The organism is Comamonas thiooxydans (genome assembly GCF_000964545.1).
GTDB classification, from domain to species: Bacteria; Pseudomonadota; Gammaproteobacteria; order Burkholderiales; family Burkholderiaceae_C; genus Comamonas; species Comamonas thiooxydans.
In genome coordinates, this window is sequence record NZ_BBVD01000003.1 from 114,426 (window position 1) to 168,553 (window position 54,128).

Here is a 54,128-nt window from a genome sequence, read left to right on the forward strand (position 1 = left end):
TTACAACCCTTAAATTCTCAACAAAACAACAATCTCAACCACAATCGTCACATCGTCCTACATCAGCGGTTGGCAGAACTATCGACATCGAGAATGCGCAGGCGCCGCATTTCCCTGTCAATGCCCTCAATGAACTACATGGGTTTTACCGATCGCATTTAGACTTGCGTGATTTTTCGCAAGCACAGGCCTGCCCCATTCCAGCAACGCGCAAAGCGCCCCAGAGAGACAACCATGTTCCGCACCCTGCTCAAATCCAAGATCCACCGCGTCAAGACCACGCAATGCGAGCTGCACTACGAAGGCTCCTGCGCCATCGACGAGGATCTGCTGGATGCCGCCAACATTGCTGAAAACGAACAGGTCCATATCTGGAATATCGACAACGGAGAGCGCTTCGTGACCTACGCCATCAAGGGCGAGCGCGGCTCGGGCATGATTTCCGTCAACGGTTCGGCCGCTCGCCGCGCCAGCGTGGGCGATCTGCTCATCATTGCCGCCTTCGCCCAGGTTCATGAAAGCGATGTGGCCGAGCACCAGCCGCAGCTGGTCTTTGTGGACGACAGCAACAAACAGGTCGAGCTGCGCCACAAAGTGCCCACCCAGATGCTGTAAAAACGGCTTTTGCCTCCAACACCGAGCGAGAGAACTCCATGCCTCATCTGCATATTGAATACACCGACAACCTGACCGGCCTGAACGAGCGCGAACTGATGCGCGACATCAACGCAGTGGTCTGCTCCCATCCCACCGTTCTCGATGAAGCCGATGTGAAGGCCCGTATTGCCCGCCTGAACATGGACCATGTCTATATCGGCACCCAGCCCGAAAAGCGCGGCTTTGTCCATGTACACCTGCAGCTGATGGCAGGCCGCAGCACCGAAGCCAAGAAGCAGATGTCGGACGGCATCGCCGAAGTCCTGAGCCGCCTCGTGCCCCAGCCTGCCGATGTGATGGTGCAGCTGAGCGTGGACGTATCCGATATGGACAAGGCCACCTACTTCAAGGGTCGCCTGTAAGTCCTTCACGACTCTCTCAACAGCGCCCGCAGCCCATGCTTGCGGGCGTTGCTGTTTCAGGGACATCGGCCTGAATAAAAATCGCCTTGCCTTCTCCAAAGGCACAAACAGCTCTTGAACCATGAGCAGACCTGACCCTCGCCCCCGCTGCCCCCACTGTCACCGAGCACTGCGTACCTGCATCTGCTCGCTGGCCCAGGCGGTCGCGCATCAGGCCGAAGTGCTGATCCTCATGCATCCCATGGAAGTGCATGAAGCCAAGGGCACGGGGCATTTGCTGCATCTGTGTCTGCCGCATAGCCGGGTCATGGTGGGCGAGGAATTCGATGCCACCGAGCTGGAAGCGGCTCTCCATGGAAGCTGGGCCAGCTGGGCCGATACCGATGGTGCGCCACGCCACAGCCTGCTGCTCTACCCCGATACCGCAGAGCAGGATGCCGCCCTGGGGCTGGCTGCGGCCAGCCCCCTACCCTTGCCCTGGCCGCAGCCGCCAGAGCGCCTTCGGCTGGTGGTCATCGACGGCACCTGGCGCAAAAGCCGCAAGATGCTCTATCTCAATCCTGCACTGCAAGCCCTGCCCCGCCTGCCCCTCCAAAATGTGGAGGACTCCGGCTACGCCATCCGCAAGGCCCATCTGCCAGGGCAGCTCTCCAGCTTCGAGGCAGCGGCCCAGGCCCTGGCACAGCTACACAACTGGACCGCAGATGGGTCAGCCAATGCAACACTGCATGAAGTCTTCAAGCAGTTTGTGGCGCAGCAAATGCAGCTGCGCCAACACAATCAGGCGCCCCAAAGGAGCGCCTGATGTTCAGCCGTCAAACGGCTTTTCGACTCAGCGGTTATTGACCACCTGCTCAGGCACATCGGCAGGCTTGGCGGGATCGGTCACCACCAGAGCGGGGCCGCTGCGCTCGCTCTTGCCGCGCTTGCGCTCTGCTGCTCCATCGTCGGCGCTCAGGCTGTCGCGGGTGTTTTTCTGCACGGCAATCGCACCGAACAGGGCCAGCGCAAAAGCCATGGCATAGAAACCTTTTTCGCTGAGCTGCAACGTGGCGTTGAAGAGACCTGTGCCCAGAAGCAGCACCGCGATGATCAGCGCCACCCAGCTGATGCCGTAGTAAATGCCGGTCACGGCAACGCCTTCAAGCTTGTCGCGCACGGTTTTCTGCAGCGAGATGGCCGAGTACAGGCCCAGCACCAGCACGGCAAAGTAAAAGCCTTTTTCGTTGAGCTGCATGGCTGCATTCCACAGCCCGGCCATGAAGGCTACAACACCCAGCAGCAAGGCGGCCCAGGATGCGCCGACAAAGGCTGTTGAAGGCTTGTGGCTGGTGACGGCTTGAGAGTTCATGAGCTTGTCTCGAAAGTTGTGGTGAACGGATAGTAGAAAATCCATTCTCTCAAGCCAAGAGTTTCTTCACAAGGTATCGCCAGAAGATACCCAAAGAGCTATTTTTACTCACCAGGCGCTGGGCTTGGGTTGCAAGCATGCTTACATATGCCCTGAGCTACAACCATTGCCAGGCCATCGCGCGCAGGCTCTGGGCCTCAGTCCTCATCCTCGACTTCGTCCCCATCCATGGCGGCATTGAGCTCCTCCTGGACATGGGGCGGCATGCCGTCTTCCCAGCCATGCTCGTCGACATAGGCATAGATATCGGGTTGCTCGCCGGGCACGGCCTGCAGCATGATGGCCGGAATCTGCCATTTGGCTTCATCGCCCTTGACGGCTTCGCTGGTCCAGTCATAGCCAGGATGCTTTTCATTGCCCGTGGGCGAGGCCAGATCGTTGGCCGGATCCCAGCCAATGGTGGCCGGAGCAAGATTGCCCTGTTCAAAGCGCTGGCTCAGTGCCTGCACACGGGCCCAGCCTGAGCGGTTGATGCTGGGGACCTTGTCCTGCGAAGCATAGTGCTGGAAGTAGCCCGGCTGCTGATACCAGTACAAGGCCTTGGCAACGGCCGGCTCCAGCTTGGGATACTTGCTGATCCAGTCGGGCAGCGCGCTGCCGTTGTCGTAGTTCATGGTGGTGACCACGGCCAGCCACTGAAGGGGCGTGGCAGTGGCCAGGAATTCCTTCATCAGGTCCAGATACAGGGCATCAAAGTCGTCGTCATCCATGGCTGAGACTCCTCCAGGTTGCTTACGTCAGCACAATAACAAACCAGGCCTAGGCGATCAAACGAGCATCCAGCCAGCCACGCAGGCTATTGATAAAGGCCCAGCCGCTAGCATGACGCGCCTGCTCCAGCGTCACCACCTGCTCCGTCAGCCGGCCTTGGGACAGGGCCAGTGCCCGCCCCACGCCCGGCAGCAGCCCGCATTGCAGCGGCGGGGTGACCCAGCGCCCATCCAGCTGCACGGCAATATTGCCGCGCGTGCCTTCGGTGATCTGACCGTCCTCGTTGAAAAGCACGATATCGAAAATGCCGGCGCTCTGGGGCTTGAAAGCGTCGTAATGCTGACGTACCGAGGTTTTGAAACGCACCACATCACTATGCGCCACCGCGTTTGCAATGGGTTGATGCGCCAGCTGCAGCGCCACCGGCTGGACCGAGGGCGGCAATGGCTCGGCCGTGATCTGCACTTCACCGGTGATCGAAAGCGCCAGCCGCACGCGCCAGTCGCCCATGGAATGCGTCTGACTGGCCATGCGCTCCATATCGGACTCCAGCTGCATCTGCATCAAGGGATAGCGAAAATGCTGTGCAGTAATCTGCAAGCGGGCCCAGTGCAAGGCCCAGTTCTGCCAGCGGCCATCCTTGAGCGCCAGGGTTTCGAGAATTTCAAGATTCGTGTTCATGCTCCAACACCTTGCTCAAGCACCTTTAGAAAAGCCTGCTTGTGCTGCCATTCCATCCATTCATCGGCCGCATTGGCGCTGGCCGTGATGCCGCTGCCTATGCCGCAGCTCAGGCGCCCATTCCTGAGCACCACTGTGCGAATGGGAACATTGAAAGTTGCATGAATACTCCCCGGCTTGGCCCCGGGTCGCACCACGCCCAGCGCACCGCAGTAGACACCACGAGGCTCGGGCTCCAGCTCGCGAATCAGGCGCATGGCCTGGCGCTTGGGCGCCCCGGTGATCGAGCCGCAAGGGAACAGCGCCCTGAATACATCCACCAGCCGCACATCCGGGCGCGTGCGTGCCACCACATCCGAGGTCATCTGCCAGACGGCCGGCAGTGCCTGGACCTGAAACAGCTGCGGCACTTTCACGCTGTGCGGCACGGCTATGCGTGACAGATCGTTGCGCAGCAAGTCCACGATCATCACGTTCTCGGCCCGCTCCTTGGCCGACTCGCGCATGGTTTGCGCGGCCTTCGCATCGGCTTCGGGGGTCCTGCCGCGCGCCGCCGTGCCCTTCATGGGGCGGGTCAGAATCCGCTCGCCGTCCCAGTCGAAAAACAACTCCGGGGACAGCGACAGCACCTGCATGTCGCCGCTGTCGACCAGCGCCGCATAGCCTCCGGGCTGGGCCTGCTGCAGCCTTGCAAACAGCTCTTGGGCCAGGGCGGAAGTGTCGGACTCTTTCTCCCCCGAAAGCTCTGCAGTCAAGGGGGCCGTGTAATTGATCTGATAGCAGTCGCCCGCCGCGATGGCCGCATGAATGCGCGCCACATGGGCATCGAACTGTTCGCGGCTCAGAGCCGTCTGCCAATGTATTGCCGCAGAAGGCACGGGCGGGTTCTGCCCGCAGGCAGCCAGCGGCCCACGATGCAGGCCGAACCAGACCAGCGGCTGGCCAGTGGAATTCCTATGCACGGCCTCGGCATAGGCGCGATCAAACCCGCTGGCCGCCTCATAGGCCAGCCAGCCCACGCACCACAGGCCTTGCTCGGCAGCCTGCTGCACGGCTTCCAGCACGGCAGGTACGTCCTCGGGCCGATACGCTTGCAAGACCTTCTCGGGCTCGCCAAAGCCATGCTGCAAACGGGCAGCACCCGTCTGCCAGGGAGCGGTGAAATCAAGAACGGTTTTCAAGTCAGATCACCTGCAAGCACACTATCAATATGCGCCGAATGCTATCAAACTTGCTATATCCATCAGCCTGGCATTGCCGGCATAAAAAAACGCGCTGAAGGAATCCCTCAGCGCGCATCCACCAATAGGCCACCTCTGTCGGGTGGCTAAGAGAGAACTCTGTTACTTGCCGCCCAGTTGCGACTGGTACTTGGCCACGGCAGCCGTGTAGGCGGGGCTGGCCAGCAGACGCTGGTATTCGGCATAAGCCTTGCGGTACTCGGTGCTGAACTCTGTTTCGACATAAGCCGCAGGCGTGGGCATATAACCCAGACCTGCACGCTGGTACATCTCAAGGTCGGCCATCACTTCGGCACGACTTTTGCTGGAGGTTACGGAAGTTTGGGGGAGGTCTTGAGCCATGGCAACCGCGGCGCTGGCGGTCAGCACAGCTGCGGTCAACAAACGGGTGAGGGAGCGCATTTTCAATCCTTTCAACGGCGCAGCGGCGGAAAGAAGACCTGCCGCGTGCTGCACGACTGAACTATGCGCCCGGCCCCCACGAGCCGTCTGTGCGTTTTCTCACGCAAAAACTCATTTCACATTGCGAAAAATCAATGCGCTTCTTCGAGCAACAGCCGCAGGCCATCGACGCGGCAAAGACGCAGATTGCGCCCTTCACGTCTGAGCAGACCCAGGCGCGTGAGCCGCGACATCTCGCGTGCGACCTCTTCGCGGCTGGTGCCCAGCATCAAGGCCAGATCGTTCTGGCGCGGAGCTGGCGACAGCAGGGCCTCGTCGTTCTCGATTCCCGCCATCTCGGCCCGCTCCAGCAACTGGGCATGCAGGCGGCCTCGCACCGTGAGGGTTCCCAGACTGACCACACGCCGTGCCAGCACCCCGGCCAGCTCGCTGAGCCGCTGAACCACGGCCCGCATGACCAGAACATCGCTCATGATCAATGCTTCGAGCTCTGCACTGGAAAGCGATGCCACCAGGCTTTCATGCGTGGCCTGCACCTGCACGGACACATGCTTGACCAGAGGCTTGGACGCGAAAGCACCAAAAAAGAAACCGGGCTCCAGATAACCCAGAATCATGGCCCGCCCGCTGGTGCTGTAGCTGCCGACACTGAGCTGGCCGTTGATCAGCATGTACATGCGCTCATCGGTATAGGCCCCGTGCAGCACCTGTCCCGACTCCAGCCGGTGCCAAAGGCATTGCCCCGCCAGCACGGACAGCCTCTCGTCGGACAGCGACTCCAGCCAGCTCACGCTGCGCAGCCCCTGCCAGGCCACGGCTGAAACAGGGGAAGAAACCGACGACAGCTGAGGCTCGACCATGGACATGAACAACCTTGTGCAAAAAGAAATGGAAGGCCGCAAAACGCAGGGCCATGCAATGCATGGCCACACAGCATAGTAAGGTGGCCGACAGCAGCCATACCCTTTTTCAACGTGGCGCTGCAGCGCAGCATCGCATAGACTCGCGGGCAAATTTGCCTGCAGGCTTTTCTGCGGGGCCCAGCCATAGACAAGACCAGGAGACATCCCATGACCGCTACCGGCACGCCTTACGGCACCATCCCCCCCTCTTCGCCCCAGCCCCAGCGCCGCCCCGTCAGCCTGCCGCGCCTGGCCCAGATGCGCGCGGCCGGTGAAAAAATCACCATGCTGACGGCCTATGACGCCACGTTTGCCGCAGTGGCCGACGCGGCCGGGGTGGAGTGCATCCTGGTCGGCGACTCGCTGGGCATGGTCTGCCAGGGCCTGCACAGCACCGTGGGCGTGACGCTTCAGGATATGGCCTATCACACGGCCAGCGTCACGCGCGGCCTGCATCGCGCCCAGGCCACAGCCTGGGTGATTGCCGACATGCCCTACGGCAGCTATGCAGAAAGTCCCGAGCAGGCCATGCGCAGCGCCTGCCAGCTGATGCAGGCCGGCGCCCATATGGTCAAGCTCGAAGGCGGTGGCTGGACCGCTCCCACCGTGCGCTTTCTCGTCGATCGCGGCGTGCCCGTCTGCGCCCACCTGGGACTGACACCGCAGACCGTGCATGCACTGGGCGGCTACCGCGTCCAGGGCAAGGACGAGCAGGCAGCGGCCACGCTGCGCCAGCATGCGCTGGAGCTGCAGGACGCCGGGGCCGCCATGCTGGTGCTGGAGATGGTGCCCGCAGCCCTGTCCGCCCAACTGACCGAAGAGCTGCCACTGTGCCACACCATAGGCATTGGCGCGGGCAATGGCACGGCCGGCCAGGTTCTGGTGCTGCACGACATGCTGGGCGTGAACCTGGGCAAGATGGCCAGGTTCGTGCACAACTTCATGGCCGATGCAGGCAGCGTCAAGGGCGCCATGGAAGCCTATGTGCAGGCCGTCAAGAATGGCAGCTTCCCCGACAATGCCCTGCACGCCTGGTAAGTCCGGGCTTTTGTTTTTGTTTTCCCCACTGTTTGAGTCATGCAAATCGTTCACACCATCGCCGACCTGCGCGCTGCCCTGGCCGGTCGCGGCCACCCTGCTTTTGTGCCCACCATGGGTAATCTGCACGAGGGCCATCTCTCCCTGGTGCGCCAGGCCCGCCAGCATGGCGATGTGACCGTGGCCAGCATCTTCGTGAACCGTCTGCAGTTTCTGCCTCACGAAGACTTCGACAGCTACCCGCGCACCTTCGATGCCGACTGCGCCAAGCTGGAAGCCGAGGGCTGCGACATCGTCTTCGCCCCCAGGGAGAAAGACCTCTACCCCGAACCGCAGACCTTCAAGATCCAGCCCGATGCGCAGCTGGCCGACATTCTGGAAGGGCAGTTCCGCCCCGGCTTCTTCACCGGCGTCTGCACCGTGGTCATGAAGCTGTTCCAGGCCGTGTTTGCCACCACGGGCGGCGGCACGGCCGTTTTCGGGCAAAAGGACTATCAGCAGCTGATGGTGATCCGCCGCATGGTGCAGCAGTTCGCCCTGCCCATAGAGATCATCGGCTGCGCCACGGCGCGCGCCGACAGCGGCCTGGCACTGAGCTCGCGCAACGGCTACCTCAGCGATGAGCAGCGTGTGCAGGCCATGGCGCTGTCGCAGGCGCTCAAGGCACTGGCCGATGCCGCACGCCAGGGCGGCAATCTGGCCGACCTCGAAACGCAGGCCATGGCCGCGCTGCGTGCCAAGGGCTGGGAACCCGACTATCTGAGCGTGCGCCAGCGCAGCGATCTGCAAGCGCCTGCTGATGCGCGCAGCGGCGATCTGGTGGCCCTGGGCGCTGCACGCCTGGGCAGCACCCGGCTCATAGACAACCTGGAGTTCTAGCCCCTCTTAGGCGCTTTGTGGCGGGGCATGTGGGCAACGGGCGGCACACCCGCTGTGGCGCGGCCAACCCAGGATCAGGCCCTTGCCCCGTGTCTCTGATTCAGGCCGCGCCAGTGTCAGGCATCAAGAACAATGCAGAGGCTAGTAGCGCTCTCAGCACTGGTAGGAGTCCACGGAGCATTGGCCTGCCGGTGCCCTCAACTCCAGGCCCCGGCCCTGCAAGCGGCAGAACAGGCCGCTGCCCATTTCCAGCTCCAGCACAAAATCGGCATCGCTGACAAAAGGCAGGGGCAGGCTGCGCAGACGCTGACCAGCAATATGCAGCTGCGCTTGCCGGACACGGCCCACGGCAGCCAGGATTGGAGTCAAATCAGCCTCTGAAGCTTCTTCAGTAAGCGCAATGTGCTTGCATATCAATAGCAACGGCTGCCACAGGCCCTCGCCAGCGCCTGCTCTGTCGCCGTCATACAGACGGGCGGCGGAAAAGCGGATCTGCAATGCGCCGTCCTGCAGGCTGATTGCGGCGACCTCGGAATCTTCAAACTCGAAATTCATGGGCCCGAGCATAGCGCTCTGGCACCTTGGCAACAGCAGCCAGGGCCGCTGCCGCGCATACTGCCGGCTACTCCACACAAGAAGGAACGAGGAGCCAAATGAGCGAAAAACTGTATCTCGATGATCTGTACGTGGGCCAGAAGTTCGTCAGCGAGGGCTACCCGCTGGATGAAGCGCAAATCATTGCCTATGCCAGGCAGTTCGACCCCCAGGTCTTTCACCTCGACCCCGAAGCCGCCAAGCACACCTTCTTCCAGGGCCTGGCCGCCAGCGGCTGGCATACGGCCTCCATCAGCATGCTGCTGGTGACGCAAAGCATTCCCCTGGCCGACGGCGTGATCGGTGGCGGCATGGAAGAGCTGGCCTGGCCCCAGCCCACACGCCCTGGTGACGTGCTGCAGGTCGAGTCGGAAATCGTGGAGATCATTCCTTCCCAGTCCAAACCCAACCGGGCCCTGGTGCGCGTGCTCTCCCACACCAAAAACCAGCGCGGCGAGGTGTTGCAGCGCTTCAGGCCCAAGATGGTGTGCTTCAAGCGCCCGGCCTGACCCTCGCGCAGCAAAAGTCCTGGGCACTGCTTAATATCGCCCACCGGCGCTGCCTGCTCTGCACAGGCAGCGCATCACTTGCTGCTGCGATATGAATCCCCATTTTTCCATGAGCCGATGGCGCGCCGAATGGGCGCCCAGCGTACCGCGCGAGCTGCTGGCCGGCGCCGTCGCCACGTTTGCGCTGATTCCCGAGGTCATTGCCTTTTCCTTTGTCGCGGGTGTAGACCCGGCCGTGGGGCTGTATGCCTCCTTCATCATCAGCATCGTGATTGCCGTTTTCGGCGCACGTCCGGCCATGGTCTCGGCAGCGGCCGGCTCGGTGGCCCTGGTGGCGGCTCCGCTGGTCGCATCGCATGGTCTGCAATATCTGCTGGCCGCAGGCTTGCTGGCGGGTGCCATGCAGATCGCCTTCGGCCTGTGCAAGATGGGCAGCCTGGTGCGCTTTGTCTCCAGCTCGGTGCGCACGGGTTTTGTCAACGCGCTGGCCATTCTGATCTTTTCAGCCCAGCTGCCGCATCTGCATGGAGCCAACACCGCCACCTGGGCCATGCTGGCCCTGGGCCTGGCCCTGATCTACGGCCTGCCCTGGCTGGGACAGAGGCTGCAGCTCAAGGCGCTGGGAGCCATTCCCTCACCACTGATCTGCGTGCTGGTGCTGACGCTGCTCGCCAGCTTCATGGGTCTGCCGCTCAAGACTGTGGCCGATCTGGGTCATCTGCCGGACAGCCTGCCGCTGTTCGCCCTGCCCGAAATCCCTGCGAGTCTGGAGACGCTGCGCATCATCGCCCTGCCAGCCCTGGCCATTGCCATGGTGGGCCTGCTGGAGTCGGTTCTCACGGCAGCCGTGGTGGACGACCTGACGGGCACGCCCAGCAACAAGAGCCGCGAGTGCACGGGCCTGGGCCTGGCCAATGTCTCGGCCAGCCTGTTCGGCGGCATTGCGGGCTGCGGCATGATAGGCCAGGCGGTGGGCAATGTGAAATACGGCGGCCGCGGCCGCCTGTCCACCCTGTTTGCCGGGGTGTTTCTGCTGATTCTCATGGTCGCCCTCAAGCCCTGGGTGTCCCGGGTACCGGTGATTGCTCTGGTGGCCATCATGGTCATGGTGTCGGTCTCGACCTTCGACTGGAAGTCGCTGGGCAATCTGGTGCGCCACCCGCGCCTGTCCAGCTCGGTGATGCTGGTGACGGTGGTCATCACCATCGCCACCCACAATCTGGCCGCCGGCGTGGTGGCGGGCGTGCTGCTCTCGGGCGTGTTCTTCACCTTCAAGGTGGCCAATATGCTGCAGGTCCAGGGCGGCCTGAACGAGGCTGGCGATCTCTATACCTGGACGGTGAGCGGCCAGGTGTTTTTTGCCTCTGCCGATGCTCTGATCGAAGCCTTCGACGTGCGTGCCGCAGCCGGAAAGCAGGCCCGCATCGATGTCGGTGGCGCGCATTTCTGGGACATCACCGCCGTGGGCGCGCTGGACAAGGTGATGGAGCGCCTGCGCCAGCATGGCTGCCACGTGGAGCTGACGGGGCTGGACGAGGCCAGTCAACGACTGATAGAACGCATCAGGGTCTAGGTTTGGCGGCTGGTGGCCGCTTATTTCAGGCTGGTCTGCGACAGGCGCTTGGCATTGGCCACGGCCTTGCGGCGAATCGGCGCCAGGCTTCTGGCCGCCACCTTGTCGGCCGCCACGGGCAGCTTCTGACCCATGGTCCAGGGGTTGCGCATCCAGGCCAGACACAGTTGCTGCTGCACCTTGAACATTTCGGCCCCCATGGTCAGCCAGGCCTGACTGAAGGCGACCTGCTTTTCCACCACCATGCGCGTGAACTCCTTCTGGTCGCGCGCAGAGAGCACCGGACCGCTGAGGGCCATGCGCGTGAGCCGGTGGTTGATGACCTGAGGCACGGCCATGCTGATGTCCAGCAGTTCGCTGGCAGTGCGGTGGGGGATGGCGGATTCAGGCATGTGTAACTCCTTGCATTCAGGCGTTTTATTGTGCACTGCAACATAGAAGTTTGCGCAAGCTCACCTGTGAAAGCCCTATCGCCGAATTCAGCGCCTGTGCCCAAGCAGGCTGAGTGCCTCCTGCTCCAATGCCGCCGTCAGCCAGGGCAGGCCCGCATCGGCAGGCCGGTGCAGCGGCAGCAGCATATGCACCTGAAACGCTATCGAAAACGCCAGCGGCCGCACCACCAGCTGCGGGCCGGCACAAGCCCGCGCAGTCAGCGGGTTGACGATGGCCAGACCCAGGCCGTGCTGGACCATGGCGCAGACGGCAACGGCGCTGGCGGTCTCCAGGCTCAGCCGGCGCTGCACGCCGGCGCGGGCAAACACCGCATCGATCTGCGCCCTGTAGGGGTCGTCGCGCGCCAGGCTGATGAAGGATTCGCCTTCAAAGTCCCGCGCGCTGAGCAGCGCCTTCTGCGCCAGCGGGTGGCTGGCAGGCAACACGGCCACTTCGTCCATGGCAGGCAAGGGCTGGCTGCGTGTGCCCGGTGGCGCATCGGCCAGCTCGGACAGGCCCAGATCGAAGCGCTGGGCCGCCATCCATTCCTGCAGCAGCGGTGCCTCCTGGGTGCTCACGCTCACGGCCACTGCGCCGTGACTGGCCTGCATACGCGCCAGCGCGCCCGGCAGCAAGGCGTGGCTGAGGGCTGGCAGACACAGCACGCTGATGCTCGCCCCTTGCGGGCGCCCCAGCTCCACGGCGCGGTCGATCACGCGCTCCAGGCCCTGCCAGCTGCGCCGCACCTCGTCCCAGAGCAGCAAGGCACGTGCATTGGCACGCAGCCGGCCCTGCACGCGCTCGAACAGCGCATAGCCCAGCAGTTGCTCCATGCGAGCCAGCTCGCGGCTCACCGTGGGCTGCGAGGTATAGAGCAGTTGCGCCGCACCCGTGACGCTGCCGGCCGTCATGACGGCACGGAACACCTCGATATGGCGATGGGTGATGCGCTGAGAAGCTTCTGAATCGGTCATACCAAAAGCATATCAATATTGAATGATCTTCAAAAATCAAGCTATTGGACTGAATAGATAGTCGCATGCATGATGCGCTGAACTATTCCCTTTCAAGAGACCACCCATGGCAAACCCCTTCTCTCCCGCACAGCTCTGGAACCTGGCCGACCAGTACGGCACGCCGCTGTGGGTGTATGACGCCGCCACCATCCGCGAGCGCATTGCCCAGCTCAAGGCTTTCGACACCGTGCGCTTTGCCCAGAAGGCCTGCTCCAACATTCACATCCTCAAGCTCATGCGCGAGCAGGGCGTGAAGGTGGATGCGGTCTCGCGCGGCGAAGTCCTGCGCGCACTGGCGGCGGGCTTCACGCCCGGCTTCGGCGAGCCTGCCGACATCGTCTTCACGGCCGACGTGATGGACGAAGCCACGCTGGCCACCGTGGTCGAGCACCAGGTGCCTGTGAACGCGGGCTCCATCGACATGCTGCACCAGTTGGCCGCCGTGTCCAGGGGCCACCATGTCTGGCTGCGCATCAACCCCGGCTTCGGCCACGGCCACAGCAACAAGACCAACACCGGCGGCGAGCACAGCAAGCACGGCATCTGGCACAGCGAACTCGAAGCCGCGCTGGACGCCATCAAGGCCGGCGGCCTGGTGCTGGCCGGCCTGCACATGCACATCGGCTCGGGCGTGGACTACGGCCATCTGCAGGAAGTCTGCGGCGCCATGGTCAAGCTGGTCGAGCGCACCAAGGCGGCGGGCGTGGACCTGCATGCGATTTCGGCCGGCGGCGGCCTGTCCATCCCCTATCGTGCTGGCGATGCCACCATCGACACCAACCACTACCACGGTCTGTGGGATGCGGCGCGCAAGCAGGCAGAAGGCATCGTGGGCCACAGCCTGGGTCTGGAACTGGAGCCCGGCCGCTTCCTGGTGGCCGAGTCCGGCGTGCTGCTGGGCACCGTGCGCGCCACCAAGAATGCGGGCAGCAACCACTTCGTGCTGGTGGACACCGGCTTCAACGAGCTGATGCGCCCCAGCATGTACGGCAGCTACCACGGCATGGAAGTGCTGCGCCGCGACGGCCAGAACCTGCCCGCGCAGGACAGCGTGGTGGCCGGCCCACTGTGCGAATCGGGCGATGTCTTCACCCAGGGCGACGGCGGCGTGGTGCTGCCGCGCTCGCTGGCCGGCGCCAGCGTGGGCGACCTGCTGGTGATTCACGACACGGGCGCCTATGGCAGCTCCATGTCCAGCAACTACAACACCCGCCCGCTGGCCGCCGAAGTGCTGGTCGATGGCGCGCAGACCCAGCTGATTCGCCGTCGCCAGACGGTGGAGGAACTGCTGGCCCTGGAATTGGGCTTGTAAGCTCCCCCTGAGCCGCTTTGCGGCTTCCCCCTCTCTCTACGCGCTGCGCGCTATGGGAGGGGGACGCAGCCATCGCTGCGGGGCGGCCCTTGCTTGGCTGCTCTTGTTTGGCCCGCGCCCTTTAGCAATTGCATCTTCAAGTTAAATAGCAGCTAGCGCTTATCTTTAAAGGGTTTCAGGCCAGAATCACCTGAAATCTTTTCTCTAGGCACCGCCCAGTGCCCGGTACGTTCTTCCATGTCACAGCACTCCGCCCCTTCAGTCCATCGCCATACGCTGACGGGCATCGGCTTCACGGTGCTGGCCTGCGCCTGTTTTTCGATACTCGATACAGGCTCCAAATATGCGGGCGCCCTGCTGCCGCTGCTGATGGCGTTGTGGCTGCGCTATGCGCTGCAGTCGGCGCTGACCGTGGGCTTTGGCGTGGCTCGCCATGGACTGGACATCTTTCGCACCCGGCGCCCGGGCTTTCAGTTTCTGCGCGCCATTCTGTTTTGCCTGAGCAATGCGCTGGCCATGCTCAGCCTGCGCTATCTGCCGCTGGCGGAGTTCACGGCCATCGTGGCGCTGACGCCGCTGGCACTGACCCTGCTGGCCGCGCTCTGGCTGGGCCAGCAGGTCAGCCCCTTGCGCTGGGTGCTGGTGGCGCTGGGCTTTGCGGGTACGCCGGTCATCCTGCGGCCGGGCGGCGGCCAGTTCAGCGGCTGGGCCCTGGTCTGGCCTGCGCTGCAGCTGCTGGCCAATACCGCCTATCAGATCCTGAGCAGTCGCATGGCGGGCAAGGAGCGCCCGCTGACCACGCAGATCTACACCAGCCTAGTGGCCCTGAGCCTGAGCTGCATGGCCCTGCCCTGGGTCTGGCAGCTGCCGGACAGCGCCGCGCTCTGGCTGGCCGCGATTGCCATGGGCGCAGGCAGCGCCGTCGGACACCTGATGCTGCTCAAGGCCTATGAAAAAGCCGAGCCTGCGACCATCACGCCGTTTCTCTACAGCCAGATTCCCTGCGCACTGCTGGCAGGCTGGCTGGTCTATGGCCATATCCCCGACCAATGGGCCGTACTGGGCATGGTCGTCATTGCGCTGTGCGGGGCGGCGAGTGCCTGGCTCAGCGTCAGAGAGGGCAAATAGGCATTGCCCCTAAAACAATAGCTGCAAGCGCATGAATTCATTGCATTTCAGACACAAAATCATCTGAAATCCATGAATATCAGGCGATAGAAGCTATGGTTTTATTGGCTTATTCGCCGCGCGGATCGCGCACCATCAGGTGCTGCACGGCTTCGGTGACCGGAAGCTGGCCGTCCAGCAGGGCAACCACGGTTTCGGTGATGGGCATTTCCACACCGACCTGGCGTGCCCGGGCGAGCACGGTGCGGGCGCTGTACACACCCTCGGCCACATGGCCCAGCGATGTCACGGCCTGCTCCAGGCTCTTGCCTTCGGCCAGCAGCAGGCCCACCTTGCGATTGCGCGAGAGATCGCCGGTGGCGGTCAGCACCAGATCGCCGAGGCCGGACAGGCCCATGAAGGTTTCGGCGCGCGCGCCCAGGGCCACGCCCAGACGCGTCATCTCGGCCAGGCCGCGCGTGACCAGGGCCGCACGCGCGTTCAGCCCCAGCTGCAGGCCGTCGCAAAGACCCGTGGCAATGGCCAGCACATTCTTGACGGCACCACCCACTTCCACGCCCACGATGTCGTGATTGGCATAGACGCGCATGGCTTCGCCGTGAAAGGCCGACACCAGCAGCTCGCTCACGCCCTCATGGGCGCTGGCTGCCACCAGAGCCGTAGGCTGCTGGCGTGCCACCTCGGCCGCAAAGCTGGGGCCGCTGAGCGCACCGCTTTGCAGCTGCGGCGCCACCTGCTGGCAGACTTCATGCGCCATCAGCCCATAGCTGCCGGCAGGTGCGTCGGCGGCCACGGCCTCGAAGCCCTTGCACAGCCAGACCACGGGCCGGCGGCAATCCTTGAGCTGGCCCAGCCACTGGCGCAGCGCCGCCATGGGCGTGCCCAGCACGATCAGATCGGCATCCGCCACATGGGCCATCACATCTCCGCTGACCACCGTAAGCGCATCCGGGAAGCGGATGCCGGGCAGATAGCGGCTATTCGCGCGTTCGGCCTGCATGAGCTGCGCCTGCGCCGGGTCACGCGCCCAGAGGCTGACGCGATCCTGCTCCGGATGGGTGGCCGCGCTGATGGCCATGGCCGTACCCCAGGCGCCAGCGCCGATGACAAGAATTTTCATACCTGAATTTTGATAGCAGTTTGTGCACAACGCACAAGAAAAAGAGGCCGCTAGGGCCTCTTTTTTGCCTGGCTGCCGATTCTTGCACATCGCAGGAATCAGCAATTGCCATCAGCTTACTGGGGCAGCTGGCCTTCGGCCTGTGCTGCGGCAGCCGCTTGCTGCTGCTCGTACATGGCCTGGAAGTTGATTTCGGCCAGGTGCACGGGAGGGAAGCCGGCGCGGGTCACCACGTCGGCCACGTTGCCGCGCAGATAGGGGTAGATGATCTGGGGGCAGGCAATGCCGATCACGCCGCCCATCTGATCTTCGGGCACGTTGCGGATTTCGAAGATGCCGGCCTGCTTGGCTTCGACCAGGAACACGGTCTTGTCCTGAATCTTGGTCTGAACCGTTGCGGTCACGGCCACTTCGTAGACGCCTTCAGCCACGGGAGTGGCTTCCACACCCAGCTGGATGTCCACGCTGGGCTGCTCTTGCTCCAGCAGGATGGCAGGAGAGTTGGGCTGCTCCAGGGACAGGTCCTTCAGATACACGCGCTGGATCTGGAACACGGGGCTGTTGTCTTGTTCGGCCATGATGAGTTAGGTCTTTCAGAAAATCTTGAGAGGGAAATGAAAATGCCTGCGCAGAGGACTAGCACGCAGCTATCCTCACAGCAGGCATTTCCATGAAATAGCGCTTTGCATTATGCAGTGACAGCCAGAGGCTGCATCGTAGCAAGCAGCACAAGGCGCAAATTCATGCCGTTTGGCGGCAGTGGCACGGCGCGTAATCAGCTTTGCAGCAGGGGTAGCAGACCGCCCTTGGCATCCAGCGCCATCAGATCGTCGCAACCGCCCACATGGGTATCGCCAATGAAGATCTGGGGTACGGTGCGGCGGCCGGTGACCTGCATCATGTGATCGCGGGCAGCGGTATCGAAATCGATGCGCACTTCCTCGATCTGATCCACGCCCTTGGACTTGAGAATCTGCTTGGCACGAATGCAATAGGGGCAGACGGCGGTGGTGTACATCTTCACGGCTTGCATGAGCAACTTCCTTGTAGTTTTTGCAATGCAGCATGCTGTGCTGCAGTCGTCAGAGTTCTCAGTTGCGGCCGAATCAGGCTTTTTCAACCGGCAGGCCGGCATCGCGCCAGGCCTTCATGCCGCCAGCCAGCGCCTGGGCCTTTTCGTAACCCAGCTTCTTGGCCACGGCCTCGGCACGCACGGCACGGGCGCCCGATGCACACACCAGCACCACGGGCAGCTGCTTGTTCTTGACGGTGGTGGGCAGCTTTTCTTCCAACTGGCTCAGCGGCAGGTTCCTGGCTCCGTTGACATGGCCGGCGGCAAACTCTTCGGGCTCGCAGACGTCCAGCACCACGGCTTTTTCACGGTTGATCAGGTGCACCGCAGCCGCTGCCGACAGCGAACCACCTGTCGCTCCGCGCAGTGCGGGCAGCAGCAGCATCACACCCGAAGCCACGGCAATCAGGATCAAATACCAGTTATCAATGATGAATTTCACGTCATTCCTTGGGATGGCAAACCGAACGATTTTAGAGGCAGGCTTGCCGGCGGATCGCGCCAGAGGGCCACAGCCCCTCCTCCCGTAATCCCAAACCCTCTGTTCATATGCCCTAGGCCGCAAGTGAGTGCTCTGCACAATCCCCGAAGGGCCCAACAGGAATAGCTTGGCGGCCACCGCTGGACACGACCGGCTTACCTTGCCTCAAGCCCGGACAAAGGCCAGCCCCTAAAATGCACGGTTTTGACTTTGTGTCATTACTGCTTTGCTACTTTGAGAGAATCCATGTACAAGCTCGTTCTGATCCGCCACGGTGAATCCACCTGGAACCTTGAAAACCGCTTCACCGGCTGGACCGATGTGGATCTGACTGCCACCGGCGTCGAACAGGCCAAGAAGGCCGGCCAACTGCTCAAGGCAGAAGGCTATGACTTCGATGTGGCCTATACCAGCGTGCTCAAGCGCGCCATCCGTACCCTGTGGCATGTGCAGGATGAAATGGACCGCACCTGGCTACCCGTGGTGCATAGCTGGCGCCTCAACGAACGCCACTACGGCGGTCTGCAGGGTCTGAACAAGGCCGATATGGCCAAGCAGTACGGCGACGAACAAGTGCTGGTCTGGCGCCGCAGCTACGACGTGCCGCCTCCCGCCCTGGAAGCCACCGACCCGCGCAGCGAACGCAGCGATGTGCGCTACGCCAAGCTGCAGCCCGAGCAGATCCCGCTGACCGAGTGCCTCAAGGACACGGTGGCCCGCGTTGTGCCGTTCTGGGACGAGTCCATCGCACCCGCCATCAAGGCCGGCAAACGGGTGGTTGTGGCCGCACACGGCAACTCCATCCGCGCCCTGATCAAGTATCTGGACAACATCGCCGACGACCAGATCGTGGGCGTGAACGTGCCCAACGGCATTCCTCTGGTCTATGAGCTGGACGCCGACCTCAAGCCCATCCGCCACTACTACCTGGGCGACGCCGAAGCCGCAGCCAAGGCTGCAGCGGCAGTTGCAGCCCAGGGCAAGGCCTGAGAGAGACCTCTTCACCGTTCCTGTTCAGGCCGCTTGCGCAGTCTGAACAGGACTGACACGGCAAAAGGCCTGTGGAACCTCATGGGCCTTCCGCCGTCCAAGGTGTATATTGCGAATGGTTTAAGGGGTGCTATGGGTCAAAAAATCAAAATTGCAGGCTGGATCTCTGTGGGCGTGGTCGCCGGTGCGTTGACCACCGTATCCCTGCAGACGCTGGCTCGCGGGGGTGTGACGCCTCTGCCACTTGAAGAAATCCAGCAGTTGTCGGCCGTCTTCGGCCTGATCAAGACCGATTACGTGGAGCAGGTCAGCGACAAGAAGCTGATCACCGACGCCATCTCCGGCATGGTCTCCAGCCTGGACCCTCACTCCCAGTACTTCGACAAGAAAACCTACAAAGAATTCAAGGAAGGCACTTCCGGCAAGTTCGTGGGCGTCGGCATCGAGATCACCATGGAAGACGGGCTGATCAAGATCGTCTCCCCCATCGAAGGCTCGCCCGCTTTCCGTGCGGGTCTCAAGACCGGCGACCTGATCACCAAGATCGACGACACGGCCGTCAAGGGCCTGACGCTCAATGACGCTGTCAAGCGCATGCGTGGCGAGCCGAATACCAAGGTGCGCCTGAACATCCTGCGAAAGGATGAAAGCCGCAGCTTCCCCGTCACCATCACCCGTGAAGAAATCAAGACCCAATCGGTCAAGGGCAAGGTGATCGAACCTGGCTACGCCTGGATTCGCCTGAGCCAGTTCCAGGAACGCACCGTCGATGACTTTGTCCGCAAGGTCGAGGAAATCTACAAGCAGGAACCCAATCTCAAGGGCCTGGTGCTGGACCTGCGCAACGACCCCGGCGGTTTGCTGGATGCGGCCGTAGCCATCTCTGCGGCCTTCCTGCCACCCGATGTGCCCGTGGTTTCGACCAACGGCCAGTTGGCCGAAAGCAAGGCCGTCTACAAGGCTTCGCCCGAGTTCTACGCCCAGCGCGGTTTTGGCGACCCCTTGCAACGCCTGCCTGCAGCACTGAAAAAGCTGCCTCTGGTGGTGCTGGTCAATGAAGGCTCGGCCTCGGCCAGCGAAATCGTGGCCGGAGCTCTGCAAGATCACAAACGCGCCACCGTCATGGGCAGTCAGTCCTTTGGCAAGGGGTCGGTGCAAACCGTGCGCCCTCTGGGGCCCGATACGGCTCTCAAGCTGACGACGGCGCGCTACTACACGCCTAGCGGAAAATCCATTCAGGCCAAGGGCATCGTGCCCGATGTGATGGTGGACGAGACTGCAGACGGCGATTTGTTTGCGGCACTGAGCATGCGTGAAGCAGACCTTGAAAAGCATTTGTCCAGCGGACAGGGTGCGGAGGTCAAGAACGATTCGCTTGAAAAGGCCCGCGAGGAAGCTCGCAAACGCCTGGAAGAGGAAGCCAAGAAGCCAGCCGCCGAACGCCGCCTGCCGGAATTCGGGTCTGAAAAGGACTTTCAGCTGCAACAGGCACTGAACAAGCTCAAAGGCCAACCTGTCAAGGTCAGCAAAACCCTGACGGAGCGCAAAATCGAAGAGAAGCCCGGAGACGCGACGGCCGCGGACAAAAAGCCCGCTGACAAGAAAGCGCCCGAAAAAGGCGACTCCGACAAGAGCAAAAAATAAGCACCGGGTTATGGAACCCGCTCAAAATCAGCCGGGCTTGCCCGGCTTTTTTCTTGGAACCATGGAAGCAAACCGATGAATGACGATCAATTGCTACGCTATTCCCGTCACATCATGCTCGACGAGATCGGCATCGAAGGCCAGGAGCGCATTCTGGCGGCGCATGCAGTGATCATTGGAGCTGGCGGCTTGGGCTCGCCTGCCGCACTCTATCTGGGCTCGGCAGGTGTGGGGCGCATCACCATCGTCGACAACGACGTCGTGGACATGACCAATCTGCAGCGCCAGATTGCCCACACGACCGAGCGCATAGGCATGCCCAAGGTGGAATCGATCCGCACTGCCGTACATGCCATCAATCCCGGGATCGAAGTTCGCTGCATCCAGCAGCGTGCAACCGAGACCCTGCTCGATGAACTGCTGCCCGAGGCAAGCATCGTGCTCGACTGCACCGACAACTACAAGACCCGCCAGACCATCAATGCGGCTTGCGTACGCCACGGCGTACCCCTGGTCGAAGGAGCTGCCATCCGTGTCGATGGCCAGTTGATGGTCATTGATCCACGCAACCCCGACAGCCCATGCTATGCATGCGTCTTTCCGCCAGAGGCTGAATTCGAAGAGGTTCAGTGCTCAACCATGGGCGTCTTTGCTCCGCTGGTTGGGCTGATCGGCACCCAGCAAGCTGCAGAAGCACTGAAGCTGATTGTCGGTTTTGGCCGATCTTCTGTCGGACAACTTCAAATGCTTGATGCACGTTCCATGGAGTGGAGTAGGATGAAAATTGCTAGGGTTAAAACCTGTGATATCTGCGGAACGCCAAACACAAATTACAAAAAATGACAATACAATGATTTTTTCATGGGCCGTAATTGATTTTCCACATTGAGAATTGAAATGACTCTCGCCGCTTGATCCTTGGCGTCCACCTCATCAGCTTGCTACCGTCGTGAAACTGCGTACCTTTCTTGTTGAAGACAATCCCACGATTCGCGACAACCTGATTGCGACGATGGCGGAGCTTGCCGATGTGGAAGCGGTGGGGGTGGCAGAGACCGAAGCCGATGCTGTACGCTGGCTCAGCCACAACCCTGACGCCTGGGATCTGGTCATCGTGGACCTGTTCTTGCGCGAGGGCAGCGGTCTCGGCATCGTCACAAGCCTTCAACATCGACCACCGCAGAAAAAGCTGCTCGTGTTGAGCAATTACGCGACCGCCGATATACGACAGCGCTGCCTTGAACTCAGCGCAGATGCCGTATTTGACAAATCCAACGAAATCGATGCGCTTATAGATTTCTGTATTGATTTAAATACCAGTAAATCTTGAAAATAACGCAAAATAAAAAAGGCTTGAATATTTCAAGCCTTTTTTATTTGAGTCTGCATTAATCGATCAATCGATTTTTCAATGCATAGTATGTCAGATCGCTATTTGAGGAAAGGCCCATTTTTTCCATGAGCCTTGTCCGGTAAGTGCTCACTGTTTTCACGCTCAACGAAAGCGATTTGGCAATGTCTCCAGCCGTCTCGCCGCGCGCAAGCTTCAGGAATACCTGAAACTCACGCTCCGACAATTGCTCGTGTGCCGGAACATCATCCTTGCGGTTGAGTTGCTGGGCCAGGAGATCGGCCACTGCCGGCGTCAGGTAACGCCTTCCCAGAGCCACGGTACGGATGGCCTCTGCAATATCCTGAGGATCGCACTCCTTGTTGAGATATCCGCTGGCCCCCTGACGAATCAAGTTGATTGCGTAATGCTCCTCAGGGTATCCACTAAGTATCAGGATGCCCATATCAGGTGCTTTGGCTCTGAGCATGGCCAAGGCATCTATGCCGCTTTGCCCTGGCATGGACAAGTCCATCAACAGCACGTCAATTTCATGCTCCCGAACCAGGTCAATGGCCTCCCGCCCATTGCCCGCTTCTCCCACGACCCTCAGATCTACATGTTCCGACAGGAATTGGCGTAATCCCGAGCGAACAATCGCATGGTCATCCACTATGCCTACTTTTATCATGAACACCTCTTTTCATGAAACTGCGCTCATCTCCAGGGCGCATCACATTTTAAGACCCGCACTATGATGTCAGTCGTTGACGCTACGGTTATGCAGAATATCAGGTAATTGCCTTGTAGGTGAGAGGATGTAGATGCGTTGGACCAATATCCGCAAAATTGCAGTCAGCCTGACGATCGCAGTCATTGCGGCAGTCTTAATGGTAAGCATTAATGAAGCTGGCTATAAGCGTTCGTTGCAGGCTCTGGACACGCTCACCAAGACGCAAGCCACCAGAGCCAAGCTCAATTTGCTGATGCAGCAAATGCTGGATGCGGAAACCGGCCTGCGCGGCTACCTGCTGACAGGAGAGGAGCGCTATCTCGAGCCCTATAACTCTGCCTCCGCCGCGATCAGCAGCAGCATGGATGACCTGCGCGGCATCTTCATCATGGACCCCAAGGAGCTGGCAACCTTTACTCCACTGGCCCGCCAGGTCGAGCGCAAGACCAGCGAAATGGAGCTGAGCCTGCGCCTTTATCGCCAGGGCAACGATGAAGCGTGGCGCTTTGTGATGTTTACCGACGTAGGCATGGAAAACATGGATGCCATACGGGGCCACATCAAAACCCTGATGGACAGCATCGATCAGCGCGTCAAGTCCAATCTCGCGGATATCGAACAAACGCTGGGTCTGTCACGCCTGGGAATTGCGACAGTGACCGCTCTGGGGATTCTGGGCTTCTTCATGTACCTGCGACAGGCCAATGCGCTGCAGCACTCACATCAGCGCGAGCAGGAGATTCAGCGCGATGAACGCAATCGTCTGGAGGAAGTCGTTCGTGACCGCACAGCGGCCCTCACCGAGCTGGCAACCCATTTGCAGCAGGTACGCGAGGATGAGCGAGCGCACTTGGCACGCGAGTTGCACGATGAACTGGGCTCGCTGCTGACCGCCGCGAAACTGGACGTTGCGCGCCTCAAGTCCAAGATCGACACCTCGACACCCGACGTCTCCGAACGCATCACCCATCTGATCGAGACGCTCAACAGCGGGATTGCACTCAAACGCCGCATCATTGAAGACCTCCGACCCTCTTCTCTCTCCAACCTGGGCCTGACCACCGCGCTGGAAATCCTGACCCGGGAATTCGGTGAACGCAGCAACATCGAGGTGGAATGCAGCCTGGAGCAGGTGGACCTGCCTGAATCCACGCAGCTGACGGTCTATCGCGTCGTACAGGAGTCGCTCACCAACATCGGGAAATACGCCAGGGCCAGCCATGTCATCGTCACGGTGCATAACTATCCCACCTATGTGGCCGTGCAGATCCAGGACGATGGCCAAGGCTTCGAGACGGCCAGCATGCGCCCCAACTCCCATGGACTGGCAGGCATGAAACACCGCGTTGAAGCTGTCGGCGGCAGGCTTACCGTGGCATCCCAGCTCGGCAAGGGAACCACGATCTCGGCAGTCATTCCTTTGACAATGGCAAGCACCTGAACTGGACGCACATGTCAACGCAGTCCTACATGACTGTCCCTAAATACCCCGACCCTGGTGACAGAAGCTCACCGTCAAGCTTGGGCTGCTCAGTTCTCTACATTCAATACATGGCCGCACGGCAATGCCTGTCGGCCTGCATTCGATAGGAGAAAACCATGTTGCACTACGCCATTGTCTTTCTGGTGATTGCCTTGATCGCTGCAGTGTTCGGCTTCGGCGGCATCGCGGCCAGCGCCGTAGGTATCGCCAAGATTCTGTTTTTCGTGTTTCTGGTCATGGCCGTCATCACCTTCCTGATGGGCCTCGTGAAGAAATAGCATTGGTGCCAAATGTGTAGAACTTTGTTCCGGCACATTGCACAAACCACCAGTATTCGCCATGATCGCTCTCAGCTTCTGCCTCCGAAAGGCCGGGTTACGAAGACTGGCGTTACTTCACGCTGTCACGATAATTTCTAGATTTCAGGGAGTTCCAAACAATGAGCCAAGCCGTAAAAGACGCCAAGGACACGGTTGAAGATCTCAAGGACGCCGCCAAGGAGCTGGCTGCCGATGCCAAGGAATCGGCAAAGCATGCCGCCCAATCCGCCCAGAATATGGCCCACAAGGTAGCCGATGCCGCTGAAGATGCAACGGACTCCGGCAAGCAGGCCGCCCAGAAAATGGTGAATGAAGCTCAGGACGTGGCAGAGGACGTCGCCGACAAGGTTCATGACGCCGCACGCCGCGCACGGCGCACAGCCTCCGAGGCCATCGACTCCACAGGGCGTCATATACGCAATATCGACGACAGCGAAAACCCGCTGATCGACAACCTTGCCAACCGGGCACAGGATCTGGCCGAGCGCAGTATCAACTTTTGGGCCGACAGCTCGCACCGCGCACGCCGTCAGTTCAACACCGCAGCGGATGCGACCACCAAGTATGTGTCCGAACAACCCGGACGCTCCGTGCTGATCGCCGCGGCGACCGGGGCGGCTCTGGCGACGGCTTTCTTTCTGGGCCGCTCGCGCAGGAAGTGAGCAGGAATTCACTCTGAGCCGTTTTTCGCAAGCGTTCTTTGCGCCTTTTCAAAACCAAGGGAGAACCATATGAAGAATCTGACTCGCGCTTTGGCTTTCAGTCTGGTCGCTGCAACGACCGTGCTGGCAACCACAGCCTGTTCGGTGGCTCGTGACCAGCAGACTGTGGGCTCCTATGTGGATGACGCCGGCATCACCACTGCAGTGAAGGCCAAGATGGCCGAAGACAAGAATGTCTCTGCAACCGCGATCAGCGTCGAAACCATGAACGGCACCGTGCAGCTGTCGGGCTTTGCCAAATCCGAAGCAGAAAAGGCCCGTGCCGGCGAAATTGCCCGCACGACCAAGCATGTGCGCGAAGTGCGCAACAGCATCGTGGTCAGACCCTGATCTGCCCGCATGATGCAAAGCCCTGTCCGAGGGCTGCACTTCCAGCCCCAAAGCCAGCTTTTGAGCTGGCTTTGTTTTTTCCTACAACCGGGTCGCTGACTTCGCCATTAAAGTGTCCGCATGCAAGTTTTCAATTGCGAGGCCTGCGGCCACCTGATCTATTTTGAAAGCCTGCAATGCGTGCATTGCGGAGCAAGCCAGGCATTCCTGCCCGACCAATTGCGCGTCGGCATTCTGCCCCCGGCCGGGGGCCCCGACACACGCTACCGCGCCTGCGCCCACCGACACAACATCAGCCTGTGCAATTTTGCGATCGAGGCCTCAGACCCGCAGCCGCTTTGCGTTTCCTGCCGACAGACCGAATGGCTGCCGAACGGCAGCGATCCCGCCAATGAGCTGCGCTGGGCCAAGATCGAGGTCGCCAAGCGCAGGCTGTTCTACACCCTGGCCAGGCTGGGCCTGCTGGACCCTCATGGGCACCGCGTGGCCGAGCCGCGCTTTTCCCTGCTCGCAGACCTGCCCGGCCAGAATCCCGTCATGACCGGCCATGCCAGCGGCATGATCACGCTCAACGTGGTCGAGGCAGACGACGACGAACGTGCCAAACGCCGCCAGGCCTTGCACGAGCCCTATCGCACGCTGATAGGACATCTGCGTCACGAATCGGGACATTTCTACTGGGATCAGCTGATAGCCAACAGCGAGCATCTGGAGCGCTTCAGGGCATTGTTTGGCTATGAGAATCAGGACTATGCCCTGGCTCTGCAGCGCCATTACGGCAAGGACCCTCTGGACAACAGCTGGCGCGGTCAGTTCATCAGCGCCTATGCCACCTCACACCCCTGGGAGGACTGGGCCGAAACCTGGGCTCACTATCTGCACATGGTGGACTTGCTGGAGACCGCAGCCAGCTACGGCACCTGCATTACCGTGCCGGACATACCCAGCACGGGCCAGCAACTCATTCAAAACCCGCTGGGGCCGGTGCCGCCCGATTTTTCGGTGATGCAATCCCAGTGGGTGCCGCTGACCCTGCTGCACAACAGCCTGAATCGCAGCCTCGGCCATGGCGATGCCTATCCGTTTGCCATTTCCGGCCCGGCCTGGGACAAGCTGCGCTTTGTCCACGAAACCATCAGCAGCTATCGCAGCAGGGCGACTAGCCAGGGAGGCTGAAAGCTCAGGCCTTGCGGCCGACCTTGACCATCAGGCGCTCATGCACGCCCTTGGAGACAAACTTGTCCACATCGCCATTGAGCGTGGCAATCTCGCGCACAAAGGTGGAGCTGATGAACTGATAGCGATCGCTGGGCGTGAGGAACACGGTTTCCACCTCGGGCATCAGCGTGCGGTTCATGCCGGCAAGCTGGAACTCATAGTCGAAGTCCGTCACCGCGCGCAGGCCGCGCACCATGGCCTTGGCGCCGCGCGCGAGCACAAAATGCGCGAGCAGCCCGTCAAAGCTCTCCACCTCCACCTGAGGATAATTGGCACAGGACTCGCGCACCATGGCAATGCGCTCCTCCAGCGAAAACAGCGTCTTTTTGTGATGGCCTGCCGCCACGGCCACGATGACCTTGCCAAACAGCTGTGCAGCCCGGCGCACCACATCTTCATGCCCCAGGGTGATCGGGTCAAAGGTTCCGGGGTAAACAGCAATCAGGTCCTGGCTCATGGCTTATCTCTCTCCTGCGGGTCTTGATGAGGGTGAGGGCTGCTGCAGTGCAGCGTAAAGAGATTATGCATTCAGGCCTGCACAGCGCTGCCCCATACAAAAAAGAGCTGCTGACGCATCTGATCAAAGCGCCTGCAGCTCCCGGTTCAATAGCAAAGGTCTACTGCTTCTTCAGCAGATGCGCATGGACGGCGCCAGCCTTCAGATAGCGGTGCAACTCCAGTCCCATTTCCAGCAGGCGCTCTTCGGCCCAGGCTTCGGGAGCTTCCAGGTAAATGAAGCCGCCGTCGTTCAAGGCCGCGATGGCCGCCTTGAGCGCGGGCTCGAACAGCTCGGTCTGGCCGAATGGCGGGTCCAGCAAAATCAGATCCTGGCCCGCCACGGTCTTCAGGCAGCTCAGCGCATCGCCGCGCTGCACCTTGACCATCCTGGCATCGAGCTTTTGCTGAAGACGCTGCAGCTGCTGCACCAGGGCGGCATCCTGTTCGTTCATGATGACGCTGGTCGCGCCGCGCGATGCGGCTTCGAAACCCAGTGCTCCGGTGCCCGAAAAGGCATCGACGCATTTCCAGTTGCTCAAGTCCTGGCCCAACCAGTTGAACAAGGTTTCGCGCACGCGATCGGGCGTGGGCCGCAGACCGGGCTTTTGCGCCACGACCAGGCGCGTGCGGCGCCATTGCCCGCCGATGATGCGGATTTCACCGGCCCCCGTGGCGGCCGGCTTGGCTGCAGCGGGCTGGGCAGCCTTGGCTCCGGGGCGGGCCGGACGGCTGGCCGCCAGCTCCTGCGCCTTGCGCTCGGACTCGTGAATCATCTTGTCCAGCGCCTTGCGGCCTGCGGGGGTGTGTAGCTTGATGGCGCTGCGGCTCATGGCTTGGCTCCGAGAGTGATGGTGACCATGCGCTCGGGCTGAACCATGCGCTGCATCGCCTCCTTCACGTCCTTGGTGGTCAGAGCCTGAACGCGATCGGTCCAGTGCTCCAGATAATCGAGCGGCAGGCCATTCCAGGCAATATTGGCCACATTGCCCAGCAGCTTGCGATTGCTGTCTATGCGCAAGGCAAAGCCGCCGATCAGGTTGTCCTTGGCCGCCTTGAGTTCCTTGTCGCTAGGACCTTCGGCAATGAATTTGCGCAATACGTCCTGCGAGACCTTGAGCGCCTCGGCCGCCTGATCGGGCCGGGTCTGCAGGCCGATGATGAAGGCGCCGCGATCCAGACCCGGCGAGAAGTCGCTGGAGACACCGTAGGTCAGACCCCGCTTCTCACGCACCTCTTCCATCAGTCGCGAAGTGAAGCCGCCGCCGCCCAGGATATGGTTGCCCACCATCACGGCGAGAAAATCGGGGTTGTTGCGCGCAATGCCGGGCTGGCCGATCAGCACCTGGGCCTGGGCCGACTCGAACGGAATGTTCTCGACCTTGGCTTGCTGCAGATCCTGCACCTTGGCCACGGCAGGCAGCGGCGGGCAGTCGTTGCCATTGGTGGCCTGCAGCGGCCCCAGCAACTGCTTGACCATGGCATCGGCCTGCTGGCGATTGACCGCCCCCACCACGCTGACCTTGGCGCGGCAGGCGGCAATCAGCTTGCGGTGAAAATCCTGCATGGCCGAAACATCGATCCGGCCCAGGCTGTCGACCGTGGTCTGATAGCCATAGGGCGAGCTGCCGAACACGGCCTTGCGGAATGCCTTGGAGGCCACGGTGCCGGGACGGGTGTCGGCTTCCTTGATGGAGGCACTCCAGCGCTCGCGATCACGCTGCCACACGGCATCGGGCCAGCTTGGCGAGGCGATCTGGCGCGCCGCCAGGGCCACGGCCTTTTGCTGCAGATTGGGCTCGGTCAGAGTGCGCAGGCCGTAGCTGAAGCTGTCACGCCCCGCACTGGCGCCAAAACTGGCGCCCAGGTCGGCCCAGGCCTGACCCAGGCCATTTTCATCCAGCGCAGGCGCATCGCCTGCCGCCTTGATGCCCTTGGAGGACATCATGGCCACGGCTGTCGCCAGGCCCACCTTGTCCTCGGGATCACGGCGGCTGCCGGCGTCGAAGTCCACCTGCACATCCACCATGGGAATGCCGGGACTTTGCACCAGCCAGACCTGGGCGCCACTGGGCTGGGTCCAATGCTCTATCGGCAGCAAGGCCCAGGCAGACTGGGTTAGAAAACCCATTCCAGCGCTTACCACAAAAGCGCCAGCAGCTATCTTTTTCATAGTTTTCATATATTTCTCCGCTGCGCTCAGTGCATGGATTTGTCTGCATCCGCCTTGCCCGACATGGGACGCTGGGGCTTGCTACCCGCCGGCAGAGGCTGAGGCACCAGGGTGCCGACAGTGAGCTGGTCGTCGCCAAAATATTTGGCGGCCACGGCCTTCACATCGTCAGAGGTGACTTTGCGCAGTTCGGCCAGCAGCTTGTCCTCGGCATCCAGCGGCATGTTCTGAATCCAGTAATTGCCCAGGTTCTGGGCCTGGCCCATGACGGAATCACGCTCATAGACGTTGGATGCCATCCACTGCGTCTTGACGCGCTCCAGTTCGTCAGCCTGCACGCCCTCCTCGGCCACCTTCTTGATCTGGGCACGCAGCGCAGCCTCCACATCGGCCACGGTCTTGCCCTGGGCCGGAACGCCGGTCAGCATGAACAGGCTGGGCCCGCGCCCCATGATGTTGGCCGAGCTGCCGGCGCTATCGGCCACACGGCCGTTGGCCTGGCCTTCGCCCTGTACCAGGGCGCGCTCCAGGCGAGCACCGTCATAACCGTCCAACACGGCGGACAGCACCAGCAGCGCCAGCGCATCCTTGTCCTCGGCCTGCAGCTTGTCCACGCTCTTCAGCGTGGGGGTACGATAGGCCATGGCGATAAAAGCCTGCTCGGCAGGCTGCTTGACCTCGATGCGGCGCACGCCGATCTGCCTGGGTTCGGTCTGCGGCTTGCGCTGCGGCAGGGCACGCGCGGGAATGCTGCCGTAATACTTCTCGGCCCAGGCACGCACCTGGTTGACGTTCACGTCCCCCACCACGACCACGGCGGCGTTGGCAGGCACATACCAGCACTTGTGAAAATCGCGCACATCGCCGGGCGTCATGGAGTTCAGATCGCTCATCCAGCCCACCACGGGGCGGCGATAGGGCGAGGCCATGAAGGTGGCCGCCATCAGCTGCTCCATCAGCATGGCGCGCGGCTGGTCGTCGGTGCGCATGCGGCGCTCTTCCTTGATGACCTCGATTTCCTTCTTGAATTCGGAGTCCGGCCACTGATTGTTGGCAAAACGGTCGGACTCCAGCTTCATCACGTCTTCCAGACGGCTGGACGGAATCTGCTGGTAATAGCCCGTGTAGTCACGCCAGGTGAATGCGTTTTCCTGGCCGCCCAGCGCCGCCACGCGACGCGAGAAGTCTCCGGGCTTGACGCTTTTGGAGCCCTTGAACATCATGTGCTCCAGCGCATGGGCCACGCCCGTGGTGCCGTCGACCTCGTCCATGGAGCCTACGCGTACCCAGACCATGTGCACGGCCGTGGGCGCGCGCCGGTCGGGCTGCACGATCAGCTGCATGCCGTTCTTCAGCGTGAACTGTTGCACCTGTGGCGCGGTCGCCGTGGCGGCAGCAGGCACAGGTTGCGACGATGCGCCCGGCGCAGCCAAGGCTGCCCCAGCGCTCAAACAGGCCATTAAGCCCAGTACAGGGAGTGCGCGTACATGTTTCATAGAATGATGCGATTCTAAAAACCCGCCAATGTTCAGTTTTTTCAAGAAAAAGCCCAGTTCACCCGATGCAGTGAACACCACGCCCGCTGCCGAGGCAGCCGCGGCGCCCGCTCCTGCCCCGCAAACCGGGCCCGCTCCACAGGATACGCCTGCCGAAAACGGCAGCAGCTCCTGGTGGCGCAAGCCCTTTGGTGGCGGCGCGACGGCCAAGGCCGCCGAAGATCAGCCTGCCACTCAGGATTTTGTAGCAGCCCCCGAGCCTACCGCAAAGCCGCAAGCCCCAAATTCCCGTCAAAACTGGATGGAACGGCTGAAAGCCGGTCTGCGCAAGACCGGCTCCAGCATCGCCACCGTCTTTACCGGCACGCAGATCGACGACCGGCTCTATGAAGAGCTGGAAGACGCGCTGCTGATGGCCGACACCGGCGTCAAGGCCACCCTGCATCTGCTGGAAGACCTGAAGCGCCGCGTCAAGGACACCAAGACCACCGAGCCTGCCGCCGTCAAGGCGCTGCTGGCCGATGCGCTGACCGATTTGCTGAGGCCCCTGGAAAAGCCGCTGACCATCGGCGAGCACACACCGACCGTCATCATGGTGGCCGGCGTCAACGGTGCGGGCAAGACCACTTCCATCGGCAAGCTGACCAAGCATCTGGCCGACGGCGAGCAGTCCGTGCTGCTGGCCGCCGCCGACACCTTCCGCGCCGCCGCGCGCGAGCAGCTGGGCGTCTGGGCCAATCGCAACACCGTGGAGATCATCAGCCAGGACGGTGGCGACCCCGCCGCCGTGAGCTTCGATGCCGTTTCAGCCGGAAAAGCGCGCAAAAAGGATGTGGTGCTGGTCGATACGGCCGGACGCCTGCCCACGCAGCTGCATCTGATGGAAGAGCTCAAGAAGATCAAGCGCGTGGTGAGCAAGGCCGACGGCACGGCGCCTCACGAGGTGCTGCTGGTGATTGACGGCAATACCGGCCAGAACGCCCTGACCCAGGTGCGCGCCTTCGACGATGCGCTGCAGCTCACGGGCCTGATCGTCACCAAGCTCGACGGCACAGCCAAGGGCGGCGTGCTGGCCGCGATTGCGCAGGAGCGCCCCGTGCCCGTCTACTTCATCGGCGTGGGCGAGAAGATCGAGGATCTGGAGACCTTCAGCGCACGCGAGTTCGCCCAGGCCCTGCTGTCCTGAAGCACAATAACCATAGCTTCCAGCGCTTTATCTATCGAGTTTTCAGATAGATTCAGTACTGAAACCCAATAAAGGAGCGCGCAAGGCGCTCCTTTTTTATTCAGCCTTCAGAGCTGCACCTGCTGCTTGATCCACTTGGCATAGTCGTTCAGGCAGCGCTCGGTGCGCATGGTGATCTGGGGCACCTCGTAGCTGTGATGGCTGCGCAGCAGCGCGGTCAGCCGCGGCAGGGCCTCGGGCAAGGTCTTGCAGATCAAACGCCATTCGGGGGCAGTCTGCAGCACGCCGTCCCACTCGTAATACGAGGTGATGCGCTCGGTCTGCACGCAGGCCGCAGCCTTGGCCGAGACCAGCGCCCGCGCCATGTCCTCGGCCTCGGCCGAGTGCCCAACGGTCGTCGTCACCACGCACAGCGTGGCCCAATGGCTGTCCTGCGCGGACGCGGACTTGAGAGGTGCGGTCTGGGTAGATGTGGTGCTCATGTCGCCTAGTCTAGGCCCAAGACCGCCCTGCCCGCCACCGCCTTACACCGGATACAGACCCAGCTGCTGCGCGCGCAGCCGCGTCAGTCCCAGCAGCGCATCGGTGAACGGCGTGCTCATGCCGCACATGACGCCCATCTCGCGCACGGCGCCCACCAGGGCATCCAGCTCCACCGGCTTGCCGGCTTCCACATCCTGGAGCATGGAGGTCTTGAAGCCGCCCAGCTTGAGCGTGACCTGATGGCGGTCCTGCGGACTGTCGGCAATCGGCAGGCCGATGCGCGCGCCGATTTCGCGGGCTTCCAGCATCACGGCCGTGATGAAGTTGCGCACCAGCTCATCGCCCAGAATCCTGTCCGTGGTCGCGCCAGTGATCGCACTGACGGGGTTCATGGTCATATTGCCCCAGAGCTTGTACCAGGCGTCGCGCTGGATGTTGTCGCTGAGCCTGAGCTCGAGACCACCCGCACGCAGCAGCTCGGCCAGCGCCAGCAGGCGCGGCGTGGGCGCATCGCCGGACTGTGCCGTGGGCTCGCCGACGATGAGGCTGTTGCCGAAATGCCGGCGCACCACGCCGGGTGCGTCAAGGGAGCAGCTGGCATGCACCACCGATCCGAGCACCTGCTCGGTGGGAATGGCGCGCGCAATCTCGCCCTGCGGATCCACTGTCCTGAGCTGCAGGCCGCGCAGGCTGGCATCCACGCCACCGGCCAGAAACCACCAGGGCACGCCGTTCATGGCGGTCAGCACCAGGGTCTGCGGGCCGATCAGCGGTGCGACGGCACGCGCCACATCGGGCATGGACGGCGCCTTGACGGCAATCACCACCACATCCTGCACGCCCAGAGCGGCCGGGTCCTGCTGCGCATTGACGGCCACGGTCTCGCGCTCCTCGCCATGCACCAGCGTCAGGCCGTTGTGCTGCAGCGCAGCCAGCGTCTGGCCCCGCGCCACGGCGCTCAGCTCGCAGCCGGCCTTGGCCAGCGCCACGCCAAGCCAACCGCCAATGGCTCCGGCACCATAGATACAGACTCTCTTCAGACTCATGCTCTTGTCTCTCCTGTCTTATAGAACTCTCAAAAACAGTAGCTGCCGGTGCTTTACCGTAAAGCATCTGAAGACTATCCACCCTTGAAACCAGGCGAGATCTTCGCGGCCGCTGCTCATTGTTGATACGTTAACAGCAGTATCGACCCGCGCGACACTGAAGGCCGTTGACAGCTGGACACCCCGCACTGCGCGCCATGCCAACTGCCCTGTTCATCGCATTTTCAAGGACCGACTCATGAGCTCCAACACCACCGTCGTCAATCTCACAGCCCAGATCACGGCACTGGCCACTGCCTTGCGCATCGTGCTGGACGCCAGCCCCCAGGCTGCCCAGACACGCGAGCAGCTGGCCGCCGCGCTGGACAAGACCATTCACGACGCGCTGGAAGAAGGGGTCTGGGACAACGCCGACGGCGTCAAGACCATCAGGGCAGCGCTGCTGGGCTGATCGCCACCGCGCCATGAAAAAACCGGGCCCAAGGCCCGGCAAAAGAGAAGCAACAATCAACGATCTCGCTCAGGCCAGCGCATCACGCCAGCGTATAGGCCGTCTTCACCGTGGTGTAGAACTCCTGGGCATAGCGGCCCTGCTCGCGCGGGCCGTAGCTTGAGCCCTTGCGACCGCCGAACGGCACGTGGTAGTCCACGCCCGCCGTGGGCAGGTTGACCATGACCATGCCGGCCTGGCTGTGGCGCTTGAAGTGCGTGGCGTGCTTGAGGCTGGTGGTGGCGATGCCGGCCGACAGGCCGAACGGCGTGTCGTTGGATACGGCCAGGGCTTCGTCGTAGTCCTTGACGCGGATCACGCTGGCCACGGGGCCGAAGACTTCTTCGCGGTTGATGCGCATGCCGGCTTCGGTGTCCACGAACAGCGTAGGCGCCATGTAGTAGCCCTGCTTGCCGCTGCCCGTGTGGCAGGCGACGCGGGCACCGCCTGCGGCCAGGCGCGCGCCTTCGGCCTTGGCAATTTCCACGTAACTCAGATCCTGCTCCAGCTGGGCCTGGCTGACCACGGGGCCCATGTCGGTGCCGGCGGCGCGTGCGTCACCGACCTTGATTTGGGCCATGCGCGCCTGCAGGGCCTCGATGAAGGCGGGGTAGATCTTGTCGGTCACGATGAGGCGGCTGGAGGCCGTGCAGCGCTGGCCGGTGGAGTAGAAGCCGCTTTGGGCCGACAGTTCCACGGCCTGGTTCAGGTCGGCATCGTCCAGCACGATCTGGGGGTTCTTGCCGCCCATTTCCAGCTGCACCTTCTTGCCGCTTTTCACGCAGGCTTCGGCAATGCCGCAGCCCACGCCCGTCGAACCCGTGAAGCTGATGGCCGCCACGTCGGCATGGTTCACCAGGGCTTCGCCGATCACGCGGCCTCGGCCCATGACCAGGTTGAACACACCGGCGGGGATGCCCGAGCGGTGGATGATGTCGGCCAGAGCCCAGGCACTGCCGGGCACCAGGTCGGCGGGCTTCAAGACCACGCAGCAGCCGTTGGCCAGGGCCGGGGCGATCTTCCAGGCGGGGATGGCAATGGGGAAGTTCCAGGGCGTGATCAGGCCGACCACGCCGATCGGCTCGCGCGTGATTTCCACGCCAATGCCTGGACGCACCGACGGCACAGTCTCGCCAGTGAGGCGCAGGCATTCACCCGCAAAGAACTTGAAGATCTGGCCGGCGCGGCCGACTTCGCCAATGGCTTCGGGCAGGGTCTTGCCTTCTTCGCGCGCCAGCAGCTCCCCCAGCTCCGCCTTGCGCGCCAGGATTTCCGTGCCGATCTTGTCCAGGGCGTCGGAGCGCGCCTGGATGCCCGAGGTGGACCAGGCCGGGAAGGCTGCAGCGGCAGCAGACACGGCGGCCTGCACATCGGACGCGCCGCCCTGGGCGTACTCGCCGATCACATCGGACAGATCGCTGGGGTTGGTGTTGGAGGAGTAGCTGTCAGCAGCCGTCCACTGGCCGTTGATCAGGTTGAAATGTGGGGTCATGGATATGCTCTTGATAGAGGAGCTTATTGCGCCTGCTATTCATAGATCTCAGCATGAAAAGCATCTGAATTCTTGAATAAACAAGCGCAACCAGCTCCTGTATTCATAGTCGCCTCAACGGGCCCAGCGCAGCACCAGCGGATCCAGCCGGCGTGCGATGTCGATGAGCTGGCGCCGCACCTCGGGATGCATGGGCGGCCAGGGCGAGCGCGGTGCATCGCAGGCGATCACGCCGCCCTCCTTCATCAGCGCCTTGGCGGCCAGAAAACCGGCCTGACGGTTTTCGTGGTTGATCAGCGGCAGCCAGCGCTGGTACTGCTCGAAGGCCTTGTCCTTGTCGCCTGCACGGTGCGCCTCGATGATGGGGCGAATGCCGTCGGCAAAGCCGCCGCCGGTCATGGCGCCGGTCGCTCCGGCCTCCAGATCAGCCAGCAGCGTGATGGCTTCCTCGCCGTCCCAGGGGCCTTCGATGGCTTCGCCGCCCAGCGCGATCAGCTCGCGCAGCTTGCCCGCCGCACCCGCGGTTTCCATCTTGAAGTAGCTGACCTGCTCGATCTCCCTGGCCATGCGGGCCAGAAAGGCGGGCGACAGCGGCGTGCCCGCGGCCGGCGCATCCTGGACCATGATGGGAATGTCGATGGCGTCGGACACGCCCTGGTAGAAGACCTGCACCTGGGCTTCGCCAAAGCGGAAGGTGGCGCCGTGGTAAGGCGGCATGACCATGACCATGGCGGCGCCCATGTCCTGTGCGCGGCGGCTGCGCTCGGCGCAGATCTTGGTACTGGTGTGCGTGGTGGTCACGATCACGGGCACACGGCCGCCCACATGCTCCAGGGCCGTTCGCGTGAGGACTTCGCGCTCCTCGTCCGAGACCAGGAACTGCTCAGAGAAATTGGCCAGGATGCACAGGCCGTCGACGCCGGAGTCGATCATGAAGTCCAGGCAGCGCTTCTGGCTGGTCAGGTCCAGCGTGCCATCCTCGTGGAAGGTGGTGGGCACGACGGGGAAGATGCCCCGGTAACGGGGATTGGAGAGTCCGGGCATGCTGCGTCTCCTCAATCGATGATGTGGAACTGGTCGAGGTACTCGGTCTTGAGCGTGAGGCCCAGGCCCGGCACGTCGTCGCGCAGCTGCAGGAAGCCGTTGTCGGCAACCGGTTCGCCATCGAAGATGTACCAGAACAGCTCGTTGCCGACTTCCACATCGAAGATGGGGAAGTACTCGGCCATGGGCGAGGCCAGCGTGCTCATGGTCAGGTGGTAGTTGTGCATCTGGCCGGCGTGCGGGATCACAGGCACGGAATAGGCCTCGCACAAGGCATTGATCTTGTGCGCCGCCGTGATGCCGCCCACGCGGTTGGTGTCGTACTGCACGACGGAGACGGCCTTCTTGTCCAGCAGCTGCTTGAAGCCGTAGAGCGAAAACTCGTGCTCGCCGCCCGAGATGGGAACGATGTTCATGGCGTTGAGCTCGGCGTAGCCGTCGATGTCGTCGGCGATCACGGGCTCTTCCAGCCAGCGCGGCTCGAACCTGGCCAGCTTGGGCAGCATGCGCTTGGCGTACTCCAGGTTCCAGCCCATATAGCACTCCAGCATCAGGTCGGTGTCGTAGCCGATCACTTCGCGGATGGCCTCGACGGACTTGAGGTTCTCTTTCACGCCCTCCTGCAAATGGGCCGGGCCGTAGCCAAAGCGCATCTTGAAGGCCTTGAAACCCTGGTCCAGGAATTTCTGGGCTTCGTCCTGCATCTCTTTCAGGTCGGTGCGGTAGAGCTTGCTGTAGTAGCAGGGAATCTTTTCCTTGGTGCGCCCGCCCAGCAGCTTGAACACGGGCTTGTTCACGCTCTTGCCCAGGATGTCCCAGATGGCCAGATCCACGGCCGAGATGGCGGCCATGGTCACGCCCTTGCGGCCCCAGGCATGGGTGGCGCGGTACATGCGCTGCCACAGGTATTCGTAGTCCCAGGGGTCCTGACCGATGACCAGGGGCGCCAGGTACTCGTCGATGATGGCCTTGGCGATTTTGGGCGCCAGGGCCACATTGCCCAGACCGATGATGCCGTCATCGGTTTCGATCTCGACCACGGTCCACGAATGAAAGCGGAAGGTGCTCATGGACTCGGTGTTGGAGTACACCAGATCCATGGCGTTGGAGCAGAAGTTGCCCTGGGGCGGAACGGTCTTGCCCTTCCATTCATAGACACGGGCGCGGACGGACTTGATCTTCATACAGACCTCGAAAGAAAAGAGTGAGTAGGACAGGCGGCCCAGGCCGCCCGGGAAACGGGCTCAGACGGCTGGGGCAGCTTGGCGATCACGGTGGGCGGCCCCCATGCGTGCGGCAATCTGCAGCGCCTGCAAGGTGGCCTCCACATTGGCCTTGCCCTGGCCTGCGATGTCGTAGGCCGTGCCGTGGGCCGGCGTGGTGATGGGAATCGGCAGACCACCCTGCACCGTCACCCCACGTGAGAAGCCCAGCAGCTTGATCGCTATCTGGCCCTGGTCGTGGTACATGGTCACGATGGCCTGGTACTCGCCGGCCTGTGCCTTGAGAAAGATGGTGTCGGCCGGAAACGGGCCGTGGAACGGCGCATCGCTGGGCCAGTCGCGCGCCTGCAGGGCCTGCACTGCGGGCGCGATGATGTCGATTTCCTCGCGGCCGCAGGTGCCGCCGTCGCCGTTGTGCGGGTTGAAGCCGGCAATCGCCACCTTGGGAGCAGCCAGGCCGCTGGCGCGCAAGGCCTTGTAGATCAGCTCGGCCGCCTGGGTTATGCGCTCCACGCTCAGGTAGCCGGCCACATCCTTGAGGGGTACATGCGAGGAAATGCGCGAGGTCCAGAGATCGCCCAGCGTGTTGAACTCGCAGAAGTAGCCGGTCACGCCCAGGTACTCGGCAAAGTGGTGCAGCTCGTCCTCGTGGCGCAGACCGCCAAGCTTCATGGCCTGCTTGTTCAAGGGCGCAAAGCAGATGGCGTCGATATCGCCGCCCAGGGCCGCATCCATGCATTGGTCTAGCACCTGCAGCACCGAGCGGCCGCCCGCCGCTCCCACCTGCCCCGGCACCACATCGGCCTGGGCGACGGTGTCCACGGCCACAAAGGCCGGCAGCCGCGTATCGGCACGCTCGCGCGCAGCGGACAGGCCGGCCAGCGGAACCGTTGCAACCTGCAGTCCGGCGATGCGCTGGCCTTGCTCCCAGAGCCAGGGATCGCCGATCAGCACCAGGTTCGCCTGCTCGGTGGCTTGCGGCCTGGCCAGCAAACGCGCAATCAGTTCGGCGCCGATGCCGGAAGGATCGCCCAGGGTCAGGGCGACAACGGGAAGAGAAGCCTTGCTCATGCTCAGTCCAGCTTGATGTTGTTCTTGCGAATGATGTCGCCGAAGCGCTTGTACTCGGCGAGGTGAAAACTGCCGAAGTCGGCCTGGGGCATGGGCCGCAGCTCGGCACCCACGGCTTCGAGACGGGTCTTGGTCTCGGGCATGGCGATGACCTTGTTGACCTCGTCATGCACTTTCTGCTGAACCGCCTTGGGCGTGGAGGCCGGCATGTAGATGCCGTACCAGGCGCTGATTTCCACGTCGCGCAGACCCGCTTCGGCCATGGTCGGCACCTGGGGCAGCTGAGGGTTGCGCTGGGGCGAAGTGACCGCCAGGGCACGCAGCTTGCCGGCCTTGATCTGGCCTATGACCGAGGGCATGGTGTCGAAGCTCATCTGCACCTGGCCGCTGACCAGATCGACCAGGGCGGCAGCGCTGCCCTTGTAGGGCACGTGGGTGATCTGAATGCCTGCGGCATCCTTGAACACCTCGGCAGCGATATGCTGGGTGCTGCCCGTGCCGCTGCTTGCGAAATTGATCTGATTGGGATTCTTCCTGGCCATGGCCACCAGCTCCGCCACCGTGTTGGCGGCAACGGAGTTGCCCACCACCAGCACATTGGGCACCGAGCCGACAAAGGCCACGGGAACCAGGTCCCGGTTGTTGTCATAGCCGAGCTTGAGCAGATGCGGCGCGATGGCATGGGCCGTGACCACGCCCATGACCATGGTGTGCCCATCCGTGGCCTTGGCCGTCATGTCCACCGCCAGCGTGTTGGAGACGCCGGGCCGGTTCTCCACGATCACCGGCTGCTTGAGCAGCGGCCCCAGCCTGTCGGCCACGGCGCGGGCCATGGCATCGGTGCCGCCTCCGGGCGCAGAACCCACCAGCATGCGCACGGGCTTGACGGGCCAGTTAGCCGAGTCTTGTGCCTGGACCTGCCAGGGCAGCACGGCGGCGCCGCACAGAGCGGCTATGGAAAGTAGATGACGTCTTTGCACATTTGTCTCCTTGGCTTTTTTATTTCATCGCAGCCCGATGCTAGGGAAGGCGCTGATATGCGTAAATTGAAAGTTATTGATTAATCGATAACCTGAAGCAATAAGAAGCCATGCCATGGGATCGATAGACAAGCGCGACAACACGCCACAGTTGCTGAACCGGCTGCGCATGCGCCAGGTGGCCTTGATACTGGCCATCGACGAGCGCCAAACCTTGCGCGCGGCAGCGGCCGAGCTCGGCCTGACCCAGCCTGCCGCCACCAAGATGCTGCAGGAGCTCGAAGACGCCCTGGGCCAGCCGCTGTTCGAGCGCGTGGGCCGCCGGCTGCAGCGCAATGCGGCCGGAGAGCGGGTGCTGGAATATTTCCGTTCGCTGCGCGGCAATATCGAGGCCCTGAATCGCGAACTGGGCGAGCTGCGCCAGGGAAGCTCGGGACGGCTGGCCGTGGGCAGCATCATGGCCGCGTCACCCGGGCGGCTCACCCAGGCCTTGCTGGAGCTGAAAAAGCAGCTTCCCCTGCTGGAGCTGGAAGTGGCCGTGGACACCAGCGATCGCTTGCTGGCCCAGTTGCGTGAAGGGGTGCTGGAGGTGGTCGTCGGGCGCATGACCAATGAAGCCGGCAGCGATTGCAGCTTTCACGCTATCGATGACGAGCAACTGGCCTTCATCGTGTGCGAGGGACATCCGCTGCTGTCGCTGCAGCGGCCCGGTCTGCAGGCTTTGCAGGGACATGGCTGGGTCATGCAGCCGCCCGGCAGCCCCATGCGCAGCTTGATCGAGCAAGAGTTCCGCGAGCACAGTCTGCCGCTGCCGCGCGGTCTGATCGAAACCGGCTCCATACTCACCACCATCAATCTGGTGCGCAGCTCGAACATGGTGGGAGTGATTCCGCGCACGGTGGCGGACCTTCATGCCGCCCACGGCATGCTGCATATCCTGCCGTATCGGACCAAGCACAGTCTGGAGGCCTACGGCAGCCTGGTACGCAAGGACAGGCCCATCAGCCGCTCGGCACAGATGTTCCTGGATCTGCTGCACCATCAACGTACGGTTGCCTGAACAGCGTCTGGCATTCGCTCGAAGTCGATCTTTGCGCACTAGTCAGGTCAGCCCAAATTTAGCCCGGAGTGCTAAAAACCGTCCACCTCCACTTTTCCAAATGCCTTGAGCCTTGAGCCTCAAGCGCAGGCATTGCACGGTGGCGGAAACGCACAAACCTTACCGGGAATGGACCGCATCCTCAGGATTCAGCAAAGCCGGAATCTCGGCCACCAGCGCGTCGATGGCCACCCGCAACTTGCAACGTAATTGCCGTGCCTGTGGCCAGAGTGCATGGATCTCATAGGAGCGTGCCCGATAGTCGGGCAGGATATGTACCAGCTCTCCACGCTTGGCATAGCTGCTCAGCAGCCAGCAAGGGACCCAGGCAATGCCATAGCCCGCCACAGCAGCAGCGGCAATGGCCTGTATATCGTCCATGCTGATCTGGGAGTGCACCTGCAGGCGGTAGTCCGAGCTGCCGCCTCGCCCAGCAACTGGCGAAACATTCCACGGGGCGACGACACCCGAGTGCGAGTAACTGATGACCGCATGACCATCGAGCTCCTCCAGTTTGCCGGGCGTGCCGTGGCGTGCCAGATAGGCCGGGGAAGCTCCGATGCTGATGTGCTGCGTGCCCAGCAGGCGCGCAGACAAGGTGCCGCTGTCTTGCAGTGGGCCTATGCGTATGGCCAGGTCAAATCCCTCCTCGATCAGATCGACTGTACGGTCGCCAAACGACAGATCGATGCTCAGCTGCGGATACAGACGCGTCAGATTCAGCAGTATTGGCGCCACGCACAGCTGCCCAAAGCCTTCTGGCACGCTGACCCGTAGGCGCCCGATGGGCTCCATGCGGCCACTGTCCAGATCCGCCTCGGCTGCATCCAGCTCCTTGAGTGCACGGGTGCAGCGCTCGTAGTAGATCTGTCCTTCCGCAGTCAGGGTCTGGGTACGCGTATTGCGCTGCAGTAGCCTCGAGCCCAGACGTGCCTCCAGCCTGGCAACGGCCTTGCCCACGGCAGAGCGCGTCACGCCAAGCCGCTTGGCAGCAGCAGTGAAGCCGCCCGCTTCCACCACCTGCACAAAGGTGGAGACTCCTTCCAGAGGGTCTTGCACAGTCATGTCGATTGGATCCTTCAGCTCCCCAATGATGGGAAATCAACGCGTAAATTTAAGAATTTTATTCCCATAGACTCGCGTTGAACGTTCTGCGCCAGAACGCAGTTTCCCTTTTCTGGAGTGCGCAACCATGTCCTCGAATGATGTTGATCTCTTGAACACCAGCAGCCTGGAGCCGGCACCGACCCGGCGCAATCGCATTGCGCTGCTATCGGTCTGTCTGGCCTCACTGATGTTCAGCCTTGAAATCTCCAGCGTGCCTGTCATCTTGCCCACGCTGGAGTCCGTTCTGCACAGTGACTTCAAAGACATTCAGTGGATCATGAATGCCTACACCATCGCCTGCGTCTCGGTGCTCATGGCCACCGGGACACTGGCAGACCGGTTTGGCCGCAAGCGGGTCTTTCTGATCTCCATAGCCCTCTTTGCGTTTTCATCGCTGCTGTGCGGCCTGGCATGGAACACACCGATGCTGATTGCCAGCCGCGTGTTCCAGGGGGCCAGCGGCGGCGCCATGCTGATCTGCCTGGTAGCCGTCCTCTCGCATCAATTTCCGCAAGGCGCCGAGCGCAGCCGCGCCTTCAGTACCTGGGGAGTCATGCTCGGCATAGGCTTGGGCTTTGGCCCGCTGATTGGCGGCATGATCGTGGCCCTATCGGACTGGCGCTGGGTGTTCTGGGTACACGTGCTGATTGCCACGCTGACTTTCTTTCTGGCCACCATCGCCGTGCAGGAATCGCATGACCCCAAGGCCGGCGCGCTGGATCTTGCGGGCATCGTCACGCTGTCCCTCGCAGTATTCGGCCTGGCCTTCTTTGTGACGCAGGGCTCCGATACCGGTTTTGGCAGCATGTCTGCGCTGGCCGCCATGGCTGTGGGTCTGCTGAGTTTTGCGACCTTTGTGTGGGTGGAACTGCGTGCCCAGCATCCCATGTTCGACTTCTCCGTCTTTCGGGTGCGCAATTTCTCCGGTGCGCTGATGGGCTCCATGGGCATGAACTTCAGCTTCTGGGCATTCATCATCTACCTGCCCATCTATTTTCAGAGTGCGCTAGGTCAGGATGTCACGGCCGCCGGCGTCTCGCTGCTAGCCTACACCCTTCCCACGCTGGTGTTCCCGGTAGTTGGAGAACGCATCGCCATGCGCTATGGCCCGCGTATCGCCATTCCACTGGGGCTATTCGCCATCGGTCTTGGATTCATGCTGATGCTCGCTGGCAGCCAGCTCGCCAACAGCCACTGGCTTTACGTGCTGCCGGGCTGCCTGATTGCCGGCGCAGGGCTGGGCATCACCAACACCCCGGTGACCAATACCACCACGGCAGCGGTCTCCAGCGCACGCGCCGGCATGGCGTCCGGCATCGACATGAGTGCCCGCATGATTACGCTGTCGATCAATATCGCGCTGATGGGTTTCCTGCTGGTGCATGGCGTGCAGCAGCACCTGCAAACCGCATTGCATGAACCCGTAGATGCTGCTGCGCTGCGCGAGATGGCCAACGGCATTGTCTCTGGCAACCTGCAAGCCCTGTACGCCCTGCAGGCAGGCGCTGACGCAGCCACTTCGCCGCAGGCACTGACAGACATTGCCCGCGAGGCGCTGGTACACAGCTTTGGCGGCGTAATGCTCTATGCCGCCATCGCCGTGTGGCTGCTGGCACTGGGCAGCTTTGTGATCTTTTCGGGTCGCAGGCCAGCCCGGTGACTTTTATGGCGCTCCATGCCGATGGGCAAGAATCTGCTCGCTGATCTGCAACTTGGTTGCCTGCATTGCCATGGACATCGATTTCCTGCCGGGGCTGCAAGCGGCAGGCCTCGACAACATCGCAGGATTGGCAGCCGTGCCACCTGCTGTGTGCTCCAGGCCAGAATCAGCATCCATGCCGAAGTACCACTGCTTGCCTCTCCCGCTCTGGTGCATCTCTTCACCATGCACCTTGTTTCTATTCTTGGTGAATGTCAGTGCAGCACTCCAGGTAGCGTCCACGTTGGTGCCTGCGTGCGGCATAGCTCTGCCCAATGCACTGCCGTGGCAAATTCATGACACGCTCCAAGTCGATCAAAGACTGCGGTACTTTGGCACCGCCTGCGATTTGCTCAATCGTGTCGGCGACTCCTCACGGATAGAAGAGGCACATCGCAATTTATTTAAAAATCAGGATATTTATCCCAATAAATTTGTTTAACAAATTTATCGAAACCATCCAGACTCCCTCCAAGACTCATCGAACTTGGAGACATCCGTTGGAGCAAAAGATTTTCAGTGCGCCTGGGCACTTTTTCCGTCCCTCGCGTTCACATGCTGTTGTTATTGGCGGCGGGACGATGGGAGCCGATGTCGCGGTCGTCCTTTGCCGCGGAGCGTGCAGAACGACTGTTGTCGAGCCCGATGCTGACCGGGCTGCCAAAGTCCCTGAATTGGTCCATCACGGCTTGACCCAACTGGATGCCGCGCAACAGCTTTCCCAACTGTCCGTCGTATCGTCCTTGGACGATCTGGACTGGAGCTCGGTGGACCTGGTGATCGAATGCATCCCGGAGCGTTTGGACATCAAGCAAGCGCTTTTCAAGCAGCTCGAGCAGCGAGCCCGCAAGAATGCATTGCTGGCCAGCAACAGCTCGAGCTTCCCCATCACCGCAATTGCACAAGGCCTGCAAACACAGGAACGCATGCTGGGGCTGCATTTCTTCATGCCTGCGCACCTGACGCCTCTTGTCGAAGTGGTGTGCGGCGAGGCATCCCGCATGGAATGTGCAGAGAACCTTCATGCTTTCATGCGCCAGTGCGGCATGGTGCCGGTGCTGGTCAAGAAGGACTTGCCAGGCTTTTTGGCGAATCGTCTTCAGCACGCGCTGGCTCGCGAAGCTTTTGCACTGATTGAAGCGGGCATTGCATCAGCCGAAGACGTGGATGCAGCCGTGCGCTTTGGCTTCGGCTTTCGCTTTCTTGCAGCGGGCCCCGTGCTTCAGCGCGACCATGCAGGTCTGGAAGTCCACTGCGCCGCTGGAGCAACGATGTATCCATCGCTGGCGGCCAACAAAGAGCCAAGCCCATGCCTTTCGCAAAGAGTGGCTGAGGGCAAATTCGGCATGAAGTCCGGAGAAGGTTTTTTCAAGTGGACTCCAGAGAGCATTGCGCAAGAGAAACAGCGCTACCTGAAGACGCTGCTGGCAGGTCTGGAGCTTCTCAAGAGCGAATTGCCTTCCGTGGGCGACGCTGCCGAGCAATAAGAGGAGCGCATGATGAATACACCTCTGATCATCACCGTTGCCCCCAACGGAGCCTACAAGACCAGGGAGCAGCACCCTGAGGTTCCTCTGACTGCGGCCGATCTGGCACAGACCGCCAAGGAATGCCTGGACTCCGGTGCGTCCATGATTCATATGCATGTACGCAAGCCTGACGGCAAGCATTTGCTCGATGCCAGCGCCTACATTGAAGCCACTGCTGCAGTGCGCAAAGCAGTGGGCCAGGAACTGGTGGTTCAGGTCACCACCGAAGCAGCTCAGGTCTACCAGCCATACGAGCAGATGCGGGTCGCACGCGAAACGGCTCCGGAAGCGATCTCTGTCGGCTTGCGCGAAATACTCAAACCTGAAGTTCCCGAAGCGGATATCCGGTCCTTCTTCACATGGCTCAAGCAGAGCAATGTGATGACCCAGATCATCCTGTATGACGTGGCGGACGTGCAGGCCTGGCAGCGCCTGCTTGCAAGTGGCGTCATCCCGGAAAACAAATGGTTTCTGCTGTTTGTACTGGGCCGCTACTCGGCGGGCCAGACCTCTTCGCCCATCGATCTGCTGCCATTCCTGAATGCCCATGACGATGCCCATCCATGGGCGATGTGCGCCTTCGGCCCGCAGGAAAACGCATGCGCGATGGCTGCTGCAAGTCTTGGAGGCCATGCGCGCGTCGGCTTCGAGAACAACCTGTTCCTGAAGAGCGGCGAGCCGGCAGCAAGCAATGCAGCCTTGGTCGCCCAGGTTTGCCAGGGGGCCGCAGCGCTGGGCCGCCCTCTGGCCACGGCTCACGATATTCGAGACATGTTCCTGAACTGATCAGCACTTCAAGTGCAGTAGCGCCTCTTGTGCCTTCAAGTAGTGATCTCTTGGAGGCACAAGATGGTCTGCCGTCAGGCGGATCAGACGCTCCCTCGCCCCCTCCCCTTCCGCCAGCACCGCCAGCAGCTCGTGATGCTCCTTTTGGGATTGCAGCTGACGCTCTCTGGACATCAGCGTTCCAAATCGAATCGCATGCGTTTGGCGCGCGAAGTCTTCGATGGACTGCGACAGAAAAACATTGCCGCATTGAGCAAACAAAAGCCGATGAAACTCCTGGTTGGTTCGAAAAATGCCGCGCGGGTCCTGTTGCTGGATAGCTGCGTCATGCCCGGTCTGAATGCGCCTGAGCTGCTCCAGGGCATCACGGTCCAGAGGCAGCGCAATTCTGCGCATCGCCTCCAGCTCGAGCAGCTCTCTCATTTCGTAGAGATGAATGACTTCATCTCTGCTGAAAGCCTTCACCATGGAGCCAATATTGCGCCTGCGCTCAAGCAGGCCAGCACTTTCCAGTTGAGCCAATGCGTCTCGCACCACATGACGTTTGGCTGCGAACCGTTCCATCAGATCATCTTCGACAAGACGCACTCTGGGAGCCAAGAGGCCCAGAACAATGTCTTCCTCCAATGTCGCGGCAATCACGGATGCACCGTCCTCGGATGGACGGCGCTCCTTGGCAAAAGCGCCCGTCGGCATATGAACTTAACTCCTTGGAATCGAACCCTTGCGCTGCGTCGCGGTCAAGAAATCAAAGTCTGCGCCACGATCGGCCTGCAAAACAGTTTTCTTGAACAGATGCGCGTAACCGCGCTCTGCCACAGGAACTTGAACAGGCTTGGCATTCTGACGCATAGCCAGCTCTCCCTCACTGACCAGCCATTCAATACAGCGCTCGCGCACCGACAGGCGAATTCTGTCCCCGGTTTGCACCCAGGCCAATGGACCGCCAATCGCCGCCTCTGGCGTCACATGCAGGACGATGGTGCCGAAAGCGGTGCCGCTCATACGGCCATCGGAGACGCGTACCATGTCTTTAACGCCTTGAGCAGCGAGTTTCTTCGGAATGGGCAGGTAACCCGCTTCCGGCATCGCCGCTGCTTTGGGGCCGATATTCTTGAGCACCAGCACATCCTCGGCCCGCACATCAAGCTCGGGCGAGTCGATACGCGCAGCCAGATCCTCCGCATTCTCGAAGACAACGGCACGGCCCTCATGCTCCATCAGCTCGGGGTTGGCTGCGGACTGCTTGATGATGGCGCCTGCCGGGGCAAGATTGCCGTGCAGCACGGCAATGCCTCCCTGCGGATACAAAGGGGCATCCAAAGTCTTGACCACATGCTGCTTGAAGCCTGGGCCGGCTGCCTCCAGCTCCTCGCCCAGGGTGCGCCCCGTCACGGTCAGAGCATCCAGATGCAGCAGGGGCTTGAGCTCTCGAAGCAGGGTATGCATGCCGCCGGCTGCATGAAAGTCCTCCATGTAATGGTCGCCGGACGGCTTGAGGTCGAGCAACACGGGAGTATTGCGGCTCATGACGTCCAAAGCCTTGAGATCGAGCTCGTAGCCCAGGCGACCCGCGATCGCGGCCAGATGCACGATGGCATTGGTCGAGCCGCCCATGGCCAGCAACACCCGCATGGCATTTTCGAAGGCAGCAGGCGTGAGAATCTTGTCAATGCTCAGTCCCGCACGCGCCATGTGCACAGCCACCTCACCGGATCGCTCCGCAATTCGAATGCGGTCGGCAGTAACCGCTGGAGGAGTTGCACTGCCAGGAATGCCAATCCCCAGAGCCTCTGCAATGCAGGCCATCGTGCTGGCAGTGCCCGCCACCGAGCAGGTCCCCACGCTGGCGACAAGCTGATTGTTGACGTCGGAAATTTCCTCAGCATCAATTTCTTCGGCACGAAATTTTCCCCAGTAGCGCCGGCAATCGGTGCACGCACCCACTCTTTCGCTTCGATGCGATCCCGTGAGCATGGAGCCGGTGACCAGTTGCACTGCCGGCAGTCCGACCGAAGCAGCTCCCATCAGCTGAGCCGGCACTGTCTTGTCACACCCCCCGATCAGCACGACCGCATCCATGGGTTGCGCTCGCAGCATCTCCTCCGTATCCATGGACATGAGGTTGCGCAGGTACATGCTGGTCGGCTGGGAAAAGCTCTCGTGCAGCGAGATGGTCGGGAAGTCCATGGGCAGGCCGCCTGCCATCAGGATGCCGCGCTTCACCGCCTCAATCAATTGCGGCATGTTTCCGTGACAAGGGTTGTAGGAGCTGCCTGTGTTCGAGATACCAATCACAGGTCTGTCCAGCGCCTTGTCGGTATAGCCCGCCCCCTTGATGAAGGCCTTGCGCAAAAAGAGAGAGAAACCGCGATCACCGTAGTTGGTGAGTCCTTTGGAAATGCCGCTCGAAGCGGCTTCCGGATGAATCGTGGCTTGCTGGTCTGGCTTGTTCGTCATGGGAGGGTTAACCATTGTTGATGCACTGATTATTAATAATATTATTGATTAAAAGAAAAATCGAGCGCTCAAACAAGAAAGCGCATACCTGAAAACCCTAAGGAGACTTCATGAAACCCACAGAACCCGTCAATCCGGGCATGCGCCACCGCAAGCTCGTTACCCTGCTTGCAACCGCCCTCGTCGCATCTGGTGCATCGGGAGCAGCCTGTGCGCAAACTGACTACCCCACCAAACCCGTGAGGCTGGTGGTTCCCTATGCGCCGGGCGGAGCGACAGATGTCATCGGCCGCGTTCTTGCCAAGCAGCTTTCAGACGCACTCGGGCAGCAGTTCGTCGTCGACAATCGCGCCGGAGCTGGCGGTAGCCTTGGTGCAGGTCAAGTCGCCAAATCACCTGCTGATGGCTACACCTTGCTGATGGGTGCATTCACAAGCCACACCATCAATGCAGCGCTAACGCCTGCTGCGACTCCTTTTGACATCCATAAGAGCTTCTCTCATATCTCCGTCGTAGGTACCGTTCCGCTGGTATTTGTGGTCAACCCCAATGTTCAGGCGAAGTCCGTCAAGGAACTGGTAGCGCTTGCCAAGGCCAGCCCCGGCAGCGTCACGTTTGCATCCGCAGGCAATGGCTCGCCTCAGCATCTCTCGATCGAGATGTTCAAGCGTCAGACACAGGTTGAAGTCGTTCATGTGCCCTACAAAGGCAGCGGACCCGCTCTTTCCGATCTGCTCGGCGGTCAGGTCAACGCCATGATTGACACCGTTCCTGCCGCACAAAGCCAGATCAAGGCAGGCAAGCTCCGGGCCCTGGCCACAACGACCAAAGAACGCGTTGCCTCGATTCCAGACATCGCTACTGCCGTGGAAGCTGGATTTCCAGACATGCAGGTCAGCTCCATGTTTGCACTTTCGGCACCTGCAGGAACTCCAGGTGCAGTCATTCAGAAGATCAATTCAGCGCTGAAAGTGATTCTGTCCAAGCAGGATGTCAAGGACTCCATGCTCGCCCAGGGGACTATTGCTACCTACAGCACGCCGGACGAGTCGGCCAAGATCATCAACGCCGAGTACGCCAAGTGGGCCCGATTGATCAAAGACAGCGACATCAAGGCTGAATAAGCGAAGATAGCGGAGCTCCAGGACGCTGCAGCTCCGCTACCTATACTGCTGTGGTGGAAGCCAATCTATCAACCAAAGACCTGAGAGCGGTAGTAGCCCTGAGCCAGACCAAGAGCTTTGGTCAAGCCGCCCTCCTGGTTCACCTCTCCCAATCTGCGCTGTCGGCCCTGATTGCGCGTGTGGAAGCCCAAATCGGAGCAAGACTGTTTGAGCGCACCACTCGCGCTGTCGAGCTGACCGATGCGGGGCATGTTTTTATTGCCCATGCCCAGGAGATCTTGCGAGATACGCAGCGAGCCCTACGGGCCGTGACGGACACCGTCCAGCTCAGAACGGGATCGGTGACGGTTGCAGCACTTCCTTCTTTGGCCGCCTCGCTGCTGCCAAAGGTCTTTGCCGAATTCACGCGGATTCATCCCGGGGTACGCTTGTCCTTGCTTGATACCTTATCGGGCCCTGCGTTTGATCTCGTTCGTGATGGCAAGGTCGACTTTGCACTCACTGCAGCAGATCCCAAGCAAGAAGACCTCGCCTATGAGCAATTGATGGAGGACCAGTTCTTTCTCATCTGTCCCGATGACCATCCTCTATCCAAGCAGGCAGGTCCCGTCCCGATCGAGAACACCTTGGACTATCCGCATGTCTCCATGCCCAGTTCTGCCAGCGTCCGCCAGTACATTGATGCGGATCTGCACTCAAAAGGGCTCTATTTCGCTCCCGTCTTTGAAGTTGACCATATTGCAACCATAGGAGCTCTGGTCAGTGCGGGCCTGGGCATCAGCGCACTACCTGAAACAGCCGTATCGCTGTTGCAAGCTGGCCGCCTTGTGCAGATTCCTTTGTCGTCCCCCGGAATTCAACGTCCTTTGGGCATGGTGATGCGCCGCCACGCACCTCGAAGCTCGGCGGCCAAGGCATTGGAGGCGTTAATCAGAGCGAGCCTGCACAACCTGGCCTCTCATTCAAGCTAGTGCACTACAGCAGATGCCAGGAAAGAGAGAGGTCGAAGGGAATGTAAAAAATTCTCCACGAATCGACACGAGCCGCCTGAACCGTCAAAAACCAACAAAAGCTGTGGGAACTTTGTCTTTAGCACTCTCTCTAACGGAGTGCTAATATGAAGATCATGGAAGAAAGGAAACCTGCAATGAAAACTGCCTCCGGCTCCATTGCTACTGCCTTGGCGCCCGCGAACCCCTGGGCGCTGGTACCTCCGCTGGGCAACCTGGATGCCTATATCTCGGCGGTCAATCGTATGCCAATGCTCACCCTTGAGGAAGAGCAGGACTACGCTCGCAAGCTCAAAGAACACAATGATCTGGACGCCGCCGGGCGTCTGGTGATGTCTCACCTGCGTCTGGTCGTCTCCATCTCGCGCCAGTACCTGGGCTATGGCCTGCCTCACGGCGACCTGATTCAGGAAGGCAATGTGGGCCTGATGAAGGCTGTCAAACGCTTCGACCCCGATCAGGGCGTGCGTCTGGTCAGCTACGCCATGCACTGGATCAAGGCGGAAATCCACGAATACATTCTGAAGAACTGGCGCATGGTCAAGGTCGCCACGACCAAGGCCCAACGCAAGCTGTTCTTCAATCTGCGCTCGATGAAGCATGACCTGAAGTCCGATGCCGCCATGGCGGACGAAGAGCTGGCCCTGCGCGAGACGCTGACCTCGAACGAAATTGACGCGGTTGCTGCAAAGCTCAACGTCAAGCGTGAGGAAGTCATCGAGATGGAAACCCGTCTAGCCGGTGGCGATGTGCTGCTGGATCCCTCTCCCAGTGATGATGGAGAACAGGCCTTCGGCCCTATCGCCTACCTGGCTGATGCCAGTCACGAGCCTACAGCCATGCTTGAATCGCGCCAGCGCGATCATCTGGCAACCGATGGCCTGGTAATGGCCCTTGAGGGACTGGATGACCGCAGCCGCCGCATCGTTGAAGAGCGCTGGCTCAAGGTCAATGACGACGGCTCTGGCGGCATGACGCTGCATGAGCTGGCTGCCGAATACGGTGTGAGCGCCGAGCGCATTCGCCAAATTGAGGTAGCCGCCATGAAAAAGATGAAAAAAGCGCTGGCCGAGTTTGCGTAAACGCCAACTTGCGCAGCAAGGCTTAAAAAGGCTGAAATGCTGAACCTCAAACCCGGATAATTTCCGGGTTTTTTATTTGTCGAAAGACATGCTGCACTCATGGGCAGCCATCAACCATCAAGAATTCACAAGAGACCTGCCATGCCTATTCGCACTTCGCGCATCCTGAAGAACCTGTCCCGCCGCAGCCTGGTTGCAGCAGGAGTCGCCATGGTGGCGACAGCAATGGCTCCAGCCACCATGGCAGCCGACAACTGGCCCGACAAGCCCCTGCATCTGATCGTGGGCTTTCCCGCAGGCTCCTCGCCCGATCTGACGGCCCGCGCATTGGCCGAGCCATTGGAGAAGAAGCTGGGTCAGACCATCATCGTGGAGAACCGCGTGGGGGCCGGCGGCAATATCGCCGGCGAATATGTCGCCAAGGCTGATGGCTACACCTTCAGCGTGATGATCAACGGCAATATGACCATTGCCAAGATGCTCAACCCTGCCGTGCGCTATGACCCCATCAAGGACCTGCAGCCCGTGAGCCTGATCGGCGTGGCTCCGCTGGTGCTGGTAGCCCCCGCGTCGGCCCCACAAGGCAAAGCCTTCATGGAAGCGGCCGCCAAGGCTGGCGACAAATGGAGCTATGGCTCGCCCGGTGTCGGTACCGTGGGCCATCTGGGCATGGAACTGCTCAAGAGCCGCTCGGCCATCAAGGCCGTGCACGTGCCCTATACCGGCTACCCCCAAGTGTTCAACGGCATTCAGGGCGGCGATTTGAAGCTGTCCATGCTCCCTCCGGCACTGGCAATGGCACAGATTCAGGCCGGCAAGCTGCACGGCATTGGAGTGACCTCTGCGGCACGCAGCCCGCTGGCTCCCGGCCTTCCCAGCCTCAAAGAGCTCGGCGTCAACAACTTTGATCTGGAAATCTGGAACGCCGTGGCTGCTCCCAGATCCATGCCCAAGGCCCATGTGGACAAGCTGGCAGCCGCCGTCAGCGAGATCGTGCGTACGCCCGAGATGCGCCAGAAGCTGTCCATGCAAGGCTGGCAAGCCGTGGGCAGCTCGCCCGAGGGCCTGAGCAACCGCATCCAGCAGGATGTGAAGGCGCTGGGCACCATCATTCGCGAGCAGGGAATCACGGCGCAGTAAACACGCCCCCTGAGCCGCTTTGCGGCTTCCCCCGAGGGGGACGACGGCCTCGCTGCGCGGCGGCGCTTGCTCGCTGTCACGCAGATGAAGTGCGCCTGTTTCCCTCCATCCCACACGCTGAAGCGACTCCGGGTATCAACGAGAGCTACTGCGGCGTCCTTTATCATGCGCCCGACAGGCATGGGTTTACGCTATGCCGTCGGGCGCATTGTTGTATCTAGGGCAGCGCCACCGCTTTTGGAGCCTTCATGGACGCTGGTACCTGGTTCACGCAGCTCAATGCCTGGCAAGTCATGGCATTGGGCCTGGTTTTTTTCGGGGGTATTTATCTGCTGGGCGGCCTGCTCATGGCAGCACTGACAGCGGCCCTCGCGCGCGCGGGCATAGGCAGGCCGCTCGATACGCGCCCGCTCAAGCCCGATCAGCTAAAGCGTGAATGGCGCCAGTCCTTTCATTCCATACTGATCTTCGGCACAGGCATGATCGTTCCATGGGGCTTTCTGCAACTAGGCTGGGCCCAGCTCTCGCCCACCGCCAGCGCCGGGCGCATCGCTGTGGAGATCTTTGCGCTGCTGATCTGGAACGATGTGCACTTCTGGATCAACCACCGCCTGCTGCACACGCGCCGCCTGGTGCGCTATCACGGCGACCATCACCGCTCCGTGGTGACAACCCCCTGGTCCACCTACAGCTTCCACCCCATCGAGGCACTGATGCTGGGCAACATCATCTTGCTGCCCATGCTGGTGCATGACTTCTATTTCTGGTCGCTGGCCTCGGTGCCGGTGTTGAGCCTGATCCTGAATCTGATCGGCCACTCCAACTACGATTTTTTCCCCTCAGTCCCCGACACCCATCCACTGGCCGCCAGCCGCCGTCACCATCTGCACCACGCGCGCCCGGCAGGCAACTATGGCTTTGCGCTGGCCTTCATGGACCAGCTCATGCGCACGCGGGTCGCAGACAACACCCCCAAAAGCTCCAGTCACTGAATGAGCAGGCACCCAGGCCAGCGCCGATATCCAGTCCTGCGCCACTGGCGGGACTGGCAATCCGTCTTCTACATGCTCCTGCTGCCGCTGCTCGTGTGGTGGCAATGGAGGCATGGCTTCAGCTTCATTCTCTACGGCATCGAGCTGTTTCTGACATTGGGAATAGGCGTTATTCACCACAACCACACCCATGTGCGCATGTGGTGGGGGCGCTGGACCAACCGCTTCACCGATTACTGGCTGACCCTGCTTCAAGGCCACCCCACCTTTGTGTTCTGGCCCGCCCATGTGGCCAATCACCATCGATTTCGCCATGGACCGTGCGATCTGGCACGCACCTACCGGCCAGAATGGGGCGGCGATACCAATCATCTGTGGGGCTATCTGATTCACCCGGTGCAGGCGGCTTTTGTGCTGTATCCGCTGTTCTTTCGCTGGCTGAACAATCTGCACCGTCACTGGCCTGGCGCCTTTCGCTACTGCATGGGGCAATACGCGCTGTGGCTGGGAAGCTGGGGCTTCTTTCTCTGGCTGGACTGGCAAAAGGCGTTGCTCTTCATCATCGTTCCCCAGTTGCACGGCCTGCACTGGCTGCTGGCTACCAACTACCTGCAACATGCCCACGCCGAT

Annotated in this window: 59 protein-coding genes (1 of these 59 only partly in view); 31 read left to right on the forward strand and 28 right to left on the reverse strand. The window is 61.4% G+C overall.

The window, feature by feature from the left end; translation table 11 throughout:
- The first annotated feature begins 234 nt into the window (after nt 1-234).
- The 3 genes from panD to Cth01_RS04250 all read left to right on the forward strand — a co-directional run bounded on the left by panD (nt 235) and on the right by Cth01_RS04250 (nt 1,824).
- A complete protein-coding gene (panD, locus tag Cth01_RS04240; RefSeq protein ID WP_003065787.1) occupies nt 235-615 on the forward strand; it encodes an aspartate 1-decarboxylase in 381 nt (126 codons plus the stop codon).
- A gap of 38 nt (nt 616-653) precedes the next feature.
- Entirely contained in the window at nt 654-1,019 is a 366-nt protein-coding gene (locus Cth01_RS04245) for a 5-carboxymethyl-2-hydroxymuconate Delta-isomerase (RefSeq protein WP_034355716.1), read from the forward strand.
- A 121-nt stretch (nt 1,020-1,140) separates the two neighbouring features.
- Nucleotides 1,141-1,824 (forward strand): tRNA-uridine aminocarboxypropyltransferase, encoded by a 684-nt coding sequence (locus Cth01_RS04250; RefSeq protein ID WP_034377892.1) that lies wholly within the window; start codon nt 1,141-1,143, stop codon nt 1,822-1,824.
- A gap of 27 nt (nt 1,825-1,851) precedes the next feature.
- On the opposite strand, the gene yiaA is transcribed toward Cth01_RS04250, so the two are convergent.
- The 6 genes from yiaA to Cth01_RS04280 form a co-directional block, all read right to left on the reverse strand.
- A complete protein-coding gene (gene yiaA, locus Cth01_RS04255) occupies nt 1,852-2,370 on the reverse strand; it encodes an inner membrane protein YiaA (RefSeq protein ID WP_003065781.1) in 519 nt (172 codons plus the stop codon).
- Between the two features lie 197 nt (nt 2,371-2,567).
- Nucleotides 2,568-3,140, reverse strand: a complete 573-nt coding sequence (locus tag Cth01_RS04260) for a DUF4274 domain-containing protein (protein ID WP_034355721.1) — start codon at nt 3,138-3,140, stop codon at nt 2,568-2,570.
- 49 nt (nt 3,141-3,189) lie between these two features.
- The gene (locus Cth01_RS04265) at nt 3,190-3,822 is read right to left on the reverse strand and encodes an aminotransferase class IV (RefSeq protein WP_034355724.1); all 633 of its coding nucleotides are present in this window, start codon (nt 3,820-3,822) and stop codon (nt 3,190-3,192) included.
- Nucleotides 3,819-5,003, reverse strand: coding sequence for an aminodeoxychorismate synthase component I (pabB, locus tag Cth01_RS04270; RefSeq protein ID WP_045838592.1), 1,185 nt, complete (start codon nt 5,001-5,003; stop codon nt 3,819-3,821). The genes Cth01_RS04265 and pabB overlap by 4 nt, the downstream gene beginning before the upstream one ends.
- 162 nt (nt 5,004-5,165) lie before the next feature.
- Nucleotides 5,166-5,465, reverse strand: coding sequence for a DUF4148 domain-containing protein (locus Cth01_RS04275; protein ID WP_034355729.1), 300 nt, complete (start codon nt 5,463-5,465; stop codon nt 5,166-5,168).
- 131 nt (nt 5,466-5,596) lie between these two features.
- Nucleotides 5,597-6,331 (reverse strand): Crp/Fnr family transcriptional regulator, encoded by a 735-nt coding sequence (locus tag Cth01_RS04280; RefSeq protein ID WP_034355733.1) that lies wholly within the window; start codon nt 6,329-6,331, stop codon nt 5,597-5,599.
- A 204-nt stretch (nt 6,332-6,535) separates the two neighbouring features.
- Between Cth01_RS04280 and panB the strand changes: the two genes are divergently transcribed.
- Together panB and panC are read left to right on the forward strand one after the other, a co-directional pair.
- The gene (panB, locus tag Cth01_RS04285; RefSeq protein WP_003065769.1) at nt 6,536-7,405 is read left to right on the forward strand and encodes a 3-methyl-2-oxobutanoate hydroxymethyltransferase; all 870 of its coding nucleotides are present in this window, start codon (nt 6,536-6,538) and stop codon (nt 7,403-7,405) included.
- A gap of 39 nt (nt 7,406-7,444) precedes the next feature.
- Complete coding sequence (gene panC, locus Cth01_RS04290) at nt 7,445-8,284, forward strand: pantoate--beta-alanine ligase (RefSeq protein WP_045838593.1); 840 nt, start codon at nt 7,445-7,447, stop codon at nt 8,282-8,284.
- A gap of 153 nt (nt 8,285-8,437) precedes the next feature.
- On the opposite strand, the gene Cth01_RS04295 is transcribed toward panC, so the two are convergent.
- Entirely contained in the window at nt 8,438-8,839 is a 402-nt protein-coding gene (locus Cth01_RS04295; RefSeq protein WP_045838594.1) for a hypothetical protein, read from the reverse strand.
- Nucleotides 8,840-8,937: 98 nt separating this feature from the next.
- Here Cth01_RS04295 and Cth01_RS04300 point away from each other — a divergent pair, with 98 nt between their 5' ends.
- Nucleotides 8,938-9,387, forward strand: coding sequence for a MaoC family dehydratase (locus Cth01_RS04300; protein WP_012839648.1), 450 nt, complete (start codon nt 8,938-8,940; stop codon nt 9,385-9,387).
- 91 nt (nt 9,388-9,478) lie between these two features.
- Nucleotides 9,479-10,960 carry a SulP family inorganic anion transporter gene (locus tag Cth01_RS04305; protein WP_045838595.1) on the forward strand — a complete coding sequence of 494 codons (1,482 nt, stop codon included), beginning with the start codon at nt 9,479-9,481 and terminating at the stop codon, nt 10,958-10,960.
- Nucleotides 10,961-10,980: 20 nt separating this feature from the next.
- Here the strand turns inward: Cth01_RS04305 and Cth01_RS04310 are convergent, their stop codons facing one another.
- Nucleotides 10,981-11,352, reverse strand: a complete 372-nt coding sequence (locus Cth01_RS04310) for a polyhydroxyalkanoate granule-associated phasin (protein ID WP_003072662.1) — start codon at nt 11,350-11,352, stop codon at nt 10,981-10,983.
- Between the two features lie 87 nt (nt 11,353-11,439).
- Nucleotides 11,440-12,366: a LysR family transcriptional regulator gene (locus tag Cth01_RS04315; RefSeq protein WP_045838596.1), complete on the reverse strand. Its 927-nt coding sequence runs from the start codon at nt 12,364-12,366 to the stop codon at nt 11,440-11,442.
- A gap of 106 nt (nt 12,367-12,472) precedes the next feature.
- Between Cth01_RS04315 and lysA the strand changes: the two genes are divergently transcribed.
- A complete protein-coding gene (gene lysA / locus Cth01_RS04320; protein ID WP_045838597.1) occupies nt 12,473-13,720 on the forward strand; it encodes a diaminopimelate decarboxylase in 1,248 nt (415 codons plus the stop codon).
- A 237-nt stretch (nt 13,721-13,957) separates the two neighbouring features.
- On the forward strand, nt 13,958-14,848 hold the full coding sequence (locus Cth01_RS04325) for a DMT family transporter (RefSeq protein ID WP_045838598.1): 891 nt from the start codon (nt 13,958-13,960) through the stop codon (nt 14,846-14,848).
- Nucleotides 14,849-14,957: 109 nt separating this feature from the next.
- Here Cth01_RS04325 and Cth01_RS04330 read toward each other — a convergent pair whose 3' ends face one another.
- The 4 genes from Cth01_RS04330 to Cth01_RS04345 all read right to left on the reverse strand — a co-directional run bounded on the left by Cth01_RS04330 (nt 14,958) and on the right by Cth01_RS04345 (nt 17,482).
- The gene (locus Cth01_RS04330) at nt 14,958-15,968 is read right to left on the reverse strand and encodes an NAD(P)H-dependent glycerol-3-phosphate dehydrogenase (RefSeq protein WP_034377905.1); all 1,011 of its coding nucleotides are present in this window, start codon (nt 15,966-15,968) and stop codon (nt 14,958-14,960) included.
- Nucleotides 15,969-16,084: 116 nt separating this feature from the next.
- Nucleotides 16,085-16,546 (reverse strand): protein-export chaperone SecB, encoded by a 462-nt coding sequence (gene secB / locus Cth01_RS04335; protein ID WP_003066740.1) that lies wholly within the window; start codon nt 16,544-16,546, stop codon nt 16,085-16,087.
- Between the two features lie 197 nt (nt 16,547-16,743).
- Nucleotides 16,744-17,001 (reverse strand): glutaredoxin 3, encoded by a 258-nt coding sequence (grxC, locus tag Cth01_RS04340; protein ID WP_003066738.1) that lies wholly within the window; start codon nt 16,999-17,001, stop codon nt 16,744-16,746.
- Between the two features lie 73 nt (nt 17,002-17,074).
- Nucleotides 17,075-17,482, reverse strand: coding sequence for a rhodanese-like domain-containing protein (locus Cth01_RS04345; RefSeq protein WP_003066735.1), 408 nt, complete (start codon nt 17,480-17,482; stop codon nt 17,075-17,077).
- A gap of 285 nt (nt 17,483-17,767) precedes the next feature.
- Here Cth01_RS04345 and gpmA point away from each other — a divergent pair, with 285 nt between their 5' ends.
- The 4 genes from gpmA (at nt 17,768) to Cth01_RS04365 (ending at nt 21,485) form a co-directional block, all read left to right on the forward strand.
- A complete protein-coding gene (gpmA, locus tag Cth01_RS04350) occupies nt 17,768-18,511 on the forward strand; it encodes a 2,3-diphosphoglycerate-dependent phosphoglycerate mutase (RefSeq protein WP_003066733.1) in 744 nt (247 codons plus the stop codon).
- A 132-nt stretch (nt 18,512-18,643) separates the two neighbouring features.
- The gene (locus tag Cth01_RS04355; protein ID WP_034355765.1) at nt 18,644-20,155 is read left to right on the forward strand and encodes a S41 family peptidase; all 1,512 of its coding nucleotides are present in this window, start codon (nt 18,644-18,646) and stop codon (nt 20,153-20,155) included.
- Nucleotides 20,156-20,230: 75 nt separating this feature from the next.
- The gene (locus Cth01_RS04360; protein ID WP_034355768.1) at nt 20,231-20,998 is read left to right on the forward strand and encodes a HesA/MoeB/ThiF family protein; all 768 of its coding nucleotides are present in this window, start codon (nt 20,231-20,233) and stop codon (nt 20,996-20,998) included.
- A gap of 106 nt (nt 20,999-21,104) precedes the next feature.
- Nucleotides 21,105-21,485 carry a response regulator gene (locus tag Cth01_RS04365; RefSeq protein ID WP_034355771.1) on the forward strand — a complete coding sequence of 127 codons (381 nt, stop codon included), beginning with the start codon at nt 21,105-21,107 and terminating at the stop codon, nt 21,483-21,485.
- A 58-nt stretch (nt 21,486-21,543) separates the two neighbouring features.
- On the opposite strand, the gene Cth01_RS04370 is transcribed toward Cth01_RS04365, so the two are convergent.
- Nucleotides 21,544-22,176: a response regulator gene (locus Cth01_RS04370; protein WP_003051886.1), complete on the reverse strand. Its 633-nt coding sequence runs from the start codon at nt 22,174-22,176 to the stop codon at nt 21,544-21,546.
- Between the two features lie 133 nt (nt 22,177-22,309).
- Here Cth01_RS04370 and Cth01_RS04375 point away from each other — a divergent pair, with 133 nt between their 5' ends.
- The 5 genes from Cth01_RS04375 (at nt 22,310) to Cth01_RS04395 (ending at nt 26,249) form a co-directional block, all read left to right on the forward strand.
- Nucleotides 22,310-23,659, forward strand: a complete 1,350-nt coding sequence (locus Cth01_RS04375) for a sensor histidine kinase (RefSeq protein WP_003066721.1) — start codon at nt 22,310-22,312, stop codon at nt 23,657-23,659.
- A 158-nt stretch (nt 23,660-23,817) separates the two neighbouring features.
- A complete protein-coding gene (locus Cth01_RS04380) occupies nt 23,818-23,979 on the forward strand; it encodes a DUF1328 domain-containing protein (RefSeq protein WP_003051882.1) in 162 nt (53 codons plus the stop codon).
- A 161-nt stretch (nt 23,980-24,140) separates the two neighbouring features.
- Nucleotides 24,141-24,683: a YtxH domain-containing protein gene (locus Cth01_RS04385; RefSeq protein WP_082085632.1), complete on the forward strand. Its 543-nt coding sequence runs from the start codon at nt 24,141-24,143 to the stop codon at nt 24,681-24,683.
- A 69-nt stretch (nt 24,684-24,752) separates the two neighbouring features.
- Entirely contained in the window at nt 24,753-25,073 is a 321-nt protein-coding gene (locus tag Cth01_RS04390; protein ID WP_003066716.1) for a BON domain-containing protein, read from the forward strand.
- Nucleotides 25,074-25,193: 120 nt separating this feature from the next.
- Entirely contained in the window at nt 25,194-26,249 is a 1,056-nt protein-coding gene (locus Cth01_RS04395; RefSeq protein WP_045838599.1) for a zinc-binding metallopeptidase family protein, read from the forward strand.
- A 4-nt stretch (nt 26,250-26,253) separates the two neighbouring features.
- Here Cth01_RS04395 and coaD read toward each other — a convergent pair whose 3' ends face one another.
- From coaD to Cth01_RS04415, 4 genes are all read right to left on the reverse strand, one after another.
- A complete protein-coding gene (gene coaD, locus Cth01_RS04400; protein ID WP_034355775.1) occupies nt 26,254-26,748 on the reverse strand; it encodes a pantetheine-phosphate adenylyltransferase in 495 nt (164 codons plus the stop codon).
- 160 nt (nt 26,749-26,908) lie between these two features.
- On the reverse strand, nt 26,909-27,619 hold the full coding sequence (gene rsmD, locus Cth01_RS04405) for a 16S rRNA (guanine(966)-N(2))-methyltransferase RsmD (protein ID WP_003066710.1): 711 nt from the start codon (nt 27,617-27,619) through the stop codon (nt 26,909-26,911).
- Nucleotides 27,616-28,968 (reverse strand): M16 family metallopeptidase, encoded by a 1,353-nt coding sequence (locus tag Cth01_RS04410; RefSeq protein ID WP_034355777.1) that lies wholly within the window; start codon nt 28,966-28,968, stop codon nt 27,616-27,618. The genes rsmD and Cth01_RS04410 overlap by 4 nt, the downstream gene beginning before the upstream one ends.
- Nucleotides 28,969-28,985: 17 nt before the next feature.
- Nucleotides 28,986-30,419, reverse strand: coding sequence for a M16 family metallopeptidase (locus Cth01_RS04415; protein WP_045838600.1), 1,434 nt, complete (start codon nt 30,417-30,419; stop codon nt 28,986-28,988).
- A gap of 64 nt (nt 30,420-30,483) precedes the next feature.
- Between Cth01_RS04415 and ftsY the strand changes: the two genes are divergently transcribed.
- A complete protein-coding gene (ftsY, locus tag Cth01_RS04420) occupies nt 30,484-31,641 on the forward strand; it encodes a signal recognition particle-docking protein FtsY (protein WP_045838601.1) in 1,158 nt (385 codons plus the stop codon).
- 107 nt (nt 31,642-31,748) lie between these two features.
- On the opposite strand, the gene cutA is transcribed toward ftsY, so the two are convergent.
- Together cutA and Cth01_RS04430 are read right to left on the reverse strand one after the other, a co-directional pair.
- Nucleotides 31,749-32,123 carry a divalent-cation tolerance protein CutA gene (cutA, locus tag Cth01_RS04425; protein ID WP_034355786.1) on the reverse strand — a complete coding sequence of 125 codons (375 nt, stop codon included), beginning with the start codon at nt 32,121-32,123 and terminating at the stop codon, nt 31,749-31,751.
- A 42-nt stretch (nt 32,124-32,165) separates the two neighbouring features.
- Nucleotides 32,166-33,170, reverse strand: coding sequence for a 2-dehydropantoate 2-reductase (locus Cth01_RS04430; RefSeq protein ID WP_045838602.1), 1,005 nt, complete (start codon nt 33,168-33,170; stop codon nt 32,166-32,168).
- Nucleotides 33,171-33,408: 238 nt separating this feature from the next.
- On the opposite strand from Cth01_RS04430, the gene Cth01_RS04435 reads away from it, so the two are divergent.
- On the forward strand, nt 33,409-33,621 hold the full coding sequence (locus Cth01_RS04435; protein WP_003066698.1) for a hypothetical protein: 213 nt from the start codon (nt 33,409-33,411) through the stop codon (nt 33,619-33,621).
- Between the two features lie 82 nt (nt 33,622-33,703).
- Here Cth01_RS04435 and Cth01_RS04440 read toward each other — a convergent pair whose 3' ends face one another.
- The 5 genes from Cth01_RS04440 to Cth01_RS04460 all read right to left on the reverse strand — a co-directional run bounded on the left by Cth01_RS04440 (nt 33,704) and on the right by Cth01_RS04460 (nt 39,470).
- The gene (locus Cth01_RS04440; RefSeq protein WP_045838603.1) at nt 33,704-35,152 is read right to left on the reverse strand and encodes an aldehyde dehydrogenase family protein; all 1,449 of its coding nucleotides are present in this window, start codon (nt 35,150-35,152) and stop codon (nt 33,704-33,706) included.
- 114 nt (nt 35,153-35,266) lie between these two features.
- Complete coding sequence (locus Cth01_RS04445; protein WP_045838604.1) at nt 35,267-36,196, reverse strand: dihydrodipicolinate synthase family protein; 930 nt, start codon at nt 36,194-36,196, stop codon at nt 35,267-35,269.
- Nucleotides 36,197-36,207: 11 nt separating this feature from the next.
- A complete protein-coding gene (locus Cth01_RS04450; protein ID WP_034384313.1) occupies nt 36,208-37,380 on the reverse strand; it encodes an L-rhamnonate dehydratase in 1,173 nt (390 codons plus the stop codon).
- A 60-nt stretch (nt 37,381-37,440) separates the two neighbouring features.
- Nucleotides 37,441-38,490: a 4-hydroxythreonine-4-phosphate dehydrogenase PdxA gene (locus tag Cth01_RS04455; protein ID WP_045838605.1), complete on the reverse strand. Its 1,050-nt coding sequence runs from the start codon at nt 38,488-38,490 to the stop codon at nt 37,441-37,443.
- Between the two features lie 2 nt (nt 38,491-38,492).
- On the reverse strand, nt 38,493-39,470 hold the full coding sequence (locus tag Cth01_RS04460) for a Bug family tripartite tricarboxylate transporter substrate binding protein (RefSeq protein WP_045838606.1): 978 nt from the start codon (nt 39,468-39,470) through the stop codon (nt 38,493-38,495).
- A gap of 115 nt (nt 39,471-39,585) precedes the next feature.
- Between Cth01_RS04460 and Cth01_RS04465 the strand changes: the two genes are divergently transcribed.
- On the forward strand, nt 39,586-40,530 hold the full coding sequence (locus Cth01_RS04465; RefSeq protein ID WP_045838607.1) for a LysR family transcriptional regulator: 945 nt from the start codon (nt 39,586-39,588) through the stop codon (nt 40,528-40,530).
- A 159-nt stretch (nt 40,531-40,689) separates the two neighbouring features.
- On the opposite strand, the gene Cth01_RS04470 is transcribed toward Cth01_RS04465, so the two are convergent.
- Nucleotides 40,690-41,634 carry a LysR family transcriptional regulator gene (locus Cth01_RS04470; protein ID WP_080746069.1) on the reverse strand — a complete coding sequence of 315 codons (945 nt, stop codon included), beginning with the start codon at nt 41,632-41,634 and terminating at the stop codon, nt 40,690-40,692.
- 127 nt (nt 41,635-41,761) lie between these two features.
- Here Cth01_RS04470 and Cth01_RS04475 point away from each other — a divergent pair, with 127 nt between their 5' ends.
- The 4 genes from Cth01_RS04475 (at nt 41,762) to Cth01_RS04490 (ending at nt 45,690) form a co-directional block, all read left to right on the forward strand.
- Complete coding sequence (locus Cth01_RS04475; protein ID WP_034353767.1) at nt 41,762-43,336, forward strand: MFS transporter; 1,575 nt, start codon at nt 41,762-41,764, stop codon at nt 43,334-43,336.
- 70 nt (nt 43,337-43,406) lie between these two features.
- Nucleotides 43,407-43,817: a hypothetical protein gene (locus Cth01_RS24545; protein ID WP_139032051.1), complete on the forward strand. Its 411-nt coding sequence runs from the start codon at nt 43,407-43,409 to the stop codon at nt 43,815-43,817.
- A 139-nt stretch (nt 43,818-43,956) separates the two neighbouring features.
- The gene (locus Cth01_RS04485) at nt 43,957-44,862 is read left to right on the forward strand and encodes a 3-hydroxyacyl-CoA dehydrogenase family protein (protein ID WP_233425108.1); all 906 of its coding nucleotides are present in this window, start codon (nt 43,957-43,959) and stop codon (nt 44,860-44,862) included.
- Nucleotides 44,863-44,874: 12 nt separating this feature from the next.
- Nucleotides 44,875-45,690 carry a beta-keto acid cleavage family enzyme gene (locus tag Cth01_RS04490; RefSeq protein ID WP_082085636.1) on the forward strand — a complete coding sequence of 272 codons (816 nt, stop codon included), beginning with the start codon at nt 44,875-44,877 and terminating at the stop codon, nt 45,688-45,690.
- On the opposite strand, the gene Cth01_RS04495 is transcribed toward Cth01_RS04490, so the two are convergent.
- Together Cth01_RS04495 and Cth01_RS04500 are read right to left on the reverse strand one after the other, a co-directional pair.
- Complete coding sequence (locus tag Cth01_RS04495) at nt 45,691-46,386, reverse strand: GntR family transcriptional regulator (RefSeq protein WP_045838610.1); 696 nt, start codon at nt 46,384-46,386, stop codon at nt 45,691-45,693.
- Nucleotides 46,387-46,392: 6 nt separating this feature from the next.
- A complete protein-coding gene (locus Cth01_RS04500) occupies nt 46,393-48,150 on the reverse strand; it encodes an IlvD/Edd family dehydratase (RefSeq protein ID WP_045838611.1) in 1,758 nt (585 codons plus the stop codon).
- A gap of 110 nt (nt 48,151-48,260) precedes the next feature.
- Here Cth01_RS04500 and Cth01_RS04505 point away from each other — a divergent pair, with 110 nt between their 5' ends.
- The 6 genes from Cth01_RS04505 to Cth01_RS04530 form a co-directional block, all read left to right on the forward strand.
- Nucleotides 48,261-49,274 carry a Bug family tripartite tricarboxylate transporter substrate binding protein gene (locus Cth01_RS04505; RefSeq protein ID WP_045838612.1) on the forward strand — a complete coding sequence of 338 codons (1,014 nt, stop codon included), beginning with the start codon at nt 48,261-48,263 and terminating at the stop codon, nt 49,272-49,274.
- 53 nt (nt 49,275-49,327) lie between these two features.
- A complete protein-coding gene (locus tag Cth01_RS04510; RefSeq protein WP_233425104.1) occupies nt 49,328-50,245 on the forward strand; it encodes a LysR family transcriptional regulator in 918 nt (305 codons plus the stop codon).
- Between the two features lie 176 nt (nt 50,246-50,421).
- Nucleotides 50,422-51,366, forward strand: coding sequence for an RNA polymerase sigma factor RpoH (gene rpoH / locus Cth01_RS04515; protein ID WP_003071304.1), 945 nt, complete (start codon nt 50,422-50,424; stop codon nt 51,364-51,366).
- Between the two features lie 141 nt (nt 51,367-51,507).
- Nucleotides 51,508-52,506: a Bug family tripartite tricarboxylate transporter substrate binding protein gene (locus Cth01_RS04520; protein ID WP_045838613.1), complete on the forward strand. Its 999-nt coding sequence runs from the start codon at nt 51,508-51,510 to the stop codon at nt 52,504-52,506.
- 248 nt (nt 52,507-52,754) lie between these two features.
- Nucleotides 52,755-53,498, forward strand: a complete 744-nt coding sequence (locus Cth01_RS04525) for a sterol desaturase family protein (RefSeq protein WP_034353802.1) — start codon at nt 52,755-52,757, stop codon at nt 53,496-53,498.
- On the forward strand, nt 53,499-54,128 hold the 5' portion of the coding sequence (locus Cth01_RS04530) for a fatty acid desaturase (RefSeq protein ID WP_045838614.1). The gene runs 303 nt beyond the window's last position; only the first 630 of its 933 coding nucleotides appear in the window; the start codon lies at nt 53,499-53,501; its stop codon lies beyond the right edge, outside the window.

What these genes read in the sequence shown, in the direction of transcription:
- panD (WP_003065787.1), top strand. Translation starts at nt 235, where the DNA reads ATGTTCCGCACCCTGCTCAAATCCAAGATCCACCGCGTCAAGACCACG.
- Cth01_RS04245 (WP_034355716.1), top strand. Translation starts at nt 654, where the DNA reads ATGCCTCATCTGCATATTGAATACACCGACAACCTGACCGGCCTGAAC.
- Cth01_RS04250 (WP_034377892.1), top strand. Translation starts at nt 1,141, where the DNA reads ATGAGCAGACCTGACCCTCGCCCCCGCTGCCCCCACTGTCACCGAGCA.
- yiaA (WP_003065781.1), bottom strand. Translation starts at nt 2,370, where the DNA reads ATGAACTCTCAAGCCGTCACCAGCCACAAGCCTTCAACAGCCTTTGTC.
- Cth01_RS04260 (WP_034355721.1), bottom strand. Translation starts at nt 3,140, where the DNA reads ATGGATGACGACGACTTTGATGCCCTGTATCTGGACCTGATGAAGGAA.
- Cth01_RS04265 (WP_034355724.1), bottom strand. Translation starts at nt 3,822, where the DNA reads ATGAACACGAATCTTGAAATTCTCGAAACCCTGGCGCTCAAGGATGGC.
- Cth01_RS04275 (WP_034355729.1), bottom strand. Translation starts at nt 5,465, where the DNA reads ATGCGCTCCCTCACCCGTTTGTTGACCGCAGCTGTGCTGACCGCCAGC.
- Cth01_RS04280 (WP_034355733.1), bottom strand. Translation starts at nt 6,331, where the DNA reads ATGTCCATGGTCGAGCCTCAGCTGTCGTCGGTTTCTTCCCCTGTTTCA.
- panB (WP_003065769.1), top strand. Translation starts at nt 6,536, where the DNA reads ATGACCGCTACCGGCACGCCTTACGGCACCATCCCCCCCTCTTCGCCC.
- panC (WP_045838593.1), top strand. Translation starts at nt 7,445, where the DNA reads ATGCAAATCGTTCACACCATCGCCGACCTGCGCGCTGCCCTGGCCGGT.
- Cth01_RS04295 (WP_045838594.1), bottom strand. Translation starts at nt 8,839, where the DNA reads ATGAATTTCGAGTTTGAAGATTCCGAGGTCGCCGCAATCAGCCTGCAG.
- Cth01_RS04300 (WP_012839648.1), top strand. Translation starts at nt 8,938, where the DNA reads ATGAGCGAAAAACTGTATCTCGATGATCTGTACGTGGGCCAGAAGTTC.
- Cth01_RS04305 (WP_045838595.1), top strand. Translation starts at nt 9,479, where the DNA reads ATGAATCCCCATTTTTCCATGAGCCGATGGCGCGCCGAATGGGCGCCC.
- Cth01_RS04310 (WP_003072662.1), bottom strand. Translation starts at nt 11,352, where the DNA reads ATGCCTGAATCCGCCATCCCCCACCGCACTGCCAGCGAACTGCTGGAC.
- Cth01_RS04315 (WP_045838596.1), bottom strand. Translation starts at nt 12,366, where the DNA reads ATGACCGATTCAGAAGCTTCTCAGCGCATCACCCATCGCCATATCGAG.
- lysA (WP_045838597.1), top strand. Translation starts at nt 12,473, where the DNA reads ATGGCAAACCCCTTCTCTCCCGCACAGCTCTGGAACCTGGCCGACCAG.
- Cth01_RS04325 (WP_045838598.1), top strand. Translation starts at nt 13,958, where the DNA reads ATGTCACAGCACTCCGCCCCTTCAGTCCATCGCCATACGCTGACGGGC.
- Cth01_RS04330 (WP_034377905.1), bottom strand. Translation starts at nt 15,968, where the DNA reads ATGAAAATTCTTGTCATCGGCGCTGGCGCCTGGGGTACGGCCATGGCC.
- secB (WP_003066740.1), bottom strand. Translation starts at nt 16,546, where the DNA reads ATGGCCGAACAAGACAACAGCCCCGTGTTCCAGATCCAGCGCGTGTAT.
- grxC (WP_003066738.1), bottom strand. Translation starts at nt 17,001, where the DNA reads ATGCAAGCCGTGAAGATGTACACCACCGCCGTCTGCCCCTATTGCATT.
- gpmA (WP_003066733.1), top strand. Translation starts at nt 17,768, where the DNA reads ATGTACAAGCTCGTTCTGATCCGCCACGGTGAATCCACCTGGAACCTT.
- Cth01_RS04355 (WP_034355765.1), top strand. Translation starts at nt 18,644, where the DNA reads ATGGGTCAAAAAATCAAAATTGCAGGCTGGATCTCTGTGGGCGTGGTC.
- Cth01_RS04360 (WP_034355768.1), top strand. Translation starts at nt 20,231, where the DNA reads ATGAATGACGATCAATTGCTACGCTATTCCCGTCACATCATGCTCGAC.
- Cth01_RS04370 (WP_003051886.1), bottom strand. Translation starts at nt 22,176, where the DNA reads ATGATAAAAGTAGGCATAGTGGATGACCATGCGATTGTTCGCTCGGGA.
- Cth01_RS04375 (WP_003066721.1), top strand. Translation starts at nt 22,310, where the DNA reads ATGCGTTGGACCAATATCCGCAAAATTGCAGTCAGCCTGACGATCGCA.
- Cth01_RS04380 (WP_003051882.1), top strand. Translation starts at nt 23,818, where the DNA reads ATGTTGCACTACGCCATTGTCTTTCTGGTGATTGCCTTGATCGCTGCA.
- Cth01_RS04385 (WP_082085632.1), top strand. Translation starts at nt 24,141, where the DNA reads ATGAGCCAAGCCGTAAAAGACGCCAAGGACACGGTTGAAGATCTCAAG.
- Cth01_RS04390 (WP_003066716.1), top strand. Translation starts at nt 24,753, where the DNA reads ATGAAGAATCTGACTCGCGCTTTGGCTTTCAGTCTGGTCGCTGCAACG.
- Cth01_RS04395 (WP_045838599.1), top strand. Translation starts at nt 25,194, where the DNA reads ATGCAAGTTTTCAATTGCGAGGCCTGCGGCCACCTGATCTATTTTGAA.
- coaD (WP_034355775.1), bottom strand. Translation starts at nt 26,748, where the DNA reads ATGAGCCAGGACCTGATTGCTGTTTACCCCGGAACCTTTGACCCGATC.
- rsmD (WP_003066710.1), bottom strand. Translation starts at nt 27,619, where the DNA reads ATGAGCCGCAGCGCCATCAAGCTACACACCCCCGCAGGCCGCAAGGCG.
- Cth01_RS04410 (WP_034355777.1), bottom strand. Translation starts at nt 28,968, where the DNA reads ATGAAAACTATGAAAAAGATAGCTGCTGGCGCTTTTGTGGTAAGCGCT.
- Cth01_RS04415 (WP_045838600.1), bottom strand. Translation starts at nt 30,419, where the DNA reads ATGGCCTGTTTGAGCGCTGGGGCAGCCTTGGCTGCGCCGGGCGCATCG.
- ftsY (WP_045838601.1), top strand. Translation starts at nt 30,484, where the DNA reads ATGTTCAGTTTTTTCAAGAAAAAGCCCAGTTCACCCGATGCAGTGAAC.
- cutA (WP_034355786.1), bottom strand. Translation starts at nt 32,123, where the DNA reads ATGAGCACCACATCTACCCAGACCGCACCTCTCAAGTCCGCGTCCGCG.
- Cth01_RS04430 (WP_045838602.1), bottom strand. Translation starts at nt 33,170, where the DNA reads ATGAGTCTGAAGAGAGTCTGTATCTATGGTGCCGGAGCCATTGGCGGT.
- Cth01_RS04435 (WP_003066698.1), top strand. Translation starts at nt 33,409, where the DNA reads ATGAGCTCCAACACCACCGTCGTCAATCTCACAGCCCAGATCACGGCA.
- Cth01_RS04440 (WP_045838603.1), bottom strand. Translation starts at nt 35,152, where the DNA reads ATGACCCCACATTTCAACCTGATCAACGGCCAGTGGACGGCTGCTGAC.
- Cth01_RS04445 (WP_045838604.1), bottom strand. Translation starts at nt 36,196, where the DNA reads ATGCCCGGACTCTCCAATCCCCGTTACCGGGGCATCTTCCCCGTCGTG.
- Cth01_RS04450 (WP_034384313.1), bottom strand. Translation starts at nt 37,380, where the DNA reads ATGAAGATCAAGTCCGTCCGCGCCCGTGTCTATGAATGGAAGGGCAAG.
- Cth01_RS04455 (WP_045838605.1), bottom strand. Translation starts at nt 38,490, where the DNA reads ATGAGCAAGGCTTCTCTTCCCGTTGTCGCCCTGACCCTGGGCGATCCT.
- Cth01_RS04465 (WP_045838607.1), top strand. Translation starts at nt 39,586, where the DNA reads ATGGGATCGATAGACAAGCGCGACAACACGCCACAGTTGCTGAACCGG.
- Cth01_RS04470 (WP_080746069.1), bottom strand. Translation starts at nt 41,634, where the DNA reads ATGACTGTGCAAGACCCTCTGGAAGGAGTCTCCACCTTTGTGCAGGTG.
- Cth01_RS04475 (WP_034353767.1), top strand. Translation starts at nt 41,762, where the DNA reads ATGTCCTCGAATGATGTTGATCTCTTGAACACCAGCAGCCTGGAGCCG.
- Cth01_RS24545 (WP_139032051.1), top strand. Translation starts at nt 43,407, where the DNA reads ATGGACATCGATTTCCTGCCGGGGCTGCAAGCGGCAGGCCTCGACAAC.
- Cth01_RS04485 (WP_233425108.1), top strand. Translation starts at nt 43,957, where the DNA reads ATGGGAGCCGATGTCGCGGTCGTCCTTTGCCGCGGAGCGTGCAGAACG.
- Cth01_RS04490 (WP_082085636.1), top strand. Translation starts at nt 44,875, where the DNA reads ATGAATACACCTCTGATCATCACCGTTGCCCCCAACGGAGCCTACAAG.
- Cth01_RS04495 (WP_045838610.1), bottom strand. Translation starts at nt 46,386, where the DNA reads ATGCCGACGGGCGCTTTTGCCAAGGAGCGCCGTCCATCCGAGGACGGT.
- Cth01_RS04500 (WP_045838611.1), bottom strand. Translation starts at nt 48,150, where the DNA reads ATGACGAACAAGCCAGACCAGCAAGCCACGATTCATCCGGAAGCCGCT.
- Cth01_RS04505 (WP_045838612.1), top strand. Translation starts at nt 48,261, where the DNA reads ATGAAACCCACAGAACCCGTCAATCCGGGCATGCGCCACCGCAAGCTC.
- rpoH (WP_003071304.1), top strand. Translation starts at nt 50,422, where the DNA reads ATGAAAACTGCCTCCGGCTCCATTGCTACTGCCTTGGCGCCCGCGAAC.
- Cth01_RS04520 (WP_045838613.1), top strand. Translation starts at nt 51,508, where the DNA reads ATGCCTATTCGCACTTCGCGCATCCTGAAGAACCTGTCCCGCCGCAGC.
- Cth01_RS04525 (WP_034353802.1), top strand. Translation starts at nt 52,755, where the DNA reads ATGGACGCTGGTACCTGGTTCACGCAGCTCAATGCCTGGCAAGTCATG.